The sequence below is a fragment of the Kingella negevensis genome, from assembly GCF_030177895.1.
In the GTDB taxonomy this organism is placed as follows: Bacteria; Pseudomonadota; Gammaproteobacteria; order Burkholderiales; family Neisseriaceae; genus Kingella_C; species Kingella_C negevensis.
This window is the reverse complement of sequence record NZ_CP123448.1, coordinates 1,881,900-1,938,197: the sequence shown is the minus strand read 5'-3', so window position 1 is coordinate 1,938,197 and position 56,298 is coordinate 1,881,900. Positions and strand designations below refer to the sequence as shown.

54 protein-coding genes, 2 tRNA genes, 3 rRNA genes, 1 other RNA gene and 4 pseudogenes (2 of these 64 running past the window's edge) are annotated in these 56,298 nt (G+C 45.2%); 26 read left to right on the top strand and 38 right to left on the bottom strand.

Annotated elements, in window-relative coordinates:
* The 4 genes and pseudogenes from QEO93_RS10580 to QEO93_RS10565 form a co-directional block, all read left to right on the top strand.
* On the top strand, positions 1–1,053 hold the 3' portion of the coding sequence (locus QEO93_RS10580) for an extracellular solute-binding protein (RefSeq protein WP_032138102.1). Its footprint begins 72 nt before the window's first position; the window shows 1,053 of its 1,125 coding nt (coding positions 73–1,125); its start codon lies off the left edge, out of view; its stop codon occupies positions 1,051–1,053.
* A gap of 299 nt (positions 1,054–1,352) precedes the next feature.
* The gene (locus QEO93_RS10575) at positions 1,353–2,177 is read left to right on the top strand and encodes a substrate-binding periplasmic protein (protein WP_085815429.1); all 825 of its coding nucleotides are present in this window, start codon (positions 1,353–1,355) and stop codon (positions 2,175–2,177) included.
* A gap of 307 nt (positions 2,178–2,484) precedes the next feature.
* Positions 2,485–3,291, top strand: a pseudogene (locus QEO93_RS10570) (ABC transporter substrate-binding protein).
* A gap of 165 nt (positions 3,292–3,456) precedes the next feature.
* Positions 3,457–4,329, top strand: a complete 873-nt coding sequence (locus QEO93_RS10565) for a substrate-binding periplasmic protein (protein ID WP_032138104.1) — start codon at positions 3,457–3,459, stop codon at positions 4,327–4,329.
* 60 nt (positions 4,330–4,389) lie between these two features.
* On the opposite strand, the gene QEO93_RS10560 is transcribed toward QEO93_RS10565, so the two are convergent.
* Positions 4,390–5,166, bottom strand: a complete 777-nt coding sequence (locus QEO93_RS10560; RefSeq protein ID WP_032138105.1) for a M48 family metallopeptidase — start codon at positions 5,164–5,166, stop codon at positions 4,390–4,392.
* Between the two features lie 280 nt (positions 5,167–5,446).
* Here QEO93_RS10560 and QEO93_RS10555 point away from each other — a divergent pair, with 280 nt between their 5' ends.
* Both QEO93_RS10555 and QEO93_RS10550 read left to right on the top strand, forming a co-directional pair.
* Positions 5,447–5,848, top strand: a complete 402-nt coding sequence (locus tag QEO93_RS10555) for a hypothetical protein (RefSeq protein WP_032138107.1) — start codon at positions 5,447–5,449, stop codon at positions 5,846–5,848.
* A gap of 81 nt (positions 5,849–5,929) precedes the next feature.
* Positions 5,930–6,172 (top strand): hypothetical protein, encoded by a 243-nt coding sequence (locus tag QEO93_RS10550; protein ID WP_032138108.1) that lies wholly within the window; start codon positions 5,930–5,932, stop codon positions 6,170–6,172.
* A gap of 76 nt (positions 6,173–6,248) precedes the next feature.
* On the opposite strand, the gene QEO93_RS10545 is transcribed toward QEO93_RS10550, so the two are convergent.
* The 4 genes from QEO93_RS10545 to glyA all read right to left on the bottom strand — a co-directional run bounded on the left by QEO93_RS10545 (position 6,249) and on the right by glyA (position 9,562).
* Positions 6,249–7,586 (bottom strand): sodium-dependent transporter, encoded by a 1,338-nt coding sequence (locus tag QEO93_RS10545; RefSeq protein ID WP_032138109.1) that lies wholly within the window; start codon positions 7,584–7,586, stop codon positions 6,249–6,251.
* A 72-nt stretch (positions 7,587–7,658) separates the two neighbouring features.
* The gene (locus QEO93_RS10540) at positions 7,659–8,036 is read right to left on the bottom strand and encodes a hypothetical protein (protein ID WP_032138110.1); all 378 of its coding nucleotides are present in this window, start codon (positions 8,034–8,036) and stop codon (positions 7,659–7,661) included.
* A 15-nt stretch (positions 8,037–8,051) separates the two neighbouring features.
* Positions 8,052–8,270: a hypothetical protein gene (locus tag QEO93_RS10535; protein WP_032138111.1), complete on the bottom strand. Its 219-nt coding sequence runs from the start codon at positions 8,268–8,270 to the stop codon at positions 8,052–8,054.
* 41 nt (positions 8,271–8,311) lie between these two features.
* Entirely contained in the window at positions 8,312–9,562 is a 1,251-nt protein-coding gene (gene glyA / locus QEO93_RS10530; protein WP_032138112.1) for a serine hydroxymethyltransferase, read from the bottom strand.
* Between the two features lie 203 nt (positions 9,563–9,765).
* On the opposite strand from glyA, the gene QEO93_RS10525 reads away from it, so the two are divergent.
* Both QEO93_RS10525 and QEO93_RS10520 read left to right on the top strand, forming a co-directional pair.
* Positions 9,766–10,179 (top strand): YidB family protein, encoded by a 414-nt coding sequence (locus tag QEO93_RS10525; RefSeq protein WP_032138124.1) that lies wholly within the window; start codon positions 9,766–9,768, stop codon positions 10,177–10,179.
* Positions 10,180–10,280: 101 nt separating this feature from the next.
* Entirely contained in the window at positions 10,281–10,871 is a 591-nt protein-coding gene (locus tag QEO93_RS10520) for an LURP-one-related family protein (protein WP_032138113.1), read from the top strand.
* Between the two features lie 339 nt (positions 10,872–11,210).
* Here the strand turns inward: QEO93_RS10520 and QEO93_RS10515 are convergent, their stop codons facing one another.
* Together QEO93_RS10515 and QEO93_RS10510 are read right to left on the bottom strand one after the other, a co-directional pair.
* Positions 11,211–13,184, bottom strand: coding sequence for a DNA topoisomerase IV subunit B (locus tag QEO93_RS10515; RefSeq protein ID WP_032138114.1), 1,974 nt, complete (start codon positions 13,182–13,184; stop codon positions 11,211–11,213).
* A gap of 94 nt (positions 13,185–13,278) precedes the next feature.
* Positions 13,279–13,940: pseudogene (locus QEO93_RS10510) on the bottom strand (IS1595 family transposase).
* A 283-nt stretch (positions 13,941–14,223) separates the two neighbouring features.
* On the opposite strand from QEO93_RS10510, the gene QEO93_RS10505 reads away from it, so the two are divergent.
* Both QEO93_RS10505 and QEO93_RS10500 read left to right on the top strand, forming a co-directional pair.
* A complete protein-coding gene (locus QEO93_RS10505) occupies positions 14,224–14,928 on the top strand; it encodes an IS1 family transposase (protein ID WP_085815640.1) in 705 nt (234 codons plus the stop codon).
* A 110-nt stretch (positions 14,929–15,038) separates the two neighbouring features.
* Positions 15,039–15,743 carry an IS1 family transposase gene (locus tag QEO93_RS10500; RefSeq protein ID WP_284627591.1) on the top strand — a complete coding sequence of 235 codons (705 nt, stop codon included), beginning with the start codon at positions 15,039–15,041 and terminating at the stop codon, positions 15,741–15,743.
* A gap of 98 nt (positions 15,744–15,841) precedes the next feature.
* Here the strand turns inward: QEO93_RS10500 and rrf are convergent.
* From rrf to QEO93_RS10475, 5 genes are all read right to left on the bottom strand, one after another.
* Positions 15,842–15,953 (bottom strand): 5S ribosomal RNA (gene rrf, locus QEO93_RS10495).
* Between the two features lie 118 nt (positions 15,954–16,071).
* A 23S ribosomal RNA gene (locus tag QEO93_RS10490) occupies positions 16,072–18,955 on the bottom strand.
* 393 nt (positions 18,956–19,348) lie between these two features.
* A tRNA-Ala gene (locus QEO93_RS10485) sits at positions 19,349–19,424 on the bottom strand.
* A 57-nt stretch (positions 19,425–19,481) separates the two neighbouring features.
* A tRNA-Ile gene (locus QEO93_RS10480) sits at positions 19,482–19,558 on the bottom strand.
* 68 nt (positions 19,559–19,626) lie between these two features.
* Positions 19,627–21,167 (bottom strand): 16S ribosomal RNA (locus tag QEO93_RS10475).
* The 16S, 23S and 5S rRNA genes sit together here with 2 tRNA genes alongside, the layout of an rRNA operon.
* Before the next feature lie 905 nt (positions 21,168–22,072).
* On the opposite strand from QEO93_RS10475, the gene QEO93_RS10470 reads away from it, so the two are divergent.
* Positions 22,073–22,714 (top strand): IS256 family transposase, variant Zn-binding type, encoded by a 642-nt coding sequence (locus QEO93_RS10470; RefSeq protein WP_081906854.1) that lies wholly within the window; start codon positions 22,073–22,075, stop codon positions 22,712–22,714.
* 79 nt (positions 22,715–22,793) lie between these two features.
* Here the strand turns inward: QEO93_RS10470 and QEO93_RS10465 are convergent, their stop codons facing one another.
* Positions 22,794–23,489, bottom strand: a complete 696-nt coding sequence (locus tag QEO93_RS10465) for an IS1 family transposase (RefSeq protein WP_284627590.1) — start codon at positions 23,487–23,489, stop codon at positions 22,794–22,796.
* 74 nt (positions 23,490–23,563) lie between these two features.
* Here QEO93_RS10465 and QEO93_RS10460 point away from each other — a divergent pair.
* Positions 23,564–23,869, top strand: a pseudogene (locus QEO93_RS10460) (transposase); the annotation flags it as partial.
* 23 nt (positions 23,870–23,892) lie between these two features.
* On the opposite strand, the gene bioB reads toward QEO93_RS10460, so the two are convergent.
* Complete coding sequence (gene bioB / locus QEO93_RS10455) at positions 23,893–24,885, bottom strand: biotin synthase BioB (RefSeq protein WP_085815380.1); 993 nt, start codon at positions 24,883–24,885, stop codon at positions 23,893–23,895.
* Between the two features lie 154 nt (positions 24,886–25,039).
* Between bioB and QEO93_RS10450 the strand changes: the two genes are divergently transcribed.
* Positions 25,040–25,795, top strand: a complete 756-nt coding sequence (locus QEO93_RS10450) for an IS5 family transposase (RefSeq protein WP_085815407.1) — start codon at positions 25,040–25,042, stop codon at positions 25,793–25,795.
* An 18-nt stretch (positions 25,796–25,813) separates the two neighbouring features.
* Here the strand turns inward: QEO93_RS10450 and QEO93_RS10445 are convergent, their stop codons facing one another.
* The 4 genes from QEO93_RS10445 to cyaY form a co-directional block, all read right to left on the bottom strand.
* Complete coding sequence (locus QEO93_RS10445; RefSeq protein WP_032138128.1) at positions 25,814–26,362, bottom strand: hypothetical protein; 549 nt, start codon at positions 26,360–26,362, stop codon at positions 25,814–25,816.
* Positions 26,363–26,365: 3 nt separating this feature from the next.
* Positions 26,366–26,599, bottom strand: coding sequence for a hypothetical protein (locus tag QEO93_RS10440; protein WP_245190691.1), 234 nt, complete (start codon positions 26,597–26,599; stop codon positions 26,366–26,368).
* Positions 26,600–26,668: 69 nt separating this feature from the next.
* The gene (alaS, locus tag QEO93_RS10435) at positions 26,669–29,290 is read right to left on the bottom strand and encodes an alanine--tRNA ligase (RefSeq protein WP_032138144.1); all 2,622 of its coding nucleotides are present in this window, start codon (positions 29,288–29,290) and stop codon (positions 26,669–26,671) included.
* 123 nt (positions 29,291–29,413) lie between these two features.
* Positions 29,414–29,734 carry an iron donor protein CyaY gene (gene cyaY / locus QEO93_RS10430; protein ID WP_032138130.1) on the bottom strand — a complete coding sequence of 107 codons (321 nt, stop codon included), beginning with the start codon at positions 29,732–29,734 and terminating at the stop codon, positions 29,414–29,416.
* A gap of 70 nt (positions 29,735–29,804) precedes the next feature.
* On the opposite strand from cyaY, the gene lptM reads away from it, so the two are divergent.
* Together lptM and lysA are read left to right on the top strand one after the other, a co-directional pair.
* Positions 29,805–29,999, top strand: coding sequence for an LPS translocon maturation chaperone LptM (gene lptM / locus QEO93_RS10425; protein WP_032138131.1), 195 nt, complete (start codon positions 29,805–29,807; stop codon positions 29,997–29,999).
* Complete coding sequence (lysA, locus tag QEO93_RS10420) at positions 29,992–31,212, top strand: diaminopimelate decarboxylase (protein ID WP_032138132.1); 1,221 nt, start codon at positions 29,992–29,994, stop codon at positions 31,210–31,212. Before lptM ends, lysA begins: the two co-directional genes overlap by 8 nt.
* A gap of 234 nt (positions 31,213–31,446) precedes the next feature.
* Here lysA and QEO93_RS10415 read toward each other — a convergent pair whose 3' ends face one another.
* From QEO93_RS10415 to QEO93_RS10405, 3 genes are read right to left on the bottom strand one after another with little or no spacing between them, the layout of a single operon-like run.
* On the bottom strand, positions 31,447–32,607 hold the full coding sequence (locus tag QEO93_RS10415) for a restriction endonuclease subunit S (RefSeq protein ID WP_032138133.1): 1,161 nt from the start codon (positions 32,605–32,607) through the stop codon (positions 31,447–31,449).
* Between the two features lie 23 nt (positions 32,608–32,630).
* Entirely contained in the window at positions 32,631–33,065 is a 435-nt protein-coding gene (locus QEO93_RS10410; protein ID WP_032138134.1) for a protein YgfX, read from the bottom strand.
* The gene (locus QEO93_RS10405) at positions 33,066–33,437 is read right to left on the bottom strand and encodes a hypothetical protein (RefSeq protein ID WP_032138135.1); all 372 of its coding nucleotides are present in this window, start codon (positions 33,435–33,437) and stop codon (positions 33,066–33,068) included. It abuts the gene before it with no gap.
* A gap of 504 nt (positions 33,438–33,941) precedes the next feature.
* Here QEO93_RS10405 and ppsA point away from each other — a divergent pair.
* Positions 33,942–36,338: a phosphoenolpyruvate synthase gene (ppsA, locus tag QEO93_RS10400; RefSeq protein WP_032138136.1), complete on the top strand. Its 2,397-nt coding sequence runs from the start codon at positions 33,942–33,944 to the stop codon at positions 36,336–36,338.
* 150 nt (positions 36,339–36,488) lie between these two features.
* Here the strand turns inward: ppsA and dxs are convergent, their stop codons facing one another.
* Positions 36,489–38,369 (bottom strand): 1-deoxy-D-xylulose-5-phosphate synthase, encoded by a 1,881-nt coding sequence (gene dxs, locus QEO93_RS10395; protein ID WP_032138137.1) that lies wholly within the window; start codon positions 38,367–38,369, stop codon positions 36,489–36,491.
* A 3-nt stretch (positions 38,370–38,372) separates the two neighbouring features.
* Between dxs and QEO93_RS10390 the strand changes: the two genes are divergently transcribed.
* A complete protein-coding gene (locus QEO93_RS10390) occupies positions 38,373–38,594 on the top strand; it encodes a hypothetical protein (protein WP_032138138.1) in 222 nt (73 codons plus the stop codon).
* A 39-nt stretch (positions 38,595–38,633) separates the two neighbouring features.
* On the opposite strand, the gene QEO93_RS10385 is transcribed toward QEO93_RS10390, so the two are convergent.
* The 4 genes and pseudogenes from QEO93_RS10385 to QEO93_RS10370 all read right to left on the bottom strand — a co-directional run.
* Positions 38,634–39,098: a DUF4149 domain-containing protein gene (locus tag QEO93_RS10385; RefSeq protein WP_032138139.1), complete on the bottom strand. Its 465-nt coding sequence runs from the start codon at positions 39,096–39,098 to the stop codon at positions 38,634–38,636.
* Between the two features lie 90 nt (positions 39,099–39,188).
* Positions 39,189–39,665, bottom strand: a complete 477-nt coding sequence (gene greA, locus QEO93_RS10380; RefSeq protein WP_032138140.1) for a transcription elongation factor GreA — start codon at positions 39,663–39,665, stop codon at positions 39,189–39,191.
* A gap of 166 nt (positions 39,666–39,831) precedes the next feature.
* Entirely contained in the window at positions 39,832–40,323 is a 492-nt protein-coding gene (locus QEO93_RS10375) for a hypothetical protein (protein ID WP_081907066.1), read from the bottom strand.
* A 178-nt stretch (positions 40,324–40,501) separates the two neighbouring features.
* Positions 40,502–40,764 (bottom strand): annotated as a pseudogene (locus QEO93_RS10370) (IS630 transposase-related protein); the annotation flags it as partial.
* A 42-nt stretch (positions 40,765–40,806) separates the two neighbouring features.
* On the opposite strand from QEO93_RS10370, the gene QEO93_RS10365 reads away from it, so the two are divergent.
* Entirely contained in the window at positions 40,807–40,947 is a 141-nt protein-coding gene (locus tag QEO93_RS10365) for a hypothetical protein (protein ID WP_218775910.1), read from the top strand.
* On the opposite strand, the gene cysK is transcribed toward QEO93_RS10365, so the two are convergent.
* Positions 40,948–41,880, bottom strand: coding sequence for a cysteine synthase A (gene cysK / locus QEO93_RS10360; protein WP_032137888.1), 933 nt, complete (start codon positions 41,878–41,880; stop codon positions 40,948–40,950).
* Between the two features lie 239 nt (positions 41,881–42,119).
* On the opposite strand from cysK, the gene QEO93_RS10355 reads away from it, so the two are divergent.
* From QEO93_RS10355 to QEO93_RS10345, 3 genes are all read left to right on the top strand, one after another.
* Complete coding sequence (locus tag QEO93_RS10355) at positions 42,120–42,482, top strand: DUF2069 domain-containing protein (protein ID WP_032137887.1); 363 nt, start codon at positions 42,120–42,122, stop codon at positions 42,480–42,482.
* Positions 42,479–44,326, top strand: a complete 1,848-nt coding sequence (locus QEO93_RS10350; RefSeq protein ID WP_032137886.1) for a PglL family O-oligosaccharyltransferase — start codon at positions 42,479–42,481, stop codon at positions 44,324–44,326. The genes QEO93_RS10355 and QEO93_RS10350 overlap by 4 nt, the downstream gene beginning before the upstream one ends.
* A gap of 77 nt (positions 44,327–44,403) precedes the next feature.
* A complete protein-coding gene (locus tag QEO93_RS10345) occupies positions 44,404–44,883 on the top strand; it encodes a hypothetical protein (RefSeq protein ID WP_085815408.1) in 480 nt (159 codons plus the stop codon).
* A gap of 199 nt (positions 44,884–45,082) precedes the next feature.
* Here QEO93_RS10345 and QEO93_RS10340 read toward each other — a convergent pair whose 3' ends face one another.
* The 5 genes from QEO93_RS10340 to QEO93_RS10320 all read right to left on the bottom strand — a co-directional run bounded on the left by QEO93_RS10340 (position 45,083) and on the right by QEO93_RS10320 (position 48,777).
* Positions 45,083–45,904: a DUF1853 family protein gene (locus QEO93_RS10340; protein WP_032137884.1), complete on the bottom strand. Its 822-nt coding sequence runs from the start codon at positions 45,902–45,904 to the stop codon at positions 45,083–45,085.
* Between the two features lie 15 nt (positions 45,905–45,919).
* Entirely contained in the window at positions 45,920–46,696 is a 777-nt protein-coding gene (locus tag QEO93_RS10335; RefSeq protein ID WP_044250439.1) for a segregation and condensation protein A, read from the bottom strand.
* A 68-nt stretch (positions 46,697–46,764) separates the two neighbouring features.
* The gene (gene prmC, locus QEO93_RS10330; protein WP_032137883.1) at positions 46,765–47,595 is read right to left on the bottom strand and encodes a peptide chain release factor N(5)-glutamine methyltransferase; all 831 of its coding nucleotides are present in this window, start codon (positions 47,593–47,595) and stop codon (positions 46,765–46,767) included.
* The gene (locus QEO93_RS10325) at positions 47,585–48,028 is read right to left on the bottom strand and encodes a pyridoxamine 5'-phosphate oxidase family protein (protein ID WP_032137882.1); all 444 of its coding nucleotides are present in this window, start codon (positions 48,026–48,028) and stop codon (positions 47,585–47,587) included. Before QEO93_RS10325 ends, prmC begins: the two co-directional genes overlap by 11 nt.
* A gap of 26 nt (positions 48,029–48,054) precedes the next feature.
* A complete protein-coding gene (locus tag QEO93_RS10320; protein WP_032137881.1) occupies positions 48,055–48,777 on the bottom strand; it encodes a DUF554 domain-containing protein in 723 nt (240 codons plus the stop codon).
* A gap of 292 nt (positions 48,778–49,069) precedes the next feature.
* Between QEO93_RS10320 and QEO93_RS10315 the strand changes: the two genes are divergently transcribed.
* Positions 49,070–50,404 carry a DEAD/DEAH box helicase gene (locus tag QEO93_RS10315; protein WP_032137880.1) on the top strand — a complete coding sequence of 445 codons (1,335 nt, stop codon included), beginning with the start codon at positions 49,070–49,072 and terminating at the stop codon, positions 50,402–50,404.
* Between the two features lie 11 nt (positions 50,405–50,415).
* The gene (locus QEO93_RS10310; protein WP_257875029.1) at positions 50,416–50,538 is read left to right on the top strand and encodes a hypothetical protein; all 123 of its coding nucleotides are present in this window, start codon (positions 50,416–50,418) and stop codon (positions 50,536–50,538) included.
* Positions 50,539–50,643: 105 nt separating this feature from the next.
* Here the strand turns inward: QEO93_RS10310 and ssrS are convergent.
* The 4 genes from ssrS to QEO93_RS10290 form a co-directional block, all read right to left on the bottom strand.
* A non-coding RNA gene (ssrS, locus tag QEO93_RS10305) (6S RNA) lies at positions 50,644–50,825 on the bottom strand.
* 8 nt (positions 50,826–50,833) lie between these two features.
* A complete protein-coding gene (locus tag QEO93_RS10300) occupies positions 50,834–51,184 on the bottom strand; it encodes a cell division protein ZapA (protein ID WP_044250436.1) in 351 nt (116 codons plus the stop codon).
* Positions 51,181–52,209 carry a coiled-coil domain-containing protein gene (locus QEO93_RS10295; protein ID WP_143445715.1) on the bottom strand — a complete coding sequence of 343 codons (1,029 nt, stop codon included), beginning with the start codon at positions 52,207–52,209 and terminating at the stop codon, positions 51,181–51,183. Before QEO93_RS10295 ends, QEO93_RS10300 begins: the two co-directional genes overlap by 4 nt.
* Before the next feature lie 57 nt (positions 52,210–52,266).
* Complete coding sequence (locus QEO93_RS10290; protein ID WP_032137878.1) at positions 52,267–53,256, bottom strand: NAD(P)H-dependent glycerol-3-phosphate dehydrogenase; 990 nt, start codon at positions 53,254–53,256, stop codon at positions 52,267–52,269.
* Between the two features lie 167 nt (positions 53,257–53,423).
* On the opposite strand from QEO93_RS10290, the gene QEO93_RS10285 reads away from it, so the two are divergent.
* Positions 53,424–53,546 (top strand): PACE efflux transporter, encoded by a 123-nt coding sequence (locus tag QEO93_RS10285; protein WP_280642260.1) that lies wholly within the window; start codon positions 53,424–53,426, stop codon positions 53,544–53,546.
* Positions 53,546–53,833: a PACE efflux transporter gene (locus QEO93_RS10280; protein ID WP_209434869.1), complete on the top strand. Its 288-nt coding sequence runs from the start codon at positions 53,546–53,548 to the stop codon at positions 53,831–53,833. The genes QEO93_RS10285 and QEO93_RS10280 overlap by 1 nt, the downstream gene beginning before the upstream one ends.
* A gap of 40 nt (positions 53,834–53,873) precedes the next feature.
* Here the strand turns inward: QEO93_RS10280 and hemB are convergent, their stop codons facing one another.
* Positions 53,874–54,881: a porphobilinogen synthase gene (gene hemB / locus QEO93_RS10275; protein WP_032137877.1), complete on the bottom strand. Its 1,008-nt coding sequence runs from the start codon at positions 54,879–54,881 to the stop codon at positions 53,874–53,876.
* Positions 54,882–55,072: 191 nt separating this feature from the next.
* Between hemB and QEO93_RS10270 the strand changes: the two genes are divergently transcribed.
* Positions 55,073–55,699, top strand: a complete 627-nt coding sequence (locus QEO93_RS10270; RefSeq protein WP_032137876.1) for a Fe-Mn family superoxide dismutase — start codon at positions 55,073–55,075, stop codon at positions 55,697–55,699.
* A gap of 156 nt (positions 55,700–55,855) precedes the next feature.
* On the opposite strand, the gene guaA is transcribed toward QEO93_RS10270, so the two are convergent.
* On the bottom strand, positions 55,856–56,298 hold the end of the coding sequence (gene guaA, locus QEO93_RS10265; RefSeq protein ID WP_032137875.1) for a glutamine-hydrolyzing GMP synthase. Its footprint extends 1,126 nt past the window's final position; the window shows 443 of its 1,569 coding nt (coding positions 1,127–1,569); its start codon lies beyond the right edge, outside the window — the gene reads right to left on this strand; it ends in the stop codon at positions 55,856–55,858.

Sequence of the window (56,298 nt, the reverse complement as noted above, 5' to 3'; positions counted from 1 at the left end):
AAACCAGCCGCTGCAGCCTCTGGCACAGCCACTGCAACCAACGAGCTGAATATCTACAACTGGTCTAACTATGTAGATGAATCAACCGTTGAAGACTTCAAAAAAGCCAATAATTTGAAGCTAACTTATGATTTGTACGAAAACAATGAAACGCTTGAAGCAAAAATGCTGACTGGTAAATCTGGTTACGACTTGGGTGTGCCAGGTATTGCGTTCTTGCCACGTCAAATCAAAGCAGGTGCTTATCAAAAAGTTGATAAGAGTTTGATTCCAAATTATAAAAATATCGACCCGAATTTGTTAAAATTGTTGACAGACGCTGACCCTGGTAACGAATACGCTGTGCCTTATTTCTCTGGCGTGAACACGTTGGCGATTACAGCGAAGGGTAAAGAATTGTTGGGTGGTAAGCTGCCTGAAAATGGTTGGGACTTGATGTTCAAACCTGAATACACCAACAAATTGAAATCTTGCGGCATTGCATTGTGGGATACGCCAAGCGAAATGTTCCCGATTGTGTTGAAATACATCGGTAAAGACCCGAAAGGCACGAACCCTGCTGATGTGGAAGAAGCAGCAAAAGTGTTGCAAGGCATTCGCCCTGATGTGAAACAGTTTAGCGCGTCTTATATTGATAGCTTGGCGCGTGGCGAAATCTGCTTGGTGGCAGGTAACGGCGGCGATTTAAACTTGGCAAAAGCGCGCGCTGAAGAAGCGAAAAACAATGTGGGCATTGAAGTGCTGACACCAAAAGGCATGGGCTTCTGGATTGAATCTTGGGTAATTCCGAAAGATGCGAAAAACGTGGCAAATGCGCACAAATACATCAACTACACGCTTGACCCTGAAATCGCAGCGAAAAACGGCAATGCTGTAACATTTGCACCAGCGAGCTTGCCAGCTCGTGAGAAAATGGACAAAGCATTGGTTGAAACGCGTTCTATTTTCCCAACCGCTCAAGATATGGCAGACGGTTTTGTGATGCCACAAATGTCTGATGCAACGAAAAAACAAACCACTACTTTGTGGCAAAAATTGAAAATAGGTAAATAATTTTGCTCATCAAACGCAGCCTAAAAATATTTTCAGGCTGCGTTTTTCTTTATTTCGCCTCAAAAAAAAACCTTCAAAAAATATTATTCTCTATTTGATAAATCTCAAAAGTGTTGCAAATTTTCACAAAACATCACTTTTCTTTATTCTTTTTGCTCCATTTTTAACGTTTCAAATTGAAGCGCAGCCTGAAAAAGCCTATGATTATTTTCACACTACTGACTGTTTCACAAGGTAGTTCTTGTGTGAAAACACAATTTTTGGGTACATACATATCACTTATAAAAGGGTCATTAATTATGAAACTTAAATCTCTTTCCACATTAATGTTACCGATGATGTTATTAGCTGCTTGTAACGACGCACCTGCGCCAGCCAAAACAGATGCTGCACAATCTGCACAATCTTCTGAAGCAAAAGCAGACGCATCAGCACCACAAGCCAGCAATGGCGGCAAAACATACGTAGTGGTTAGCCAACCAGCTTACCCACCTTTCGCTTCACGCAACGAAAAAGGCGAATTGGTGGGCTTGGATATAGACTTGCTACAAGAAATCGCGAAAAAAGAAGGCTTCAATTTGACATTCGTGCCACACACAATGGAAGGCTTGCTGGAAACCGTGAACACAGGCGCGGCGGACATTGTGGCAACTGGCGTAAACATCACGCCAGAGCGCGAACAAACCTACACCTTCTCCAAACCTTATTTGGAAGCCAACTGGATTGTCGTAGCCGATAAAAACAAAACCAAATTTGCTAGTTTTGCTGATTTGAAAGACAAAAAAATTGCTGCACAAAAAGCCAGCTTATCTGAAACACAATTGAAATCAACAGGCATCACCAGCCAAATCGTTTCTGTGGAGACGGTTTACTTGGGCTTGAATGGCATTGCACGCGGTGAAAATGAAGCTGTTTACGATGTAGATGCAGTATTGAACACTTATTTGAAAGCAGACGCACCTTACTATTCAGTGGTAGATGAAAAATCAGGCAAAGTTCCATTTGGTTGGGTATTGAAAAAAGGCAATACCGAATTGAAAGAGAAATTGGATAAAGGCATCGACGACTTGAAAGCCGATGGCACTTATCAAAAAATCTTAGATAAATGGTATCCAAAACAATAATTCAGGCAGCCTGAAAATGGCATAAAACCCCAAAATAAATCATTATTTTAGGGTTTTATATTGTCAATTTGCACAAGGCATCAGATTTAACATGAAATTGATTCACATAAAGGAGATTTTTAATTACTGATACACATCAAATGAGTTTCACTTATTAACTCACCCAATCACTATTTGGGATATAATGAATGATTAATATAATTTGTTATTTATTTAAAATCATATCAATAGCATACCATAGAATAGAATTTATCGCATTCTTATTCTATCTTTACACAACATTAATTAAATTCATAAAGGGTGTACCATGAAAATCAAAACTCTAGCTGGCATGATGATGCCAATGTTCTTATTGGCAGCATGTAATAATTCTCCAGCACCATCAGAAGCTGAAAAACCTGCTTCAAGCGAAAGCAAACCTGCAGCCGCAGCACCACAAAACAATGATGGCAAAACTTACACTGTAGCCAGCTTAACTGCCTACCCTCCTTTCGTGAACCGCAACCAAAAAGGTCAATTAGAAGGCTTGGACATGGATTTGTTGCAAGAAATCGCGAAAAAAGAAGGCTTCAACGTGCAATTTGTGCCATACGCTATGGGAGGCTTATTTGAAGCATTAAATACCAGCAATGTGGACATCGTAGCATCTGGTATCAACATCACCCCAGAACGCGAACAACAATTCACTTTCACAAAACCTTACATGGAAGGTAACTGGGTGGTTACAGCAGAAAAAACCAAATAACAATTCAATAGCTTAGCTGATTTGAAAGACAAAAAAGTTGCGGCACAAAAAGCTAGTTCGTCTGAAACCAAATTGAAAGAATCTGGCATCACAGACCAAATCGTACCAATCGAAACCGTTTACTTAGGTTTGAATGGTATCGCTCGTGGCGATGTGGACGCTGTATATGATGTGGACGTGGTATTGAATACTTACACCAAATCACAACCAAACTACTACACTATTCCAGACCCTAAAGCAGGTAAAATCACAATGGGCTGGGTATTGAAAAAAGGCAACAACGAATTAAAAGCAAAATTGGATAAAGGCATCGACGATTTGAAAGCCAACGGCACTTATCAAAAAATCGTAAGCAAATGGGTTAACTAATCTGTTTGATAAAAAGCAGGCTGAAATAGATAAAGTTTCAGCCTGCTTTTTTATTTATAGTTAAATTAAAACCAAAATTTTAAATTTTTGTAAATTAAAGAGTATAATTCAACCCATAGAGATGTTGTCTCTATGAAACACCAACATACCATTAAGGATAAAATCATGAAAACGTTTAAAAAATTACTTTTGGTTAGCGCCATGTCTACCGTATTAGCAGCTTGCGGTGGTTCAGAACAAGCCTCTTCATCAAGCACAGCACAACCTGCTCAAGCAGAAGCCCAAAAAGCCAGCGCACCAGCCAATAACGTTCCCGTTGCAGCAGACAACTATGTTAGCCCACTACCAGCCAATGCTCCTACAGTGAATGTAGCAACAGTGGGTAAAACTCTGCCATTTTCTTTCTCTGATAACGCAGGTCAGCTGATTGGCATGGATGTTGATGTGATTCGTAAAATCGGTGAAGAAGCAGGCTTTAAAGTGCAATTCCATAAAAAACCTTGGGTAAACATGTTGGATTCTGTTGAAACAGGCGAATCTGATTTAGCCATTTCAGGCATCTCATACACCGATGAACGTGAAAAAAAATACGCCATTTCAAATTCTTACGCCTTCAACCCAAGCAGCTTAATGTTTATCCGTGAAGACTTAAACGGTAAAGTGAAAGACTTAAGCAGCTTAGAAGGTTTAACGGTTGGCGTGTTGGGAGAATCCAAACAGGATTCACAAATCACCGCAGCCAACAAAGCCAAAAGCATCGTGCGCTATAACTCAACTTATCTATTGTTCACAGGTATGTTGAAAAAAGAAGTGGACGTGATTGCACAGGATAGCTTATTACTCAACCAGTTAGCCAAAACCAACACAGAATACAAAACGTTCTCCGTGAATTACGAAAACGAATCAGAGCCATCTGCGCGTTTGGTTATCTTGGTGAACAAAGACAAGGTTCAATTGCGCGATGACATCAACAAAGCCTTAGCGAAAATCAAAGAAGACGGCACTTTGGCGAAAATTGAAGAAAAATGGTTGAAATAAAATAAACCACAAAAAAGGTCAAACAGATAATGTTTGACCTTTTTCTTTTCAAACTGCTTTTTATTTCTTCGCAATCGCCTGCTGATAAATCGGCATCACTTTCGGCAATTCCTGACGAATCAACTCAATACGCGCGTTATTGGTTGGGTGTGTGGATAAAATCGCATTTGCCGCATTATTGTTATCATTTTCCTGATTCATTTTCGTCCACACCGTAATCGCCGCTTCAGGATTGTAGCCCGCTTGCGCCATCAGCTTCAAACCGCCCAAATCCGCCTCACGTTCCGCGCTGCGGCTAAACGGTTTCGCAATCCCCAAATCTGTAGCCAAGCCCACGCCTGTGCCAATCAAATTACCGTCAATTCCAGTCGCCGCTGTTAAAATATTCGCGCCGATTTGTGCGCCCAAATTCAAACCAATGCTGCGATTCGCCTCTTTTTTGCTGTGTTCTAGCAGTGCATGTGTCATTTCATGCCCCACAATTGCCGCCAATTCCGCATCGCTCAAATTCAGCTTTTCCACAATCCCTGTGTACACCACCATTTTGCCCCCAGGCATCGCCCACGCGTTCAATTCATCAGAACGAATCACGTTCATTTCCCACTGAAACGGCTGCCCCGTCGTGTTTGCCGCTGTTGCATACGGCACTAATTTTTGAAACACGCGTTGCACACGTTTTGCCGTGTTAGACGTGGTGTCAATCATTCTATGCTCTTGTGCTTGGCTAACGGTTTGGCGATAACTTTGCGCCGCTTGGCTGTTAATTGTTGCGCTGTCCATGATGTTACAAGCGGTTAAGCTGAGTGTGAGAAGTAATACAGATAATTTTGTTTTCATTTTTACTCTTTGAAATAGCGTTAAAAAAAGACAAATATAACAATTTTTCAGGCTACGTGAAAAGGTGGCGCAGCCTGAAAATAATTCAGTTAGTTTTTTTTAAATTTAGTCAAGAAATTTATTTCAGGCTGCCTGAAATACGGCATGATAAGCCTTCTTTTAACCGATTTGAGATTTTGAATGATTAAATTAAATTTTGTTTCGCCTATCAATAAAACGATGAAAATAGCTTCGATTGGTTCACTTTCTATCGGAAAAATGATTTGGTTGGCAATTTTTTATGCTGTTTGGTGCTTTGGTTGCTTATTTTGGCTTGAGTGAAATTGGCGGTATTCGAAAAGATTATCGAATTGGACAAAATAGTGAAGTGATTGACGCGCAAATTGATGGACGATGTCGTGCACGAAAATTGTTTTTTGTATCCTGTGATGTGGTGATTACGCATGAAAATGGTGTAACCAAAAAAGAATTTAGTTACATAGGTATGACAGGGGATATTGAAGTTCAAGCGATTGCCAATCGCGACCGCACTGAACAAGTAACGCTTGATATAGCTGCCGATAAAATAATGGCTCGTGGATTTTATGTGATGTTTATCGCAGGGATTGGATTAGGCATGCTAGGTTTGGGGCTGTTTACCGCTTTTGTTGTGATGCCACGCCATAAGCAAATTTTGGAATGATTAAATCGTACTAATTAGCAGCCATGGCGATTAGTTTTAGTAAAACCATCTAAATTTAAAAATGGCACTTTTGAATATCGTGTGAAATTTCAAGGCAAAGAAGTTCCATTACCTGCCAATTTTGGCAAAGATAAATTCTCCTTCTTGGTAATCGATAATGAACAAAACCTGTATTTAGCGGCGTTTATGCCTGCAAAAGGAGGAACGCCTGTTGTAGTAGATTTAGGTTTAACCGTGATTAAAAATTTGGATACGGCAGACCGTGCTAGTTTGCAAGCAAGCATGGTTCAGGCGATTGAAGAAGCAGGGTATTGCACAGTTTAAGCTTTCAGGCTGCATATTCACAAAAAAAGCACATTGATTAAAATGTGCTTTTTCATTTTCAGGCTGCCTGAAAAACTCAAATCCAACCCAAAGTATTCGCAAACACCAGCAAAATCGCCACAGGCGCAATATAACGCAACATATTGCGCCACACCACCGCCACCACAGGCGGCAAATCGCTGCCCTCTCGCATGTGCGCAATCACATCATCACGTTTCAACACCCAAGCCACCAGCGCGCAAACCGCCAGCGAACTCAACGGCATAATCCAAGACGTAATCAAATAATCCCACAAATCAAACACCGTTTTGCCGATGATTTTGAACTCACCCAACACGCCAAACGACAGCGCAGACGGAATGCCAACAATGAAAATCGCCACGCCAGCCACCCAAGAAATACGGCGGCGGCTAGACGGTTGTTTTTGCACAAAATATGCAATCGCCGTTTCCAGCATAGAAAACGCCGAAGTTAAAGTGGCAAACGCCACCAAAATCATAAAGATAGCGAACAGCAGCGTACCAAACGGCATTTTTTGGAACACGGCAGGCAACACAATGAAAATCAACCCAGGCCCAGAATCAGGCTTGAACCCAAACGCAAACACCGCAGGGAAAATCACCAAGCCAGCTAGCAAAGAAACCAACATATTCAACCACATAATGCTGTTTGCCGAGCGGAACAAATCCTGTTTGTTATCCAAATAAGACGCATAAGTCATCATGGTGGACACGCCCAAACTCAAGGCAAAAAATGCTTGCCCCAACGCGGTGAGCCAAGTGACAGGCGTTACCGCGCTGAAATCAGGTTTCAGCAAAAATTTCACACCTTCCATGGCGTTGGGTAACGTGAGCGAGCGCGCTGCCAACAGCAAAAACATAATAAACAGCAATGGCATCAAGTATTTATTCGCGCGTTCGATGCCCGAAGAAACGCCGTTTTGCACCACCCAAACGGTGACAAACATAAATGCAGCCTGAAAAATCAGTACCAAAGTGGGGTTTGAAATTGTGCTGCCGAATAATGCGCCAAAATCTATGCTTGGCGTGATTGCGCCCGAAATCGCGTGCCAAACGTAGGCAAACACCCAGCCGCCCACCACGCTGTAAAACGACAGCAACACGAAACAAGCCGCCATGCCCATGCGCCCAATCCACGCCCAAGCAGGGTGCTGCACGATTTCTTTGAGCGCGTTAATCGGGTTTTTGCCTGTTTTGCGACCGATGAAAAATTCAGCCAGCAGCACGGGCAAGCCCACCAAAACGGTGAACAGCAAGAAAATTAAAAAGAAAACTGCGCCCCCGTTTGTGCCTGCGGTGTAGGGGAATTTCCAAATCGCGCCCAAACCAATCGCAGAGCCTGCTGCGGAAAGAATAAAGCCGATTTTTGATGTCCAATTTGATGGGGCTGACATAGGTTTGCCTCGTTAATAAATATAAAAAGCAGCCTGAAAGATACGTTTTTCAGGCTGCCTGAAAATGAAAACTTATTTTTGTTGCCACAAGCGTTCAATGGTTTGCGTAGTTTGTTCTACACGCGTTTCCCAATCAGATGAATTTTGCAAACGCGTGAACGCGGTTTTCGTGCTACTTTTGCTTATTGCCGCTTTGCGAATTTGTGCGGCTTCATCAGCGTGTTTGCTTTGCCATTGGCGTGTTTTAGCGTTGATGCCGAATTTAGGAATAGTTAAATTCAATTCTTTCATTTCGGCTGGCATATCTTGGCGTTTTTCGTCCATTCCAGCTTGATAAGCGGTGTCTAATTGCGCACGAAAATCACTGCTTTTTTTCGTAACACATTGATTAACATAGCGTTGCAGCGTTTGATGTGAACGATTAACCAGCCCTTGCATGATTTTTTGCATTAAATCATTCGTTTCTTATTCACTCAAACCTTTGGTATTGGCTGCGCTGCTGAGTAAATAAGAGGCTGTTTTATTTTGGGTAGCATCAAAAGCCAAGCTGCTCACAATAAATTCGTCTAATGCTGGTTGCCATGTGGCTGCATTTTCATCAGGAAAATGCAATTTGGCTTGCGCGATAAGTGGGCTTGCTAGCAGAATGGCTGTTGCAATGGCTGAAAACAGTTTTTTTGTCATATTTATTTCCAATCGTTGTTTTCAGGCAGCCTGAAAATCAGTTATGCACCATAAACAGGGTGCTTCTCGCACAACGCTTTCGCTTGCTCAGCAACACGCGCCAAGTTCGCTTCATCGTTTGGATTATCCAACACGTCCGCCACCAAATTCGCCAACGCGCGCGCGTCTGCTTCATCAAAACCGCGTGTGGTAATCGCTGCTGAACCAATGCGAATGCCTGATGTTACAAACGGTTTTTCAGGGTCGTTTGGAATCGCGTTTTTGTTGGTGGTGATGTGCGCTTTGCCCAATGCGGCTTCAGCTTCTTTGCCTGTGATGTGTTTTGCGCGCAAGTCCAACAAGAAAACGTGGCTTTCGGTTTTGCCAGACACGATACGCAAGCCGCGTTTGGTCAATTCTTCTGCCATTGCTGCAGCGTTGATTTTCACTTGTTTCGTGTATTGCTTAAATTCAGGCTGCAACGCTTCTTTGAACGCTACGGCTTTCGCGGCGATGACGTGCATCAATGGGCCGCCTTGCAAGTTCGGAAATACGGCAGAATTTAACGCTTTTTCGTGCGTCAAATCACGCGCCAAAATCACGCCGCCGCGTGGACCGCGCAAGGTTTTATGTGTGGTAGTGGTAACAAAATCGGCAAACGGAACAGGGTTTAGATATTCGCCACCAGCCACCAAACCAGCATAGTGCGCCATGTCCACAAACAAATACGCGCCCACTTTGTCGGCGATTTCGCGGAAACGCGCCCAGTCGATTTCCAATGAATACGCAGACGCACCTGCCACAATCATTTTCGGCTTGTGTTCCAACGCCAAGCGTTCTACTTCGGCGTAATCCAACACTTCGTTTTCGTCCAAACCGTAGGTAATCGCGTTATACAATTTGCCTGATGCGTTCACGCTTGCGCCATGAGTCAAATGTCCGCCGTGCGCCAAGCTCATGCCCAAAATGGTGTCGCCTGGTTTTAAAACTGATGCGTAAACGGCTTGGTTGGCTTGGCTGCCTGAATGAGGTTGCACGTTGGCATATTTGGCGCCAAACAGTTTTTTCACGCGGTCAATCGCTAATTGTTCAGCAACGTCCACGTGTTCGCAGCCGCCATAATAGCGTTTACTTGGGTAGCCTTCGGCGTATTTGTTGGTGAGTTGGCTGCCTTGCGCTTCCATCACGGCGTAGCTGACGTAGTTTTCAGACGCAATCAATTCAATGTGGTCTTGCTGACGTTGGTTTTCAGCGGCAATGGCTGCAAATAATTCAGGGTCGTAAGTTTCAATGGTTTGATTTTTGTTAAACATAATTCTGATTTCCTTGTTAAATAGAGTTAAGAAACAGAGGAGAGTGGGCGGATTGTAACGTAAATTTCCATTTTCAGGCAGCCTGAAAACGATTTTTAGTAATCTTGCGCTATTTTATGCTAATGCGCATTAAAAACGGATTATAGTTGTTTTTATTTGCTACAATTCGCGCCTTTAAACACTACACTTTACAAGAAAAAATCATGGGCTTATTGGATTCTTTGATTAGCACAGCCGCTTCTTCAATGCTGGGCGGCGATAGCAAACAAGGTCAAGCGATTGAATTGGTTACACAACTGATTCAACAAAACGGTGGCAACGTAGGCGGCTTATTGAATCAACTGCAACAAGGCGGTTTGGGCGACGCGCTGCAAAGCTGGATTGGCACAGGCGAAAACGCAAACGTGGACGCTTCTCAAATTCAAAACGCTTTGGGCGGCAACTTGGGCGAAGTGGCTTCAAAATTGGGTTTGGATAGCGGTGCTGCTAGCGATTTATTGTCGCAATACTTGCCGCAAGTGGTGGATATGCTCACCCCAAACGGCAACGCTGCTGATGCAGACGGTTTTGGTTTGGACGACATTGCGCGTATTGTGATGCAGAACTTTTTGAAATAATGAAAACAGGGTTTTGGTGAATTACCAAAACCTTTTTTTCAGGCTGCATTTTATGAAATCTACGCTATAATTTTGCTTTTCTCCAACCCGAAAGCAAACTCATGAAAAATATACAATTTCCTTTGAATTTTCAATTCAAAATTCTCACACCGTCCAACGATTTCAGCGTATTAGACACGCAAGGTAACGAGGTTGCTTACACGCGCCAAAAAATCTTCAAGCTCAAAGAAGGTATTGAAATTTTCCGCAACAGCAGTCGTCAAGAGCGTTTGTATCAAATCAATGCCGACCGCATTTTGGATTTCAACGCATGTTACAAAATTACGAATGAACAAGGTTTGGAATTGGGCAGCATTCGCCGTTCGGGTATGCGTTCATTATGGCAAACGCATTATGAAATTTTTGGCGCAAATAGTTTGAAATTGTATGATATTCAAGAAACGAACCCGTGGATTTCGGTGCTGGACGGTTTGCTTGGCGAAGTGCCTATTTTGGGTATGTTCACAGGCTATTTCTTCAACCCAAGCTACACGATTACGGACACGCAAGGCAAGCAGGACTATTTATTGCAAAAAGAGGCTTCGCTTTTGGAACGCAAATTTTCGTTGCAGAAAACGGGCAATGCGGCAAATGATGAATTGGTTACTTTATCTTGCATGATGTTGATGCTGATGGAACGTGCGGACGGGTAAAAGTTTTCAGGCTGCCTGAAAACTTTGCAAAACTGCTATTTGGCAGGGACAGAATTTATCCCAGTCCTTTTCATCGTTCAGAAAAATTAAAATTTTCAGAAAGTTAAAAATTGGACAAGGATAAACCTTATTCCTACCAAATAAAGATTTCTGGTGGTATCCTGAAAAGTAAAGAAACTTTTAAACATAATATTCAGTCTGAACTATTTAATTTGAAAGCAACACAAGACGCTAATCCTGATTAGGAAATTGAATGAAAAGATGCTTAATTAAAAGCAGCCCGAAACAATTTCAGGCTGCTTTTCCTATTGTTTGAGTATTTCAGGCAGCCTGAAATACTCAAATATCCCCTTCCACCTTATCTCCTTCCACTTCCATCCAAGCGCGGCGGCTGCTAGCTTCGCCTTTGCCCATCAATTTCAAAAACACACTTTCTGTCGCCGCTTCCATTTCATCGGGAATGCGAACTTGCAACAAACGGCGCGTATCAGGGTGCAAAGTCGTGTCTTTCAGTTGGTTGGGATTCATCTCACCCAAACCTTTGAATCGGCTGATAGAATACGCCGTTTCGCGCACTTTTTCCGCGTTCAAGCGTTCCAAAATGCCGTCTAATTCCGCTTGGTCTAGCGCGTACAATTTCCGCGCTGGCTTGTTTTTGCCTTGCGCGTTCACGTCCACGCGGAACAGCGGCGGTTGCGCCACATAAATATGCCCCAATTCCACCAATTTCGGAAAATGGCGATAAAACAGCGTCAATAGCAACACCTGAATATGCGAGCCGTCCACGTCCGCGTCCGACAAAATCGCAATTTTGCCATAACGCAAACCGCTCAAATCCACATCATCATCTTTGCCGTGTGGGTCAATGCCAATCGCCACCGAAATATCGTGAATTTCCGCATTGCCAAACAACTGGTCGCGATGAACTTCAAACGAATTCAACACCTTACCGCGCAACGGCAACACAGCCTGAAAACTCTTATCACGCGCTAATTTCGCCGAACCGCCAGCCGAATCGCCTTCTACCAAAAACAATTCATTTTCGCGCACGTCTTCGCTTTCGCAATCCGTCAATTTCCCAGGTAAAACGGCAACGCCCGAACCCTTTTTCTTCTCAATTTTTTTCACAGAACGCATACGCGCCTGCGCCTGACGAATCGCCAATTCGGCAATTTTTTTGCCAAATTCCACGTTTTCATTGAGCCACAATTCCAATGGGTCGCCCGACACCGCCGCCACCAATTTCAGCGCGTCGCGGTTGGTCAATTTGTCTTTCGTTTGCCCCTGAAATTGTGGGTCAAGCACACGCGCCGACAGCACAAACGCCACGCGGCTAAACACATCATCACTCTGCAATTTCACGCCACGCGGCAGCAAATTATGGTGCGCGATAAAATTGTTTACCGCATTAAATGCAGCCTGCTTCAAACCAGCTTCGTGCGTGCCGCCGAGCGGTGTCGGAATCAAATTCACATAACTTTCATTGGCGCAACTGCCATCTTCCAACCAAGTCAGCGCAAACGCCGCGCCTTCGCCTGCCTGAAAATCGTCGTGGCTGCCTGAAATATAATTTTCAGTCGCGAAAATTGGCACGGCTTCCTGCGCGTTTTCCAGCAAATCCGCTAAATAACTGCGTAAACCTTGCGGATAATGCCACGTTTGTTTTTCAGGCAGCCCCTTAATTTCGCGCGTGAGTGTAACGGTAACGCCTTGTAACAAAACCGCTTTGGCGCGTAACAAGCGTTCCAATTCACCGATACTGTAATTCGGATTTTCAAAATATTTCGCGTCAGGATACACGCGCACTTCTGTGCCTGTGTCTTTCGCCACGCATTTGCCGATTTGCGCCAACGGTTCAACCACATCGCCGCCCGAAAACACGATGCGCGAAATTTTGCCTTCGCGTTTTACGGTAACTTCCAAGCGTGTAGAAAGCGCATTCGTTACCGACACGCCCACGCCGTGCAAACCGCCCGAAAACGCATATGCGCCGTTGCCTGATTTTTTGTTGAATTTGCCGCCTGCGTGTAATTGCGTAAACACCAGTTCCACAACGGGAATTTGCTCAATCGGGTGCAAGCCTGTGGGAATGCCGCGCCCGTTGTCGCGCACGGAAAGCGAGCCGTCCGCGTGAATTTCCACGTCAATTTGCGTGGCGAAACCGCCCAATGCTTCGTCTGCCGCGTTGTCTATCACTTCTTGGCAAATGTGGGTTGGGCTGTCGGTGCGCGTGTACATCCCTGGGCGTTCTTTGACAGGTTCTAGCCCTTTTAAGACTTTGATGCTGTCTTCTGAATAATTGCTTTTTGTCATTTTTTTGAATGTCTTTTTATGAAAATGCTGTGGAGCGTCGGCGGCTCGCCGACAATACATTTTGCGACTTAATATTTGGGGCTGTCCTAGATAACTAGGATAAACTCGATTTTACTAACTGTTTTAAAATGGAAACTTGAACTTTTATCTCACTGTTGTTAAAACGCCATTCGCACTCCTTTAAATACAGCTCAAAATGCTTTTTGGGAATGCCGTTAAATTTGCGTAAATGGCGTTCTGCTTGGTTCCCAAAGTTCTCAATTCCGTTAATATGATTTTGTCGTTCAGCAAAATGTGTACTGTGATTGATACGAAAACGAAGTTTCAGCGAAGCTAAAATGGCTTTATCACTCACATCTAATACATCATAGCTGCGATAACAACAATGCTGTCAGGTTTCACTTGTTCGCGGATAATAGGCAATAAAGTAGCGGTTTGGGTATTCGGTACAGTAACCGTATAAATCTTGCCATTTCGCTTCAAAAGCCCGAATACAGCGACTTTGCCAGCTGAACCACGACCGTGCTTGCCTTTACGTTGTCTGCCAAAATAACTTTCATCAGCTTCTACTTCGCCATCAAACATTTCCAAATGTGGACTGTTTTGATAAATAAGTAATCGTAAACGATGAAAATAATAGGCTGCGGTATTTTTATTAACACCTACTAACTCTGCTGCTGTTCTTGCGGTTACACCTGCGACAAATAGCTCAATGAGTTTGTTTTGTTTGTACTGACTTAGACGACTTTTTCGCATAGGGATAATTCTAACTTAATTTGAATTTCCCTAGTTATCTAGGACAGCCCCTTTATTTAGTATAGTTAATGCACTTATCTTTTAATACAGCGTTACAAACGCCCTTATGTACTATTCGTACACAGCGGGCGTTGTCGTCTTGTATTAAAAAATAATTGCATCAACTATATATTTCTCTGAGTGATTCGGCATTGTGTGCCAATATAATTTGGTGGTGTCCTGAAAAGTGTGCTGTAAAAAATAAGCAATAAAAAAGCAGCGAAAACAGAGTATATTTGAGTGTGTGAAAACAGAAATAACTCTAATTTGTCCTCGCTGCCAAGGACAAAATATAAAGAAAAATGGCTACTCTGGCAATCGTAAACAAAAGTATTTTTGTAAAGATTGCTGCCGTAATTTTATTGGCGACCATAACCTTACCTATAAGGGTTGTCATTCCAAAGCTGATGAACAGGTTTGGAGAATGACCGTTAGAGGTTGTGGCATTCGCGATATTGCAGCAATTACGGGTTACAGCAAAGACAAAGTTCAGGCTGCCTTAAAACGCCATGAGTTTGAGCCATTTCCTAAACAAAAACATTACTCTACACTTGAAATAGACGAGTTTTGGACATTTGTCGGTAACAAGTCTAATAAAGTGTGGCTAGTCTATGCCTATCACAGAGAAAGTGGCGAAATTGTCGCTTACGTTTGGGGTAAGCGCGATTTAGCAACAGCGCGAGCACTCAAACGGCGTTTGAAAGAGTTGCGTGTAACCTATGACAGAATTGCGACCGACGACTGGGCTGCATTTTTAAATGTCTTTTCAAATGAAGAATGGCATCTAGTTGGTAAGCAACACACAGTTGGCATTGAGGGTAATAACTGTCGTTTACGGCACAAAGTAAGGCGAGCGTTTAGAAAAACGTGTTGCTTTTCTAAAAGTATGTTTTATCACAAGAAAGTTTTTGATTTGGCTTTCTTTGATATTCATTTTGGCATTGTTTAGTTTTACAGCACACTTTTCAGGACACCACCTATAATTTGGTGGTGTCCTGAAAAGTGTGCTGTAAAAAATAAGCAATAAAAAAGCAGCGAAAACAGAGTATATTTGAGTGTGTGAAAACAGAAATAACTCTAATTTGTCCTCGCTGCCAAGGACAAAATATAAAGAAAAATGGCTACTCTGGCAATCGTAAACAAAAGTATTTTTGTAAAGATTGCTGCCGTAATTTTATTGGCGACCATAACCTTACCTATAAGGGTTGTCATTCCAAAGCTGATGAACAGGTTTGGAGAATGACCGTTAGAGGTTGTGGCATTCGCGATATTGCAGCAATTACGGGTTACAGCAAAGACAAAGTTCAGGCTGCCTTAAAACGCCATGAGTTTGAGCCATTTCCTAAACAAAAACATTACTCTACACTTGAAATAGACGAGTTTTGGACATTTGTCGGTAACAAGTCTAATAAAGTGTGGCTAGTCTATGCCTATCACAGAGAAAGTGGCGAAATTGTCGCTTACGTTTGGGGTAAGCGCGATTTAGCAACAGCGCGAGCACTCAAACGGCGTTTGAAAGAGTTGCGTGTAACCTATGACAGAATTGCGACCGACGACTGGGCTGCATTTTTAAATGTCTTTTCAAATGAAGAATGGCATCTAGTTGGTAAGCAACACACAGTTGGCATTGAGGGTAATAACTGTCGTTTACGGCACAAAGTAAGGCGAGCGGTTAGAAAAACGTGTTGTTTTTCTAAAAGTATGTTTTATCACAAGAAAGTTTTTGATTTAGCTTTCTTTGATATTCACTTTGGCATTGTTTAGTTTTACAGCACACTTTTCAGGACACCACCAATTTTTCATATAGCTTATAGATAGATAAAACCCTCTACTAATAACTAGCAGAGGGTTTAGAATAAATAGTTTGGCGATGACCTACTTTCGCATAGGGACTATACTATCATCGGCGCTGGTTTGTTTCACTGTCCTGTTCGAAATGGGAAGGAGTGGGACCAAACCGCTATGGTCGCCAAACAAAAACTGTAAATTGGTAAGCCGTTATTTAATCAACTATTAGGTGATGAACTGTATTTATCAGTAAGCTTTATATTTGATACTTTAAAAGGTTTTATTTTAAAGTTCTTCAAATGATAGAGTCAAGCCTCACGAGCAATTAGTATTAGTTAGCTTCAAGTGTTACCACTCTTCCACACCTAACCTATCAACGTCCTGGTCTAGAACGACTCTTTAGTGCGGTTAAACCGCAAGGGAAGTCTCATCTTTGGGCGAGTTTCGCGCTTAGATGCTTTCAGCGCTTATCTCTTCCGAACTTAGCTACCCGGCTATGCTTCTGGCGAAACAACCGGTACACCAGAGGTTCGTCCACTCCGGTCCTCTCGTACTAGGAGCAGCCCCCTTCAAACTTCCAACGCCCACTGCAGATAGGGACCAAACTGTCTCACGACGTTTTAAACCCAGCTCACGTACCACTTTAAATGGCGAACAGCCATACCCTTGGGACCGACTACAGCCCCAGGATGTGATGAGCCGACATCGAGGTGCCAAACTCCGCCGTCGATATGGACTCTTGGGCGGAATCAGCCTGTTATCCCCGGAGTACCTTTTATCCGTTGAGCGATGGCCCTTCCATTCAGAACCACCGGATCACTATGTCCTGCTTTCGCACCTGCTCGACTTGTCGGTCTCGCAGTTAAGCTACCTTTTGCCATTGCACTATCAGTCCGATTTCCGACCGGACCTAGGTAACCTTCGAACTCCTCCGTTACTCTTTGGGAGGAGACCGCCCCAGTCAAACTGCCTACCATGCACGGTCCCCGACCCGGATAACGGGTCTGGGTTAGAACCTCAAAGTCACCAGGGTGGTATTTCAAGGACGGCTCCACAGAGACTAGCGTCTCTGCTTCAAAGCCTCCCACCTATCCTACACAAGTGACTTCAAAGTCCAATGCAAAGCTACAGTAAAGGTTCACGGGGTCTTTCCGTCTAGCAGCGGGGAGATTGCATCTTCACAACCATTTCAACTTCGCTGAGTCTCGGGAGGAGACAGTGTGGCCATCGTTACGCCATTCGTGCGGGTCGGAACTTACCCGACAAGGAATTTCGCTACCTTAGGACCGTTATAGTTACGGCCGCCGTTTACTGGGGCTTCGATCCGATGCTTGCACATCTTCAATTAACCTTCCAGCACCGGGCAGGCGTCACACTCTATACGTCCACTTTCGTGTTAGCAGAGTGCTGTGTTTTTAATAAACAGTCGCAGCCACCGATTCTCTGCGACCCTCAGGGGCTTACGGAGTAAATCCTTCACCTTAGAGGGCATACCTTCTCCCGAAGTTACGGTATCAATTTGCCGAGTTCCTTCTCCCGAGTTCTCTCAAGCGCCTTAGAATTCTCATCCTGCCCACCTGTGTCGGTTTGCGGTACGGTTCAATTCAAACTGAAGCTTAGTGGCTTTTCCTGGAAGCGTGGTATTTACTACTTCATGTCCGTAGACACTCGTCATCACATCTCGGTATTAAAGAAGCGGATTTACCTACTTCCTCTACCTACCTGCTTAAACAATCTAATCCAACAGATTGATAGCATAACCTTCTCCGTCCCCACATCGCATTTGAATCAAGTACAGGAATATTAACCTGTTTCCCATCGACTACGCATCTCTGCCTTGCCTTAGGGACCGACTCACCCTACGCCGATGAACGTTGCGTAGGAAACCTTGGGCTTTCGGCGAGCGGGCTTTTCACCCGCTTTATCGCTACTCATGTCAACATTCGCACTTCTGATACCTCCAGCAACCTTTACAAGTCACCTTCGCAGGCTTACAGAATGCTCCCCTACCATGCATTACCGCATCCGCAGCTTCGGTTATAGATTTGAGCCCCGTTACATCTTCCGCGCAGGAAGACTCGACCAGTGAGCTATTACGCTTTCTTTAAATGATGGCTGCTTCTAAGCCAACATCCTGGCTGTCTGTGCCTTCCCACTTCGTTTACCACTTAATCTATCATTTGGGACCTTAGCTGGCGGTCTGGGTTGTTTCCCTCTTGACACCGGACGTTAGCACCCGATGTCTGTCTCCCGAGGAGCAACTTGATGGTATTCTTAGTTTGCCATGGGTTGGTAAGTTGCAATAACCCCCTAGCCATAACAGTGCTTTACCCCCATCAGTCTCATATCTCGAGGCACTACCTAAATAGTTTTCGGGGAGAACCAGCTATCTCCGAGTTTGTTTAGCCTTTCACCCCTATCCACAGCTCATCCCCGCATTTTGCAACATGCGTGGGTTCGGACCTCCAGTACCTGTTACGGCACCTTCATCCTGGCCATGGATAGATCACTCGGTTTCGGGTCTACACCCAGCAACTAGTCGCCCTATTAAGACTCGGTTTCCCTACGCCTCCCCTACTCGGTTAAGCTCGCTACTGAATGTAAGTCGTTGACCCATTATACAAAAGGTACGCAGTCACACCACAAAGATGCTCCCACTGTATGTATGCATCAGGTTTCAGGTTCTATTTCACTCCCCTCCCGGGGTTCTTTTCGCCTTTCCCTCACGGTACTGGTTCACTATCGGTCGATGATGAGTATTTAGCCTTGGAGGATGGTCCCCCCATATTCAGACAGGATTTCACGTGTCCCGCCCTACTTTTTGTATACTTAGTACCATCATTGAGATTTCAAATACGGGGCTATCACCCACTATGGCGGAAGTTTCCAATTCCTTCTTCTATCTCAACAACTATCATATACAGGCTTTTCCGCGTTCGCTCGCCACTACTTGCGGAATCTCGGTTGATTTCTTTTCCTCTGGGTACTTAGATGGTTCAGTTCTCCAGGTTCGCTTCTCTAGCCCTATGTATTCAGACTAGGATACTGATTACTCAGTGGGTTTCCCCATTCGGATATCACGGTATCATTGCTTTTTTGCCAGCTTCTCCGTGCTTTTCGCAGGCTTACACGTCCTTCTTCGCCTATCATCGCCAAGGCATCCACCTGATGCACTTATTCACTTGACTCTATCATTTGAAGAACCTTCTGACTTTGTTAATCAGTGCGTTGACTACATGACTAACTTAGATTCTCTACTTTGATAAAGCTTACTGCTTGTTGTGTACTAACCTTGCCTTTTGAATTCAAGGTTAGTTGATACAATCATCACCCAAATTTTGTCATTCGATTTGTTGCCTTTACAGGCTGCCTGAAATACTGTTGCATCAGCATCCCAAACCAAATCGACAACATTGTCTTTGTTTGTTGATTTCGGCTTTCCAATTTGTTAAAGATCGATGCGTTTAATTATACTTCTTCTCAGCTTTCGCTTATAAAAATATATCGCAAATTAAAGTAAGCTCGCCAGTTTATCTAAACTTGCTTTAATTTGCAATCTAATTTTTCATTTTATTTAATCTTGGTGGAGGCAAACGGGATCGAACCGATGACCCCCTGCTTGCAAAGCAGGTGCTCTACCAACTGAGCTATGCCCCCAGTATTTACCTATTAAATTGATTTCTTTTTCTTCTAATTTAACTCAGTTTATTCTCTTGGTGGGTCTGGTAGGACTTGAACCTACGACCCCACGCTTATCAAGCGTGTGCTCTAACCACCTGAGCTACAAACCCTATGTGTCGCATCTTTATTTCAGCTTACCGATAAGTGTGAGTACCTAATCGCCTCTTCTTTTCTCTAGAAAGGAGGTGATCCAGCCGCAGGTTCCCCTACGGCTACCTTGTTACGACTTCACCCCAGTCACGAAGCATACCGTGGTAAGCGGACCCCTTACGGTTATCCTACCTACTTCTGGTATCCCCCGCTCCCATGGTGTGACGGGCGGTGTGTACAAGACCCGGGAACGTATTCACCGCAGTATGCTGACCTGCGATTACTAGCGATTCCGACTTCATGCACTCGAGTTGCAGAGTGCAATCCGGACTACGATCGGTTTTCTGGGATTGGCTCCACCTCGCGGCTTGGCTACCCTCTGTACCGACCATTGTATGACGTGTGAAGCCCTGGTCATAAGGGCCATGAGGACTTGACGTCATCCCCACCTTCCTCCGGTTTGTCACCGGCAGTCTCATTAGAGTGCCCAACTTAATGATGGCAACTAATGACAAGGGTTGCGCTCGTTGCGGGACTTAACCCAACATCTCACGACACGAGCTGACGACAGCCATGCAGCACCTGTGTTACGGTTCCCGAAGGCACTCTCCCGTCTCTGGGAGATTCCGTACATGTCAAGACCAGGTAAGGTTCTTCGCGTTGCATCGAATTAATCCACATCATCCACCGCTTGTGCGGGTCCCCGTCAATTCCTTTGAGTTTTAATCTTGCGACCGTACTCCCCAGGCGGTCAATTTCACGCGTTAGCTACGCTACTAAGCAATCAAGTTGCCCAACAGCTAATTGACATCGTTTAGGGCGTGGACTACCAGGGTATCTAATCCTGTTTGCTACCCACGCTTTCGAGCATGAACGTCAGTGTTATCCCAGGGGGCTGCCTTCGCCATCGGTATTCCTCCACATCTCTACGCATTTCACTGCTACACGTGGAATTCTACCCCCCTCTGACACACTCTAGCTAGCCAGTTCAAAACGCAGTTCCCAAGTTGAGCTCGGGGATTTCACATCTTGCTTAACTAACCGTCTGCGCTCGCTTTACGCCCAGTAATTCCGATTAACGCTCGCACCCTACGTATTACCGCGGCTGCTGGCACGTAGTTAGCCGGTGCTTATTCTTTAGGTACCGTCATCAGTTAATGATATTAGCATCAACCTTTTCTTCCCTAACAAAAGTCCTTTACAACCCGAAGGCCTTCTTCAGACACGCGGCATGGCTGGATCAGGCTTTCGCCCATTGTCCAAAATTCCCCACTGCTGCCTCCCGTAGGAGTCTGGGCCGTGTCTCAGTCCCAGTGTGGCGGATCATCCTCTAAGACCCGCTACTGATCGTCGCCTTGGTGGGCCTTTACCCCACCAACTAGCTAATCAGATATTGGCCGCTCGAATAACGCGAGGTCCGAAGATCCCCCACTTTCACCCTCAGGTCGTATGCGGTATTAGCTATCCTTTCGGATAGTTATCCCCCATTACTCGGTACGTTCCAATATATTACTCACCCGTTCGCCACTCGCCGACAGTAGTGCAAGCACTACCTCGCTGCCGTTCGACTTGCATGTGTAAAGCATGCCGCCAGCGTTCAATCTGAGCCAGGATCAAACTCTTATGTTCAATCTCTAACTTACTTAACTTCTGGTCTGCTTCAAAGAAACCAACAAAGAGTAACTAACCAAAGTTAATCACAATCTTGTCTGTTTTTGTCGCAGTGTGAGACCATCAGGCACTCACACTTATCGGTAATCTGCTTGTTAAAGAACTATCTAATTAAAAAAATTAGCCTCCGTAGCAGCGAAGAACCAAACTATACCCAACCCAAAAAATCTTGTCAAACTCTTAAACAAAAATATTTTTGCATAACTTTAAATTGCATTGTTTCATAAGGAAATTTATTTACAAAAATTTTACCTAAAAAATGAAATTTTGCTTTCAGGCTGCCTGAAAAATATTTTTTCGTAAGAACAAAATCAATTTCAAGCTGCTTAAATGGCATTTAAACAAATAATTGCGGTAAATTTAATTGCGCTTGTTTTTCTGCACCTTGTAAAAAGACAAGTAATGCGTATTTTTTCGCGCCTTGATTGCTGAAATTACCTTGTTTAAATTGCTGAGCAACGGTTTAGCTGAAATGCTGGCTGTTTGCGTCTTGCTCAAACCATATTTGTAAATGTGGGGTTAAAGGACAAAATGGTTGGTAAAAATCGCTGAAAGCCTTATGCTTAAAGGCTTTCAGATAGGTCAAATGCTTTGAACACAAAAAATGCCCTTTTTGCCACTCAAATTCCGTTCAAAAATACGGAACGCGTAACCACAAACAACGCTATTTTTGCACCCAATGTAAGAAGCGTTTTAACGGTGGAATACGCTTAAATAACGATGAACTTTGGCAACAATATCACGATGAACATCGCACCATTGAGCAACTGGCTCAACAGTACCCATGCAGCACCAAAACCATTCAACGCCACTTAAAATGAGCAACGAAACAAAATCACTTTTCGCACCCGAAAAAGGTTAATGTGATTTTGGATACGACTTATTTTGGGCATACTTTTGGTGCGTTGGTTTTAATGGATAGTGTGAGTAAACAAGTTTTATCCGTTGATATTGTCGCTTATGAAACCAATCAACTTTATTATCAAGCAGTAAAAAAGTTAAAAGATAATAACATGATTATTCAAAGCATTATTTGCGATGGGCGTAAGGGATTGCCGCAATTATTTGCAGATATTCCTGTGCAACTGTGCCAGTTTCATCAAGTTCAAACGGTTATTCGATACCTGATCCATAAACCTAAATCGCTCTCTGCTGAGCAACTCAGGGCATTAACCTTAACGCTTATCAAAAGCAGTTTTAGCAGCTTTCAGGCTGCATTGAATAGCTGGTATAGGCAACATAAACAATATGTCAATGAACGTACCATTAACGCTGAAACAGGTAAAACACACTACACCCACAAACGATTAAGAAGTGTTTATTTAAGCCTAAAACGCAACTTGCCCTTGCTGTTCACATTTGAGCAATATACTGAGTTATCCATTCCCAATACAACGAATTTATTGGAAAGTCGTTTTGCTGGTTTAAAAAGTGCTTTGAACCACCATCTTGGCTTAAATTTAGAGAATAAAACTATGTTTATTAAAGATTATTTTTCTAATTAGGCAGGTTAGGTGTGGTAAAAACCAACCATTTTGTCTTTTAAGTGGTTGGTCTCTCTAAAAAAAATAACCATTTTGTCCTTTAACCCTGAATATCAAAGAAAGCTAAATCAAAAACTTTCTTGTGATAAAACATACTTTTAGAAAAGCAACACGTTTTTCTAAACGCTCGCCTTACTTTGTGCCGTAAACGACAGTTATTACCCTCAATGCCAACTGTGTGTTGCTTACCAACTAGATGCCATTCTTCATTTGAAAAGACATTTAAAAATGCAGCCCAGTCGTCGGTCGCAATTCTGTCATAGGTTACACGCAACTCTTTCAAACGCCGTTTGAGTGCTCGCGCTGTTGCTAAATCGCGCTTACCCCAAACGTAAGCGACAATTTCGCCACTTTCTCTGTGATAGGCATAGACTAGCCACACTTTATTAGACTTGTTACCGACAAATGTCCAAAACTCGTCTATTTCAAGTGTAGAGTAATGTTTTTGTTTAGGAAATGGCTCAAACTCATGGCGTTTTAAGGCAGCCTGAACTTTGTCTTTGCTGTAACCCGTAATTGCTGCAATATCGCGAATGCCACAACCTCTAACGGTCATTCTCCAAACCTGTTCATCAGCTTTGGAATGACAACCCTTATAGGTAAGGTTATGGTCGCCAATAAAATTACGGCAGCAATCTTTGCAAAAATATTTTTGTTTACGATTGCCAAAGTAGCCATTTTTCTTTATATTTTGTCCTTGGCAGCGAGGACATTTCAGAGTTATTTGTATTTTCACACATTCAATAATACTCTGTTTTCGCTGCTTTTTTATTGCTTATTTTTTACAGCACACTTTTCAGGACACCACCCTATTTCTTTCGTCCGTATGCTCGTAGTCTGAAAGGGAAAATTGTTAAAACCAAGATAAGCGGTAGAAAATACCAACGCTTATCATTAGTTGCAGCGCAAATTGGGCAAAATTTAATTGCGCCAATGATTTATCAAAATACAATGACCAGCGATTTTTTTGAAGCATGGTTTGAAACTATGCTATTGCCCAATTTACCTGAAAAATCATTGATTATTTTAGATAATGCTAGATTCCACAAAATGGGTATTCTGCAAGAAATGGTGCATCATTTGGGGCATAAAATGCTACTGCTTGCGCCTTATTCGGCTGCCTGAATTTTTTCACGTCATCACAACGCCGACAAGTCCAATTTCGTCATCAATAAACGGTCTAAATCTTCATCAGGATTACCCGAAGTCAGCAATTTATCGCCATAAAAAATAGAATTTGCCCCCGCCAAAAAACACATTGCTTGCACCGCTTCACTCATGCCCGACCGCCCTGCACTCAAACGAATAAAACTATGCGGCATCGTGATTCGCGCCACCGCAATCGTGCGGACAAATTCCGTCCAATCCAAATCTTCCGCGTATTCCAACGGCGTGCCTTCGGTACGAACCAGTTGATTAATCGGCACACTTTCAGGCTGTGGGTCTAAATTTGCCAAACTCGCAATCAAACCAGCGCGTTCAGCGCGCGTTTCATTCATGCCGACAATGCCACCGCAACACACCTTCAAACCTGCCTGACGCACCTTGCCGAGGGTATCCATGCGGTCTTCGTGGCGGCGCGTGTGAATGATGTCGTTGTAGCGGTCGGGGTCGGTGTCTAAATTGTGGTTGTAGTAGTCCAAACCTGCTTGTTTCAAGTCTTCCGCCATGCCGTCTTCCAACAAGCCGAATGTACCACATGTTTCCAAACCCAAATCTTTCACGGCTTTGATGATGTCGCTCACGATCGCCACATCATCAGGTTTCGGGCCGCGCCATGCTGTGCCCATACAAAAACGACTTGCGCCGCGTTCTTTGGCAATTTTGGCTTTGGCAACAATGGTTTCCACATCTAACATGGCTGATTTTTCCACGCCCGTTTGGTAATGCGCGGATTGGGGGCAGTATTCACAATCTTCAGGGCAACCGCCTGTTTTAATGGATAATAATGTGGATAATTGAATTTTTTGCGCGTCAAAATGTTCGCGATGAACGCTGGCTGCCTGAAAAATCAAATCCAAAAACGGCAAATTAAACAATTCTTCCACTTGGCATTTTCGCCAATACGCTGCCATAGCGTGGGTTTGTAATGGTTTTGCTCGACGCAATGCAATCGGGGCAAGATGTGCCATAATCATTCCTTTAATTAATTTTTCAAATAAAAAATTGACAATTTAAGCATTTTTTTAATTAAATAAGGGGCTGTCCTAGGGGCTATTGACAATTCAAAAAAAGAGGCAAAGGATTTAAGATATTGTTTCCACACAACCATCCTAAACCTTTGCCATGTCCCGAAACACGCTTACAAATGAAACATGGTCAAGACTGTTACCTATTTTGAAACAGCTTGGCATTTATCGCAAGAAAAATTTACGCAAAACAGTAGAAGGTATCCTGTTTCGCTTACGTACAGGCTGCCAATGGGCTGATATACCTAGTTATTTTGGTAAAGCAAACAGCCTTTACCAAAGTTTCAATCGCTGGTCTAAACGCGGTATTTTTACCAAATTATTTAAACATTTGGCAGATACACCCGATATGGAATGGGTCTTTATGGACGGTAGTCATATCCGTGTTCATCAACACGGCATGGGTAAAAAATCCATTGTGCATCAAGCTGTCGGTAAGAGTATCGGAGGTCATACGTCTAAAATTCATTTAGCGGTTGATGCTTGTGGTAATCCAATTGAATTTATGATTACAGCTGGTAATGTAAATGAGATTGTTGTTGCGCCTGATTTATTGGCACAATTGGACTTAAGTGATAATGAAACCGTGTGTGCTGATAGGGGTTTTGACAGTGATACTTTTCGTCGGTTAATTCATTCTAAACAAAGTAAAGCCAATATTCCATATAAGAAAAGTAGAGAGCATCTTAATGTGGACACAGATTGGTATTTATATAAAATCAGGCACTTGGTAGAAAACGCTTTTGTACGATTAAAGCATTTTCGTGCGCTGGCAACACGGTACGATAAATTAAAACGTAATTATGAAAGTACCGTGTCATTAGCTTGTGCTTTGATTTGGTTGAAATTATAGCTAAAATGTCATTAGCCCCTAGTTATCTAGGACAGCCCCTTTTTTAATTTCCCGAAATAACACACGGTAATCTTCATATTGTTCATAAATATGCTGTGTATTCACCGTATCAACAAATTGCCAAAATCTCGGTAACAAAACATCGGGAATTTTTTCCGCTAACGCCAGTTGATAAATTCCCCAACAACAATCCATAAACACATCAAGCAATTCTTCAAAATCGTATTCCGTGTCATTCGTCAAAACCACGCCCAAATGTTCCGCGACCAAAATTTTAACCAACGGCGAATAAAGCTGATGTCGGCTATATTTTCGCAAAGTTTTTTTGGCTTTGGCAGAATCCGCGTAATACTCGTCCATCATGTGCGAATAGGTGTAGAAATTTTGCTTCTTTTGCTTTTTGAATGTGGATTCAAATTCTTCAGGCGATTGATATTGCCCGTAGTATTCAAAAATGGCTTCGCGTGTGTCTTTGCTGGATTTTGCCAAATCAATCAATAATTTTCGCAATTCATCTGCACTTTTATTAGCTAATAATTTCGGTAAAGTCGGTCGTGTGGTCGTCATGATTTAATCCAATTTAAATTTCAAAACTGTACCGTTTTCATCACATTCAAATTCAAAAATTTTAACTTGAAAATTGGCACAATAGTAGTCAAATACTTGGTCTTTTAAATAAGGAATACTCTGTTTACTACGAAATATAGTAACATCTTCTCCATTAATCACTTCATTAGAAACGATAATAGAAGAACTAAAACGTGAACTAATACGACTGGCACGTTCTGTTTCAAATACAGGCATTTTCATTCTCCCAAAAAATTCAGGCTGCCTGAAAGTCCATTTTCAAACTTTCAGACAGCCTTTTTCACATTAAATCAAATTTTTAACAAACGCTTCCACGCTAGCCAACGTTTCAGGCAGCTTGGCAACATCCGTACCGCCAGCTTGCGCCAAATCAGGACGACCACCACCTTTACCGCCAACTTGTTCCGCCGCGAATTTCACCAAATCGCCCGCTTTCACTTTTGCCGTCAAAGGTTTAGAGACACCAGCACACAATGCCACTTTGCCGTCATTCACCGCCGCCAACAACACAACCGCTTTGTCAGATTTACCCGTCAAATCGGTAACAATGTCGCGCAGAGCCGCCGCGTCCGCATCAATTTGCGCCACAACCAAACTTGCCGCGCCCAAATCTTTCGCGTTATCCAACAATTTCGCGCCAGCGTGTACCGCCAATTCCGCTTTTGCCGCCGCCAACGCTTTTTCAGTCGCTTTGGCTTGCGCTGCGTTGGCTTGGATTTTGGTCAATACGTCTTTTTCGGTTTGCGCTTTCACTTCGGCGATGATGTTTTTAATCAAGGTTTCTTGATTTTGTACCAATTTCAGCGCGTTCAAACCTGTAACCGCTTCCACACGGCGCACGCCAGCCGCAATGCCGCCCTCGCTGATGATTTTGAACAAACCAATATCGCCCGTCCGCGCAACGTGTGTACCGCCACACAATTCGGTTGAATACTCGCCCATCGTTACCACGCGCACGAAATCGCCGTATTTTTCACCAAACAACATCATCGCACCCGATTTTTGCGCGTCTTCAATAGACATCGTTTCCACTTTCACAGGCACGTTGGCGATGATTGCCGCGTTTACTTTGCGTTCAATTTGCGCGATTTCATCAGCCGTAATGGCTTGATTATGCGAAATATCAAAGCGCGTCACGTCCGAATTTTGCAGGCTGCCTTTTTGTTCAACGTGCGTACCCAACACATCGCGCAAGGCTTTGTGCATCAAGTGCGTTACGCTGTGGTTGCGTGTAATGCTGTCGCGGATGGCGTTATCCACTTCCGCGTTCACGGCGTCGCCCACTTTCAGGCTGCCTGAAACAACCGCGCCGAATTGACCTGTAACCGCCGCTTTGATTTTTTGCGTGTCGCGCACTTCAAAGCGATTTGCACCAGCAATAATATTGCCCACATCGCCCACTTGACCGCCACTTTCTGCGTAGAATGGGGTTTGGTCTAACACAACTGCGCCAGTTTCGCCTTCGCGCAATTCGTTCACGGCTTCGCTGCCTTTGTATAAGGCGATGATTTTCGCGCTGCCTGAACGGTTAGCGTAACCTGTAAATTCGGTGTCTGCGCCGTTGTAATCCAGTTGCGTATTGGCTTTGAAATTTTGTGCTGAACGAGCGCGAGTGCGTTGGGCTTCCATTTCGCGGTTGAAGCCGTCTTCGTCCATTTCCACATCGCGTTCACGGCAGATGTCGGCTGTCAAATCGTATGGGAAACCGTAAGTATCATACAATTTGAAAATCACTTCGCCTGATAATGTTTGAGTGCTTGTGTTTAAAGCGTTTTCCAATAAACCCATGCCTTTTTCCAACGTTTCGGCAAAACGGGTTTCTTCGTTTTTCAGCGCGTCCATGATTTGCGTTTGTTTTTCTTTCAATTCAGGGTAAGCGTCGCCCATTTCCTGAACCAAATCAGGCACTAATTTATGGAAAAATGCGCCTTTTTGACCCAATTTATAACCATGTCGCACCGCACGGCGAATAATGCGGCGCAACACATAACCGCGCCCTTCATTTGACGGCAACACACCGTCCGCAATCAAAAACGAACACGCACGAATGTGGTCGGCAATCACTTTCAAGCTCGGCACGTCCATGCTAAACGCCACGCCAGTCTCACGCGCCGCCGCTTTCACCAAATTTTGAAACAAATCAATTTCATAGTTGCTGTGAACGTGTTGTAATACCGCCGCCATACGCTCCAAGCCCATGCCCGTATCTACGGACGGTTTTGGCAACGGATTCATATTGCCTTGCTCGTCGCGGTTGAATTGCATAAACACGTTATTCCAAATTTCAATCCAACGGTCGCCGTCTTCTTCCGCGCTGCCTGGAATGCCACCCCAAATTTCTTCGCCGTGGTCGTAGAAAATTTCGGTGCAAGGACCGCAAGGACCTGTGTCGCCCATTTGCCAGAAGTTGTCGGACGCGTATTTCGCGCCTTTGTTGTCGCCAATGCGGACAATGCGCTCGGCTGGAATGCCGATTTCGTTGTGCCAAATGTTGTAAGCTTCGTCATCTTCCGCGTACACGGTTACAAGCAATTTTTCTTTTGGAATGTTCAACCATTCTGGCGATGTCAAAAATTCCCAAGCGTAATGAATGGCTTGTTGTTTGAAATAATCGCCAAACGAGAAATTACCCAACATTTCAAAAAAGGTGTGATGGCGAGCGGTGTAGCCCACGTTTTCCAAATCGTTGTGTTTGCCGCCTGCGCGTACGCATTTTTGGGCTGTTGTTGCGCGGGTGTAATCGCGTTTTTCAAAGCCTAAAAACACGTCTTTAAATTGGTTCATGCCTGCGTTTGTGAACAACAGGGTTGGGTCGTTGTGCGGTACTAATGATGATGAGCGGACAGGTTTGTGTCCTTTGCTTTCAAAGAATTGTAAGTATTTGCTGCGTAATTCAGATGTTTTCATTTGGTTGTTCGCTTGTGTCAAAAAAAGGGGAAAAGGGTTTTTCAGGCTGCCTGAAAAAAGGGGAAATCTTACTGTATTTTCAGGCTGCCTGAAAGGTTAAATCATTATATTGCAGCCTGAAAACTAGGCTTGAAACGCGGCAATCGCCACATCTTCGCCAGCCGCTGCGCTCAACACTTCGTTTAACACGTCAAAAAACTCACGTTCATCGCGTGTCGCAAGCCATTTATCGCCTTTGAGTGCAAAATGATAGCCACCACTTTTTGCCGCAATCCACAATTCTTGGTTCGGCGTGTGGCGGTTGATGATAATTTGCGTGCCGTCATCTGCTTCAATCGTTAAAACATTGCCTGCTGGAACACAATCAAAGTCATAGTTATCCAGCTCGTTTTCAATATATTCAAACATTGCGTCAGAATGTTGTAAAAATTCGGTTTCGGTCATGGTCTGTTTTCCTGTGTTAAAATTTGTGATATTTTGACAGCTTTCAGGCAGCCTGAAAAGAAAGTTTCCCATGAAAAAAATCATAGCGTTATTTATTTGTACCACCCTAGCCGCTTGCGGTTTTAAAGGCAATTTATATTTGCCAAAAGAAAACGATAAAAATCAATTTGATGTCATTCAAACAGGCATTGATTTCCGCAAACCAAACACCGCTCCACAAACCGCCAGCCAACCTGCCACATCAGAGAGCCAAAACCATGAGTAAAACCTGCGAACAAGTCCCTTTCACGCAACTCGCCGAACAATACGGCACGCCTTTATATGTTTACAGCCAAAGCGCCTTAACGGACGCATACCGCGCCTATGAAACCGCGTTTTCAGGCTGTAAACCCCTGATTTGCTACGCCGTGAAAGCCAACGGCAATTTAAGCGTATTGAAACACTTTGCCGCATTGGGTAGCGGTTTTGACACCGTGTCAGGCGGTGAAATTGCGCGCGCATTAGCAGCAGGTGCAGACGCAAGCAAAATCATCTATTCAGGCGTGGGCAAACGCATTCAAGAAATCGCGTATGCGTTGGACGTGGGCATTAAATGCTTCAACGTGGAAAGTCTGCCCGAGCTAGACCGAATCAACGAAGTGGCTGGCATGATGGGCTTAACCGCGCCGATTTCATTGCGTATCAACCCCGATGTGGACGCGAAAACGCACCCCTACATATCCACAGGTTTGAAAGCCAACAAATTCGGCATCGCCATGGCAGACGCAGAACGCGCTTACCAATACGCAAGCAGCCTGAAAAATTTGAAAATTATCGGCATTGATTGCCACATCGGTTCACAATTAACCGAGTTGTCTCCCTTGGTGGAAGCGTGTGAACGCATGTTGGCACTGGTGGACAAACTGGCGGCTCAAGGCATAAAACTGGAACATATCGACTTAGGCGGCGGCGTGGGCATTGTTTACAAAGACGAGCAAACGCCTGATTTGGCGCAATACGCGGCAGAAGTGGAAAAAATGCTGGCAAGTCGCAGCTTGGGTTTGGTGTTAGAACCAGGGCGCAGCTTGGTGGGCAATGCTGGCACGTTGCTGACGCGCGTGGAATTTGTGAAACGCGGCGAAGAGAAAAATTTTGTGGTGGTGGACGCGGCGATGAACGATTTAATGCGCCCTGCGTTGTATCAAGCGTATCATCATATTGAAAATGCAGAAGAAACCACGCAGCCTGAAATTTTGGCAGATGTGGTCGGCCCGATTTGCGAAACGGGCGATTTTATCGGCAAAGAGCGCATGATTGCAGCGAAAACGGGCGATGTGCTGCTGGTTCGCAGCGTGGGCGCGTATGCGTCTAGCATGGCGAGCAACTACAATGCACGTGGTCGTGCGGCGGAAGTGATGGTGAATGGCGCGGAGCATAAATTGGTTCGCCGCCGTGAGAATATTGATGATTTAATAGCGTTGGAACGTGATTATTTGTGATTGCAGCCTGAAAGCTTTTTCAGTGCGTAGAATGGGCTTCAACCCATCAATCAATACAAACCGCAATTTTACAATGGACTAAAGCCCATCCTACGCAGAAATACAAAAAGCAGCCTGAAAATATAGCTGATGCCCTTATTTTTTAATACAAGGCAACAACGCCCACCGTGTACATCTAGTACATAAGAGTGTTGGCAATGCTGTATTAAAAGATAAGGGCATTAACTATAGTTTTCAGGCTGCTTTTTGTTTACTCACGTGGAAATCTAGCAATTTTTCCCTGTAATACTCGTATTGCTTTTGGCGCAACTGGATTTCTCGCGGCAATGCCTCATTGATTTGAGTAGCCAAATCATCAAATTTATCCAAAATAGCGACAATTTGGGTTTGAATTTCTAACGGAGGAACGGGAATGGGAATGCTGTTTAAATTCTGCTTATTTAATTTTGGCTGTGCTGCCCCCGAAATATAATCCTTTAAATCTATGGAATTAAAATAATATTCCACAAATTTTCTTTCTGCGTATGTGTCAAATTTCAAAACGTGCGCGTGATTGTTTACCCAACTTTTTCCACTCACGCTAAAAGCAATTGGTGTACTTCTTGCCAACAAATTTGCGCCGTCTTCAGAAATCAACAAATAGTCTCCGTCAAACAGATAATCTTTCACATAATCCACAATTCCCGACGCGCCGTAATAAGGAATATCGCCACTTTCGCGTAAAGTGCTTTTAATCGGCTTTCTTTTTGCATCTAAATTTTCTGCGATTTTATCTAAGGTTTTCCATTGCACATCGCAGCCTGAAAATGGGTTTTGTGGATGTTCACAATTCAGGAGTAAGTCTCTGTAATACGTGTATTGTTTGGCTCGCAATGCTTGCTCTTTGGCTAATTCTGCAATGAGTTTTGTGTTGAGTGATGAAAATTGGTCTAGCAAATCGGCAATTTTTTGTTGAACGTGAAGCGGTGGAATGGGGATTTGCAGGTTCACCAATTCTGACTTAGCTAACGTGGGAATACCTGCACCGTATTGTTTTTCCATAAAATCACGTTGCTTCATTTTCAAAAAATGGAAAACGTAGCGATTAAGTGTAATTGTTTCATCAGGTAACACAACAAACGCATGCGCACCAGCAAAAAAAGGCGTTTGCAACCAATTAACAAAACCAGCACTTGCTCCGCCTTGGCTAATCACAATTTTGTCCGCAGTATAGTTGTATTCATGCCAATAACCTGACAGACTCATACCGCCATTGATAACAGGGTAATCACCTGTTTCTGACAGTACTTTTTTATTGAGTTGCTTGCCTTTTTCTATTTTTGCCACTTCCCCCAACGGCTTCCACTCCACTTTTTCACCTTGTAAAAACCTATCCAATATTCTATTTACTTGCATTGTTTTGTCCTTATTTTGTGCTTTCAGGCTGTGTTTTCACGTTCCTTTTGCGCTTTTTTACTCGGTTGCCCATACTTCGCCCAAGCCACCACGCGCCGCCAATCTTCCGCACTCAACATATCCGCAAACACCCATTGCCAAATCACGCCGTGGCTCGTTTCCCATTTCAAGCAACACGCTGCGCTGGTGATGAAACTGCCTGCGCCCAATTTCGCTTCCCAAGCCAAATCGTCTGCAAAAATCGCCGCAAAACCCTGCTCGTCCACCACCAAACGGTGCACAAAAAGCGGCGGTTCGCGCCATGCCAAAGCCGTTGTTGCCAAAATTGCCAGCAGCAACACTATTTTCAGGCTGCCTGAAAACATCATCGCCACCAAAACAAACAACCACGCGCCAAAGCACATTGCGCCCCACCGCCGCCAGCGAGATGGCGCAAATGCCACCGAAAATCCGCCCATTTATTCCGCCGAAACTTCCGCCATCGGCGCAACTGAAGACACTTGCAATTCTGCGTCTTCCAAGTCCAAAACCATGTCGTGCACTTCCAATTCAAAGAAACGCCAGAAGTTTTCCAAGCTCAAATCTTTGGGATACAACTCGGTTTCTGCCACCCAGCTTGCCAATTCTGCTACAAAAATTTGTTTGTAACGCTCGTCAAAATACGAAATGGCTTCTTCTGGCGTGTCAAACACGGGCACTAAAAATACGCTGCAATTTGAACGCAATTGCGCCAAAGTTAAATCAGGCAAGTTGTCGTCTGTGCCGTTGAGCCAATCCAAAAAAACTTGAGTGGGTTTCAACACCACCGCGCTTCTGTCCACGAAAAACATTCGCAAATCCTTTCAATTAAAAAATGGGATTTTACCTGAAATTGCGCGTAGGTCGGATTCCTGAATCCGACGTTTTTGCTTGTGAGCATATTGTTGGATACAAGTATCCAACCTACGGTTAAAAATTTGTGGGATTTTGAATGTGAATGCAGGTGTGCCCCGCGCACCAAAATATTCAGGCAGCCTGAAAATAATCAACAAAACAAATCTCTATCTTTCAAACACAGCCCGAAAACTCAAACTACATTAAACTACAAATAATTTCAATCAAGAAAACTTTGCCATAAAATAGCGTAAAATTATCTTAAAAATAAAATTTATAACAAAACAAAAGCTAAAATTTCCCCACAAAAAGCATTTTCAGACAGCCTGAAACACTTTTCACACCCCAAACCCCCAAAATCCCCAAAATTTAAACTTGCAAATTTCACATGATTACATTATAAAACACTCCCGTCTGAAGTCGCGGACACTCTCTAACTTTATCGAAATAGGACACCCAAAATGGCTGAAAACTATGTAATCTGGTTTGAAAACTTACGCATGACTGACGTAGAACGTGTTGGCGGCAAAAACGCATCGCTGGGCGAAATGATTTCGCAACTTGCCAGCAAAGGCGTGCGCGTGCCTGGTGGTTTCGCCACCACTGCTGAAGCCTACCGCGCTTTCTTGGCACACAACGGCTTGAACGAGCGCATTTCCGCCGCTCTCGCTGCGCTGAATGTGGACGACGTAACCGAGTTGGCGCGTGTGGGCAAAGAAATCCGCCAATGGATTTTGGAAACGCCATTCCCCGAACAGCTCAACCAAGAAATTGAAACCGCGTGGAACAAATTGGTGGCAGACGCAGGCACAGACAAAATTTCAGTTGCTGTGCGTTCATCAGCCACGGCAGAAGATTTGCCCGACGCTTCGTTTGCAGGGCAACAAGAAACCTTCTTGAACATCAATGGCTTGGAAAACGTAAAAGAAGCCATGCACCACGTTTTCGCATCTTTGTATAACGACCGCGCCATTTCCTACCGCGTTCACAAAGGTTTTGCGCATGATGTGGTGGCATTGTCGGCAGGCGTTCAGCGCATGGTGCGTTCGGATAGCGGCGCATCTGGCGTGATGTTCTCGATTGACACGGAAAGCGGTTTTGAAGACGTGGTGTTCATCACATCGTCTTACGGTTTGGGCGAAACGGTGGTACAAGGCGCGGTGAACCCTGATGAATTTTATGTTCACAAACCAACCTTGAAAAAAGACAAACCTGCGATTTTGCGTAAAACCATGGGTTCAAAACTCATCAAAATGGTGTTTACCGACAGCGTTCAGGCTGGCAAATCGGTGCAAACGGTGGACGTTCCCGAAGCCGAGCGCAAACAGTTTTCTATCAGCCCTGAAGAAATCACAGAATTGGCGAAATATGCCGTGATGATTGAAGAACATTACGGTCGCCCAATGGATATTGAATGGGGTCGCGATGGCTTGGACGGCAAACTTTACATCTTGCAAGCGCGTCCTGAAACCGTGAAATCACAAGAAAAAGCGGCTGGCAATGTGTTGCGCCGTTACTTAATTTCGGGCGACAAAAAAGTGTTGGCGCAAGGTCGTGCGATTGGGCAAAAAGTCGGCAAAGGCGTGGTGCGCGTGGTGCAAGATGCGTCGCAAATGAACATCGTTCAGGCTGGAGATATTTTGGTAACCGACATGACTGACCCTGATTGGGAACCCGTGATGAAACGTGCGGCAGCAATCGTTACCAATCGCGGTGGACGCACTTGCCACGCAGCAATTATTGCGCGTGAATTGGGGATTGCGGCGGTAGTCGGCTGCGGCGATGCGACTGAGAAACTAACTTCAGGCACAGAAGTAACCGTGTCTTGCGCGGAAGGCGACACAGGTTTCATTTATGAAGGCTTGTTGCAAGTGAATGTGGACGAAGTGTCGCTGGACAAAATGCCCAAATCGCCTGCCAAAATTATGATGAACGTGGGCAACCCAGAAATGGCGTTTTCGTTTGCCAACTTGCCAAGCGAAGGCATTGGTTTGGCGCGTATGGAATTTATCATCAACCGCCAAATCGGCATTCACCCACACGCGCTTTTGAAATTTGACGAACAAGAACCTGAATTGCAGGCTGAAATCACGGAGCGTATTGCAGGTTATGCGTCGCCAGTCGATTTTTATGTGGATAAAATCGCGGAAGGCGTGGCAACTTTGGCAGCATCGGCTTATCCGAAAAAAGTCATCGTACGTATGTCTGATTTCAAATCCAATGAATACGCGGGTTTGCTCGGCGGCGCAAAATACGAACCGCACGAAGAAAACCCAATGTTGGGCTTCCGTGGCGCAGCGCGTTATGTTTCGGAAGACTTTAAACCTGCGTTTGCCTTGGAATGTCGTGCGTTGAAATATGTGCGCGATGAAATGGGTTTGACGAATGTGGAAATGATGATTCCGTTTGTGCGCACACTAAAAGAAGCCGAAGAAGTGATTAAAGTATTGAAAGAAAATGGTTTGGAACGCGGCAAAAACGGCTTGCGCTTGATTATGATGTGCGAAGTGCCAAGCAACGCCTTGTTAGCCGAACAATTCTTGAAATATTTTGATGGTTTCTCCATCGGTTCAAACGATATGACGCAACTGACTTTGGGCGTGGACCGTGACAGCGGTGGCCCAATCGCCAGCACGTTTGACGAACGCAACGCGGCTGTGAAAGTGATGTTGCACTTGGCGATTTCCACTTGCCGTCGTTTGAATAAATATATTGGTATTTGTGGACAAGGCCCGTCTGACCATCCTGATTTTGCCAAATGGTTAGTGGAAGAAGGGATTGAAACCCTGTCGCTGAATCCTGATACCGTGGTGGAAACTTGGTTGTATTTGGCTCGTGAATTGGGCGAGAAAGAGTGAGTCCGTGAAGTAATGGTAGGATGGGCTTCAGCCCACAATTTAGCCATTCTGCAAAAATTTCATCACTCAATTGATGGGCTGAAGCCCATCCTACAACTTGAAAAATCAAAAGCAGCCTGAAAACGCATTTTCAGGCTGCTTTCACTATTTTCAGGCTGCCAACCATTCTTCAATTCGTGTTTTCAACGCGTTCGCGCTCAAACCCAAATCGTTCAACAGAATAGCCGTATCACCATGCCCTGTGACCACATCAGGAATGCCGCACAACAAAGTCGGTTTCAGGCTGCCACGGTTTGCCAATACTTCCAGCACCGCGCTGCCTGCGCCGCCTTGCACCGCGTTTTCTTCCACGCAAACCAAATAATCATGCGTTTGCGCCAGTTGCACCAACAAATCTTCATCAATCGGTTTCACAAAACGCATATCCGCCACGGTTGCGTCTAGCTGCTCCGCCACTTCCAGCGCGGCATGAACCATGCTGCCAAACGCAATCAGTGCCACTTTTTTCCCTTCACGGCGCACAATCCCTTTGCCAACTGGAACGGTTTTCAGGCTGCCTGAACATGCCCTTCCGCGCCCCATGCCGCGTGGATAACGCACCACAGTTGGCTGATTGAGTGCGTAACACGTGGTCAGCAAATCGCGGCATTCTTGTTCATCACTCGGCGCGGCAATCACCAAATTCGGCACGCAGCGCAAGAAACTGTAATCGTAAACGCCCGCATGAGTCGGACCGTCTGCGCCCACAATGCCCGCTCTGTCCACAGCAAATAACACGGGCAGATTTTGCAGCGCGACATCGTGCAGCAGTTGGTCGTAAGCGCGTTGCAAGAATGTGGAGTAAATCGCGACAACGGGTTTCGCGCCTTGCGTTGCCAAACCTGCGGCGAAGGTTACAGCATGTTGCTCGGCGATACCCACATCAAAACAGCGCGTTGGGAATTGTTTTTCATAGGCGACTAAGCCGCTGCCTTCGGTCATCGCTGGGGTAATCGCCACTAGTTTTTCATCGGCGGTGGCTTGCTCAATCAGCCATTGCCCGAACACTTCGGTATAAGTTGGCGGCGTGGTTTTCAGGCTGCCTGAATCTTGTGTAGCGGCTGCCGTTTTGCCAATCGCGTGGTATTTCACAGGGTCGTTTTCGGCGAGTTTGTAGCCTTGCCCTTTTTTGGTGATGACGTGCAGCAGTTGTGGGCCTTTTTTGCTGCGTAATTCGCGCAATACGGCAACGAGTTGTTCCACGTTATGCCCGTCCACCGCGCCTGTGTATTCAAAACCAAAGTCTTCAAACAGCGATAAACTTTGTTGCACGCGCTCGCTTTCACTTGCCATGGCTTTGATGGTGTGTTCGGCTTTTTCTGCGATTTCTTTCACGGCTGGGAGTTTATCCAACACTTTGGCGGACTGGTTTTTGATGTTGTGCAACACGCCGCGCATATCGCGCATAACGTGGCGCGCCAAGTGTTTGGGCAACGCGCCGACGTTTGGGGAAATGGACATTTCGTTGTCGTTTAAAATCACGAGTAAATTCACGTCCATATCGCCTGCGTTGTTTAGGGCTTCAAAGGCTTGTCCTGCGGTCATCGCGCCATCGCCGATAATGGCAACGCTGCGGTTTTCGCTGCCTGAAAGTTTGTCGGCAACTGCCATGCCCAACGCTGCGCCGATGGAGGTGGACGAGTGTCCTACGCCAAAGTCGTCGTATTCGCTTTCGCTGCGTTTGGGAAAACCTGCCAATCCTTTGTATTGGCGCATGGTGTTCATGCGGTCTTTGCGTCCTGTGAGGATTTTGTGCGGATAGGTTTGATGCCCCACGTCCCAAACTAGGTGGTCGTTTGGCGTGTTGTAAACATAATGCAGGGCGACGGTGAGTTCTACTGCGCCTAAATTGCTGGCGAAATGTCCGCCTGTTTGCGGAATGGTTTGCAATAAAAATTCGCGCAATTCTGCGGCAACTTGATTCAACTGTGCTTCTGGCAGCGTGCGTAAATCGGCAGGGGAGTGAATGCGGTCGAGCAATGGCGTGTTCATAGAGTGTTATCGCGTGTAATTGAAAAATGGGGGAAATTATACTGCTATTTGCAGTTTTCAGGCTGCAAATGTATTGCGTTAGATTTTGCGGTTGAACGTGGCGTTGCGCCGCCACACCCACGCTTTGGGTTGCTGAAAGGTAACGGTTTGCAGCCTGAAAATAAATTGTCGGATTCGAGAATCCGACCCACAGCGAGAGTTTCAGGCTGTATTTATTGTGCATAAAAAATTTCAGGCTGCAAATTAAATTGCAGCCTGAAAATCTTAATAGCGTTGTTCGTCCAAACGCAATAGGCGAATGCACAAACCGAGTCCAACCAAGCCTGCAATCATGTAAATCACATAAGAGAGTCCGTGCCACATGCCAAAACCGCCGCCGATGAGGGAATGCAGCCAGTTGCTTTGTTGCGTTTTTAATGCGGCAATCACGGGGCTGAACAGGAATTGGTTTACGGCAATCAACACCAGCAACACAATCGTCCACGCTGGAATGCGGCTTTTGTCGTAGCTGCGGCGTTGGTTATCTTGACGAGCGATAATGAACACCAGCAGCCATGCGAGCAAGCCAAACCAGTTCACAATGCTGAATAACACGCCTGCGATATTGCCTGCGAGTATTTTGCCGTCACTTAAATGGCTCAGTTTGCTGAAGATGTTGTAGGCGGCGATACCAAAACCGATGTGTACGCCTAGCCAAATGCTGATGAGTAATGCGGATAAACGGCGCATAGTTGATTTCTCCTGAGTCAAAATAAGGGCTTATCATAAGGGAAACAAGGGGCGACTGACAATTCATTCGCCCCTTGTGAGTATCCAAGTTTAGATGTATTCAACCGTCAAAATTTCGTATTCGCGCACGCCGCTTGGGGCTTGCACTTCGGCAACGTCGCCTTCTTCTTTGCCAATCATGGCGCGTGCAATCGGTGAGTTCACGGCAATGCGGCGCATTTTGATATCGGCTTCGTCGTCGCCTACGATTTGATATGTGGTTTCTTCATCGGTTTCTAAATCCAATACGGTTACGGTTGCGCCAAATACGATGCGTCCGTCTGCGTGGATTTCTTTGGGGTCGATGATTTGGGCGATGGCTAATTTGCCTTCTAATTCTGCAATGCGTCCTTCAATAAAGCCTTGTTTTTCTTTGGCGGCTTCGTATTCGGCGTTTTCAGACAAGTCGCCGTGTGAACGAGCTTCGGCAATCGCGGCGATGATTTCTGGACGAGCAACGCTTTTGAGTTGTTGCAATTCGGCTTTTAGTAATTCTGCGCCTTTGATGGTTAAAGGGATTTTGTTCATGGGGAGCTCCGTTGGCAACTTTTCAGGCTGCCTGAAAAATAAAAATGGTTTTAAAAGCTGCTCAAAAAGCAGCCTGAAAAGATGTAATAAAAAGGCAAGCCGCAGGGAACTGTGCGGCTTGCTCGTTATCTGTTGTGTTGGGCGTATTTTACCAAATCAGGCGAAATTAACGCAAGGGTTGCATACCCAAATGTTCTAACAAAAAGTTGGTGAATGCTGGATTGCGTGGTTTGTCTTCCATGTTTTTCCAGCGTTGTTGCCAACCGCGAACAGCGTTTTCAATATAAGCGCGCGATTGCTCTTGGTTAATTTCGCCGCGTTGGCTGTCCACGGCAGCTTTTAGATACACTTGGTAAACGCTGTCGTCCACAGTGTTATGACCTACCAAGCTCACACGATAGCGGTCCAATAATTTTGCAGCTTGCACTTTGGTGATTTTGCCTGAACCAACTTGCGTACCCAATTCGTTGGCTTTGGCGCGCAGTTTTGCCACATCGCTCCAATGGCTGGCGGCAAGTGAGTATTTTTTAGGGGCTTGAACAGTGCCTGAAGTTGAAGAAGTGAATATTTGCGTAACCTCTGTTCCTGTGTCGCCTAAGCTACATGCTGAAAGAACGAAAGCTGCCAAAATGCTGGCTGAAAGATGTCGTTTTTTCATAATTTGTGTCTCCATTTAAGGTTTGTTAATAATTAAAATATAGTTAATTAAAATAAAAATAGGACCAGTAACACATCTGTGAAATTATCATAACTAGGCAAAATTGAACGCATATATTTCTTAATATTTGCCCATGTTTTTTCTATTGGATTTCATTCAGGCGAATAAGGTGCAAGCGGGAGCAACTAAACATCTCAGCCATTTCATAGAGATAAGCATCAGGATTTTGTTCAATATATTGTTTGAGTGCTTGCGTATCCAATTTAGTGGCATTTTGCCCTTTGAGACTTGATGTTTCAGGCTACCTGTTTGTTCTTCTAATCTAATCCAAAGGTAAAGCGTATTTCTTGAGATACCATAGGTTTTGGCAACTTTACTTGCATTGCTATATTGCTTGTAACAATTTAATGCTTTTTCTTGTAAATCAATTAAATATGCCATTTTATGACCTTAAAGATAAAATTAGAATTGTACTATTTTATTTTGAATTTACTATATCAACAAATCGTAGATGAGAAATATGTTTTCAAAACACAAATCTTACCTGATTTTTTCCATACTGACAAAATGACGCAGCCTGAAAAAAAGCAGCCTGAAAGCATTTTCAGGCTGCTTTGTGTTTGATTAAGCCAAATCTGCATACAACGCGGTTGATAAATAACGCTCACCATAAGAAGGCAACACGGTAACAATCAACTTGCCTGCGTTTTCAGGTTTTTTCGCCAACTCGATTGCGCTCCAAACGGCTGCGCCAGATGAAATCCCTGCCAACAAGCCTTCTTGTGCTGCCAACGCGCGCGCGGTTTCCAATGCGGCTTCGTTTGGCACTTTCACGATTTCGTCATAAATTTGCGTGTTCAATGTATCAGGCACAAAACCTGCGCCCAAACCTTGAATCACGTGAGAACCTTTCGCACCGCCGCTCAGCACAGCAGATGCTTCAGGCTCAACGGCAACGATTTTCACATTTGGATTTTTCGCTTTTAAGGTTTCGCCCACGCCAGTCAATGTGCCGCCTGTGCCGACACCTGCCACAAAAATATCCACTTTGCCATCTGTATCGCGCCAAATTTCTTCGGCTGTTGTTTTGCGGTGGATTTCTGGGTTGGCTGAGTTTTCAAATTGGCGTGGCATGAAGTACACATCAGGATTGTTGTCCACAAATTCTTGCGCTTTGGCAATCGCACCGTTCATGCCTTCTGCGGCTGGGGTCAGCACTAATTCTGCGCCATAAGCACGCAACAACATGCGGCGTTCTTTGCTCATGCTCTCGGGCATGGTAATCACTAATTTGTAACCTTTTGCCGCGCAAACCATTGCCAAGCCAATGCCTGTGTTGCCTGAAGTAGCTTCCACAATAATGCTACCCTCTTTGATTTTGCCTTCTTTTTCGGCAGCTTCAATCATGGCAAACGCAATGCGGTCTTTCACACTGCTGCCTGGATTAAAGTATTCTAATTTCACGGCGATACGGGCGTTCAAGCCTTCGGTTAATTTGTTTAATTGAACCAATGGGGTGTTGCCGATTAAGTCAATCACGCTGTTTGCGATGTTCATGTTGGTATCCTTAAGTGATTTATAAAAATATGGTGCGATGTTACGCCTTGCTCTTTTACATATAAAGGAATTTATATTGCTTTATTTTATAACTAACGGCTATAAGTTGAAGCACTTATTCTTTTCTACTGCGTTGGCTAGCCTTGTTGTACTGCTGTACTATCTGCGGCTCGCCGCCTTGTATAAAAAAATAATTGCTTCAACTATAATACGCATTTTTTTCTTTCAGGCTGCCTGAAATGTCGCAAAATCATCATCTTCTGTTTTTCAACGTAGCGCGTGTGGCGTGGCTGCTGCTGATTGGCTTAACGCTGCTTTGGGACGCGTTTTTCAATCCATTGCACACTGGTCGCGTGTTGCTGCTGCTCAAATTACTGCCCTTGCTGCTGCCCTTGCGCGGAATCCTATCGGGCAAAATTTACACTTATCAATATTGTTCCATGCTCGTGATGATGTATTTCATTGAAGGCGTGATGCGCTTGTGGGACGTTCAGGCGGTTTCGCGTGTGTGCGCGGCGGCAGAAGTGCTGCTGTCCGTCATTTTTTTTATTGGCTGCCTGAAATATTTGCAACATTTTAAAATCAAGAAAGCGAAATCATGAATCACTCTTTGTTTTCTCGCCAAACTTGGCCGCTGTGGCTGGGCGTGTTGTTGGTTGCGGTTGTGCCGCAGCTTTCCATTTGGCGAACTGGCCCGCTCTCTAGTTTCTTTTTGGAAGCAGGCGCGTTGTTGTTTGCTTTGGTGTTTGTGGTGCTAACCGCTGTTTCAGGCAGCCTGAAAAGCAAGTTGCCTGATTCATCGTGGTATTTTTTGATTTTGGCGGCATTTTGGGCGGTTCAAGCCCGTGCCATGAATTTGCCTTATTTGGGCATGAGCGACATGGTTTCTTGGACGTTTGTCATCATTGCGCTGATGTGTTGGGCGTGTCGCAGTTGGGTGCTGAAGCTGGGCGCAGAACGGGTGATTTCTGTGTTGGCTGGCGCATTGCTGGTCGGCAGTTTGGCGCAAGCGACTGTGGGCTGGCTGCAATACACAGGTTGGGCGAGCAAATTTAGCGGCTATTTGATGTATCGCGCGGGGATTGTGGAAGGACAGTTGGCGCAGCGCAATCACTTCGCGCATTATTTGATGTGGGGCGTGTTGTCGGCTGGCTGGCTGTGGTCGCAACGCCGATTGGCGGCTTGGTTGGCACTGCCTGCGATGTTTTACATTGCGGCAACGATGGGGCTGACAGGTTCGCGCACAGTGTTTGGTTATATGTTGGCGATGTTGCTGCTTTTGCCTGTTTATCGCGTGATTTCAGGCTGCAAAAGCAATCGCACAGTGTTGATGCTGGGCATTGCGGCGGCGGTTGTGTTGCTGTGCCAATTTGCGATTGAGCCAGCGTTGGCATTGTTCCGTGATGCCAACTTAACCAGTGCGGCAGAACGCATTTCGCACGGTTCGCAAATTGAAGGCTCGGGGCGCGGCTACGAATGGCGCAAAGCGTGGATGACGTTTTTGTCTGCGCCTTTGTTGGGACACGGTTGGGGCAGTTATTCGCTGTATGGTTTTTTGACCAATGCTTATCCCACCACGTTCCGCCCGTATGAAAACAACGTATTATTTACCCACAGCCACAATTCGTTTTTGAACTTGCTGGCAGAAATGGGAATTGTGGGAACGGCGTTGGTGTTGGTTGGTTTGCTGTATTCCGTTCGCGGCAGCCTGAAACGTACCAATAGCCCTAATGGATTGTTTTTATTGGCATTATTGAGCGTTTCGCTGGTGCATAGCGTGCTGGAATATCCGCTTTGGTACATTTATTTTCTCGTGCCATTTGCCCTATTTATCGGGTTTACACCGCCTGCGGACAACGAGGAAACGCAACCACTTTCAGGCAGCCTGAAAATCTATAACGCAGCTGCATTGATTGCCGTAGCATTTTTGGTAACGGGTATTGTGCGACTGGGTTTTGCTTACGAAACGCTACGCAAGTTTTCAGGCAGCAGCAATGTGAGCGTGGTGGAACGCACCGATAATATTGTTGGCTTGCTAACAATTGCGAAAACCGAGCCGATGTTGCGCTATTACGCGCAGTTGCAGTTGGCGAATTATGTAAACCCAATGGATTCGCGTATGCCAGAATGGGCGCTGGAACACATAGGCGAAACCATGCAATATCGCCCGTATGCCAATGCGCATAAATACGCTATGGCGGCTTATCGCGCAGGCAAAATCAAAGAAGCGAAAGACTGGATGATTTTGATGTATCACTATTATCCGAGCAAAATGCCCGCGTATGCGTCACCGATTATGAACACGGATTATTATCCTGAATTGCGCGAAGACTATACGCGTGAATGCAAGGCGTATTATGCGAGCATGAATAAATTGCCGATTTGTGCCGAAGCATTGCCAACGGAAAAATCTATTTTGAAGATGCCAGCATCTGCGAAGAAATAAGGAAAAAGCAGCCTGAAAAATATTTTTTCAGGCTGCTTTTTTTGGTAAAATTTGGCTGTTCAAGCAAGGGAAAAACCATGAAATATCAACGCGCTATTCAATCCATCAATCTGATTGACATCGTTTCATTTTCGCTGAGTTTTATCGTGCTGATTTTAGGGCTGCCGTTTGTGTTGAGTATTGAAGAAAACTTGTTTCAAGATTCGCTGCTGGTGTTTGTTCCCATATTTATCACATTGGGTATTCAAAAAACTCAGAAACGGCATTATCTGCGTAAACAAGGTTACACCCTGCCGCAAATCACCCGATTCAGAACCATTATTCAACGTGCAAACAAGAAAAAGGCTTGGACAAGCCTTTCTATTTTCTTAATCATCATAGTGATTGTTACTGCCATTGCTAGCACGCTGAGAATCATGCAGCCTGAAAATCCCATTTCCCAATTATTGAGACACAGTTCCATTTATCGCTATTACTGCACCGCAATCATGCCTATGTTTATAGGGAATGCTGTAGGCAATTATCTGTTTTTCAAAAAACGGTTTTCCAAAAAATAAGAATACCCACGCATTCACAATATGCGTGGGTATTTTTCAGGCTAAAACTTTTGCGAAACCTCGTAAGGTGGGATTTATCCCACCATTTTTAAACGATTTTGCAGCCTGAAAATAAGGTTAGCTGATATTTTTCAGTTTCTTTAGTGGGATAAATCCCACCTTACGCAAATTTTGCAAAGGTTTCAGGCTGCCTTTACCCTCAAAACTCCCTCACCATCACACGCCCAATTTCATGCCAAAACCCATCAGGTCGCCGCACCACTTGAGCGAATAAACCCGTTTTCAGGCTGCCTGAAAGTGCCGCCAAATCCACCGTTTGAGCAAAATCCACACGCGCAGGCGCAAGCCATTCCAAGCGCGGCAATTCATAAAAGCGGCTCTCTTCCACAAACTGCTGCCATTGCGCCACATCGTCAATCAAAACCCCATTCCACGCATTTACCGCAAAAATATCATCAGCTTTCAGGCTGCCTGAATGCGAAAAGCCCATTCCGCGCACCACACTTACCCGTTTTTCAATTTTCGTTTTATGTGAAGACAAAGCCAACTGCAACGGCAATTTCCGATATTTCGCCAGCAGCGTATCTTCCGCATTCAGTCCCACCATATTTTCAGGCTGCCCGTCCGCACCGCCAAAATACTTGCAACACAGTTCCACATGATAAACGCAGCCTGCAAGCTCAACCACAAAATCCAACGCACCCAAAGTTTCGCCCGTTTCAGGCTGCACAATCGGCAAATTTTGCGCCAATAATTCCGCGTGCGGCGCGTGTTGAAACCAATACGCCAACAAGTTTTCCGCAAATATTCCCAATCGCGGTGCAAACACGTTTTCAGGCAGCCTGAAATCAGGATTATCGTCCCATTCCAGCAGCAAACGAAAACCCTGTTCGCCCAGCAATGCTTTTACGGGCAACTCGCAACCCGTTTGCCAAAGCGGCGGCGCAGTCAGCACGCTCGCCAATGCGCGAACATGAGGATTTTTTAGTCGCCACCACAGCGCGTCTTGTGAATAAATCATAACGTTTCCTTCCTTTCAGGCTACCAACAACACTTCAATCTCTTTCGCACCCGTGTCTTGCACCACGCGAACCATGCCTTCTTTCACCAATTCCAGCAGCGCGATGAAATTCACCACCACATCAGCTGCACCTTTTTCAGGGTCAAACAAGGCGGTGAACATCGTTGTTCCCTTGTCGTTTAAATGACGCAAAATCGCCGTCATGCGTTCACGCACGGACACGGCTTCTTGCACCACAGAATGGCTGCGTGTGTGTTTGCTGCGCGACAAAATCGCCAGCCACGCTTGTGTTAAATCGGCAATTTGCACTTCTGGCAAACGCTCTTCGGTGGCGATTTCTAGCGGCAAATACACCCAACCAAAATCGCGTCCTGCGCGTGGCAATGCGTCCAAGCCTTGCGCGGCAAGTTTCATTTGTTCGTAAGCCAACAAACGGCGGACTAATTCGGCGCGTGGGTCAGTTTCTTCTTCCAGCTCGGCTTTTTCAGGCTGCGGTAATAATAGGCGTGATTTAATTTCGATTAACACGGCTGCCATGAGCAAATATTCGGCTGCCAAATCAAATTGTTGCGCTTGCATTTGGTTGATGTAGCCGAGATATTGCTCGGTAATTTTGAGCATGGGAATGTCCAGCACGTCTATGTTTTGCTTGCGGATAAGGTATAGCAGCAAATCTAGCGGACCTTCAAAGCTGTGCAGCACGACTTTGAGCGCATCTGGTGGTATGAATAAATCTTGGGGAATGTCGGTAACAGGTTGCCCGAAAATATAGGCGAATGCGGATTGTGTCATGGTTTTCAGGCTGCGTTTTTATGTGGTGAAAATGGAACGTCGGCGACTCACCGACGCTCCAGTGGTTTTCAGGCTGCGTTTTGTCCCAAAGTAACACGGTCTAATCCTGCTAAATCGGGCAGCGTTTGCACATAGGTAAATCCGTTTTCTTGCAAAATTTGACGGACGGCTGCGCCTTGGTCGTAACCGTGTTCGAGCAACAAATAGCCGCCGTGGCGCAAGTAACGCGGTGTTTGGGCGGCAATCGTGCGAATATGGGACAAGCCGTCTGCGAAATCGGTGAGTGCGTGGCTGGGTTCAAAACGCAAATCGCCTTGTTGCAAATGTTCATCGTGTTGCTCAATATAAGGCGGATTGGACGCTATCACGTCCACGCTGTTTTCAGGCAGCCTGAAAACGGTTGCGGCTTCGCACCATGAACCTTGTGCAAATTGAACTTTGGCTTGCAGCGCGGCAGCGTTTTGCTGGGCGATTTGTAGCGCGTCTTCACTGATATCGCTGGCGTACACGGTTGCGCTGGGGCGTTCTAATGCGCTGCTGACGGCAATAATGCCGCTGCCTGTGCCCATGTCCCACAAAATGCCGTTTTCAGGCAGCCTGAAAAGTGCGGCTTCTAGCAGGTATTCGGTTTCAGGGCGTGGAATTAACACGGCTGGGGAAACTTGGAACGTGCGTCCGTAAAATTCGCGTGTGCCGAGCAGATAGGCGATAGGTTCGCCTTGTTCGCGGCGTTGGGCGAGTTGGTCTAGGGCGATTTTTTGGGCTTCAGGCAGCGTGTCGTTGTCGCGTGTGATGAGCTGGGCGTGGGTGTAGCCTGTGATGTGTTGCAGCAATAATCTGGCTTCTAAACGGGTAATTTTGCAACCTGAAAGCCATTGTGCAATGGTTTCAGGCTGCATTATTGCGTTCCCATTTGGTTTTTCGTGCAACTACCATTTTGTTGTCGGTGTATTTCAGGCTGTCTAAATGCAGTAGCCACACGTCGCTATCCATGAGTTTGGCGGCTGGGACTGTGCCTGTGTACACATTGCGAAATTGGGCGCGGCGTGGGTCGTCTTGTTCTAATAATTCGGCGCGCGCGGCGAATTGTAAACCGCTCAAGCCTAAAATGCCTTCGGGTTGTACGGAAACTGTGCCTGCGACGTTTGGGTTGGCGAGCATGATTTCTGCGTGGTGTGTGGTGCGTTTGGTGAAGACGATGAGCGCGGCAGTGTCTTCGTTCAGAACGTAAAAACAGTTCACTGCCCACGCTTGGTTATTTTGGGCGCAGGCGATAGTTACGACGCGGTTTTCGGTTAGAAATTTGGTTACGTTTTTGGGTAAAGCATTCATTTTTTTGTTCCTTTCAGTTTTGTTTTTCAGGCTGCAACAAAAGTGTGCCACAAATAAGAAACGGGCATCACTAAGAATAAAGACGGAATCATATTGGCAACGGGGAACGATTTAATCCCCATGATGCGTAAGCCAGTCGCCAGCATAATCAAGCCGCCAGCCGCATAGAAATCAGCGCGCATATAAGGCGTAGTGAGTGGCACAATCAGCGTCGCCAAGAAAAAGAGCGCGAGCTGAATGACAAGCTGCGGAATCACAATCGCCACCACAACATAGCCCAAGCTAATTGCAAAAATCGCTGCTGTGAAAAAATCCAAAATCGTTTTGATGTATAAAATGGACGCGTCGCCCGTCATGCCCTCGTGCATTGAGCCAAACACGCCTGTGCCACTAATGCAAAACAGCACAATCAACGCCACATATTTGTCCAAAAATTCTTCGTGCGACAAGCCGTCTGTTGGGAAAATTTTGTCGATAACGATACGCGTTTTGCCTGCTAAATGGCTCAATTTTCGTTCCAAATAAAAGCCTTCGCCGATTACTAAGCCAATCACGCTCGCCAGTACAACTGCGGCAAAATATTTCACGTTTGGCAAACTCACAATGCCCAAGCCCAGCGCAGACAAGCCGAAAAATGGCGTTAAGCTGCTGCGGATTCGTTCAGGCACTTTGTCGCCCAAACTTGCGCCCAGCAAACTACCAATCACAATCGCCGCGCCATTGATAAATGGGCCTACAGGAAAAGCCATTTTTCACTCCTTTCAAATATTTGCAGCCTGAAACTTTTTAAAACCTCGTAGGGCGGGTTCTAGCTACCATAAAAACGGTCATTTTTCGCGAATTGCTATCCAAATTTATGCAAATTTAACTATTTTTGGTGGGTAGAACCCACCCTATATTGAGTTTTGCAAAAGTTGCAGCCTAAAACTTAGTCGCAATAATCTGTTAAAATAAACATTCGCATAAAGCGCACTATTTTACACGTTTCAGGCTGCCTAAAAAAACAAATGCAGCCTGAAAACCAATATCAGGATAATAAAAATGAGTACAGAATTTTCCAAGCTAGGATTAGGCAACGAAATCGCCCAAGCCCTAGCCGAACAGGGCTATGAAACGCCCACGCCCATTCAAGCTGCCGCCATTCCCAAAGCCCTAGCAGGACACGATTTACTCGCCGCCGCGCAAACAGGCACAGGCAAAACCGCCGCATTCATGCTGCCCAGCCTAGAACGCCTTAAACGCTACGCCAACGCCAGCGCATCGCCCGCCATGCACCCCGTGCGCATGCTCGTGCTGACCCCCACGCGCGAACTCGCCGACCAAATCGACCAAAACACGCGCAGCTACATGAAATATTTACCGTTGCACCACACCGTGTTATTCGGCGGCGTGAATATGGACAAACAAACCACCGATTTGCGTTCAGGCTGCGAAATTGTCGTTGCCACTGTAGGGCGTTTGCTCGACCATATCAAACAGCGCAACATCAATTTGAACAAAGTAGAAATCGTTGTGCTGGACGAAGCCGACCGCATGCTGGACATGGGTTTTGTGGACGAAATCCGCGCCATTATGAAAATGTTGCCGAAACAACGCCAAACGTTGCTGTTTTCCGCCACATTCGCGCCCGCCATTCGCAAGCTCGCGCAAGAATTTATGAATTCGCCTGAAACCGTGGAAGTTGCCGCGCAAAACACCACAAACGCCAATGTGGAAGAACACGTGATTTCTGTGGACACGTTCCGCAAACGCGAATTGTTGGAACGCTTAATCGTTGATTTGAAAATGAATCAAGTGATTGTGTTCTGCAAAACCAAACAATCCGCCGACCAAGTTTCACGCGATTTGATTCGTCGCGGCTTGTCTGCCAACGCCATTCACGGCGACAAATCGCAGCAAACACGCTTGGAAGTGTTGAACCAATTTAAATCGGGCGAATTGCGCGTATTGGTGGCGACTGACGTGGCGGCGCGTGGTTTGGACATCGCTGAATTGCCGTTTGTGATTAACTATGAATTGCCAACTCAGGCTGAAGATTATGTTCATCGCATTGGGCGGACGGGTCGCGCAGGGGCAGACGGTGTAGCGATTTCGTTGATGGACGAAACCGAACAAAAAATGTATGACGCGATTAAGGAATTGACGGGCAATGAGTTGCCGATTTCACGCATTGAAGGCTTTGAGCCACGTTGGGAAAAAGGGGCGTTCACGCAGCCTGAAAAAGTGCAGCCACGTTCAAACACCAGCAAGAAAACGGTTAATGATGAGAAACAGATTGAAACGCCGAAAATTCCGAATCGTGGCAGTTCACGCCGCCGTGGAAAAGAGCGCAGAACATGTGCGTTGTTGCAGGCAAATTTTGGAGTTTCTATTTAAAGGATTGAATAATGAAAAAAGTGATTTTGTTTAGTGTATTGGCTGGATTGTTGGCTGCTTGCAGTGGCACTGGCGGCAGTTCGCAAATGTATGGCGAAATTAAAGGTGGCGTGGAAAGCAGTAAATTTTTCTAATGTAGCCTGAAAACGGAAAGAGCAAGGTTTATCCTTGCTTTTTTTGTGGCTTATCGCAGCCTGAAAAACAAAATACCGTTCTAAAACAGAACGGTATTTTTTAATAGGAACCCCGCAAATGCCGCTTCGGCTCAGTCCGCTTGAACCTTGAAAACAAGGTGGTCATCTCGGGTAACTTCGGGTGCAGTCTGACTAAGAGACCGCTCGCACCTGTTACTGCTCCTGACAACCGAAGCAAACTTATTGGTTCAAGGAAATGTATGCCCTCACGCACATCGCAGGGAAATTTAACTGGTTATTCAACTTCGATTTCTGTCTCAATATCCGCTTCTGGCGCGGTTTTCAAGGCAGTTTCACAAAGCTCAATCAATGCCGAGATTTTACGTTCATCTTCTTCGTTTGGCAATGCTTTTTTGCTGTTAATTTCTGCTGCTTTATCCGCCGCTTTCAGCAAATCATGGGTCAAGTTCAAAGCTGCCATAATCACAACTTTTTCAGTTTCCATGTTTTTACCAGCGTTTTGGATTGCTGTGATTTTTTGGTTCAGCATTTCCACTGCTTTGTGCAACGTGCCACGTTCGCTTTCTGGTGTGCCGATAGTGAATGTACGGTTGAGAATTTCAACGCTAATTTGTTCGATACTCATTCGTTCTCTCCGTTTTGTTCAGTTGTGCGAGCAGAAGTTACCGTTGCTGCTAAATCGATTTCGCCGCCAGTTTGCTCAACGGCTGGCAAACGTGCCAACAAGCCGCGAATATTGTTTGCGCTTTGCAGCAACATGCCACGATATTCTTGATTTTGGCTGTTTAATTGACGAACTTGCTCTTGCAATTCTTTTTTCTCGTTTTGCAAGCGTTCGCGTTGTTGCGTCATCGCTTGGTTCAAACGATTTAGGCTTTGCTCGTGTTTTTGCGCTTGCAATGCCAATTCAATGCGGAAACGCTCGGTTTCTTGCATCAATTTGGTGTTGGCACGCTCTTGCTCTGCCACGGCTTTTTCGTTCAATGATTTTTCTTGTTCCAACAAGGCTTCACGTGCTGCGCGTAATTCTTCCTGCAATTCTTCAGCATTGCTGTTGCTAGTGGTTAAGCGCAATTGGGTTTCAGACAATTGTTTTTGCAACGTGTCCAATTGGTCGCGCAGGCTTTGGTTGCGGCTATCCAAGTTGGCTTGTGTTTCGGTTGCCAAGAATTTTTGGTTTTCCAACTCTTTGCTGATAGATGCTGTGCTGTCTTCTGCGGCGCGTAATTGCTCTTGTAATGTGTTAATGCGTACGCGGTCGGCAGTTTGTTGTTGTTCTTGCTCCGTGAAGCGGTCTTGCCAATCTTTTTCTTTATTTTGAACGGTTTGTTGCAAGAAGCTGATTTGGTCGCGCAAGGCAACGCGTTCTTTTTCCAGCAACTGAATTTGTTGTTCTTGGAATTGGATTTTGTCGCTCAAGGCATCGGCATTTTTGGCAGACATGGCAGCCAGTGCGCTCACGTTTTCGTTGTTGCGGACTTGAGCGCGTGTATCGCTCAATTCTGCTTTCAGTTTTTGCGCCTCTTCTTCGTGGTTCAAACGGGCTTGTTGCAATTGTTTGCCTAGCAAGTCGTTGTCGCTACGCAGTTGGCTGATTTTGCCGATAAGGTCTTGTATGCGGCTTTCAAGTTTTGCTAACGATTGGTTCATACGATTTCTCAAGAAAAGTTAGTTTAGAGTTAATTTTTTCAGACAGCCTAAAAAAGGTTATTCGCTTTTGGGTTCTCGCTGCATAAGTCTGTCCATGACATCATGCGCGTTGAGTTCGTTACGAACAAGCTGGTAAAGCATATCGGTTACGGGCATATCAATTTGATATTTAGCGGCGGCGTTATGCACTTCTTCAATGGTTGGTACGCCTTCGGCAACGTGTCCGATTTCTTTTAAGACTTGGTGCAGAGATTTGCCTTCTGCCAAGCCTAAGCCCACTTTGCGGTTGCGCGATAATGCGCCTGTGCACGTTAAAATCAAATCGCCCATACCAGCTAAGCCCATCATGGTTTTGTAATCCGCACCCATGGCAACAGCAAGACGTGAAATTTCGGCTAATCCGCGCGTTACCAAAGCAGCGCGGGCGTTCAAGCCGTAGCCCAAACCGTCTGATAAACCTGTGGCAATCGCCATCACGTTTTTCACTGCCCCACCAACTGATACGCCAATCGCATCGGTGTTGGCATACAAACGCATGACATTGGTGTTCAATTCACGTGTTAATTGCGTAATCCACGCTTCGTTTTCTGAAGCAAGGCAAACGGCGCACGGTAATTGTTTGGCTAATTCTTGTGCGAAACTTGGTCCTGACAACACGCCAATTTTGTCGTTTTCAGGCAGCAATTCTTTCACAACTTGGAACGTTAGTAGACCCGAATCGAGTTCAAAGCCTTTGCAAGCGGTTAAAATCGGCAAATGCCCAAAACCTGCTTGTTTCACTTGTTCCACGCTGGAACGCAAGCCAACAACGGGCGTTACCACTAAAATCAATTCGCTATCTTGCAGCGCGGTTGCCATGTCTGCATGAACGGTTAAGTTTTCAGGCAGCCTGAAATCGGGCAAATAGCGTTCATTTTGGCGACTTTCTTGCATGGTTTGTGCGTGTGCTTCGTTGTGCGTCCACATCGCAACTTGATGATTATGCAAGGCAAAGTGAATGCCAAGCGCAGTCCCCCATGAACCTGTGCCTAAAACGGTAATCTTCATTTTTTTGCTACTCCTCCACGATTTTTGTTGTTTGTCGTACTAAACAGCAATAATGTTCGCGATTTTATCACAAGCCTTATTGTTATGTAGTCGCAGCCTGAAAATATCCTTTGAATTTTGCAATTATTGTGAATGCGACACTTTTTGTCATATTGCTGTAAATTTAAATGGGTAAGAAAGAACGTATTTTTCAGGCTGTGTTATTTGAAACGATTTCGGTGGCGTTATCCACAATCGCGGTAATGTTTTTGGCACACCGTGAAGTGGGGAAACTGGCGCGCTGTTTGTGATGATTTCGCTGCTGGCTTTGCTGTGGAATGTGGTGTTTAACTGGCTGTTTGACCAGAAATTTTCTGCGCCACGCGAAACGCGGACATTTGCCATTCGTGCGCTGCATGCGGTTTTGTTTGAAGGCGGCTTATTGTTGGCAACTGTGCCGTTAATTATGTGGTGGTTGGATTTGGGATTTGTGCAGGCGTTAGCGATGGATATTGGCATGACGTTGTTTGTGATGGTTTACACGGTAGTGTTTCATTGGTGTTATGATAATTTGCGTGTGAAATTTAAAACGCTATAAAACGCAGCCTGAAAAACATTTTCAGGCTGCGTTTTTCATCTTATTTCAAACGGTACAACTGCTCTGCTGCTTCAATCGCAAAATACGTCAAAATCCCGTCCGCGCCAGCACGTTTGAACGCCAATAAACTTTCCAAAATCACTTTATCTTTGTCCAACCAACCATTTTGAATCGCAGCCTGAAGCATCGCGTATTCGCCCGAAACTTGGTAAGCAAAAGTTGGCACACCAAACTCATCTTTCACACGGCGAACCACGTCCAAATATGGCAAACCTGGTTTTACCATTACCATATCCGCGCCCTCCATCAAATCCAACGCCACTTCTTGCAACGCCTCGTTTGAATTTGCAGGGTCTTGCTGATATTGGTCTTTTGTGGATTTGCCCAAATTGCCCGAACTGCCTACCGCGTCGCGGAACGGACCATAAAACGCCGAAGCGTATTTTGCGGAATATGCCATAATGCGCGTGTGAATATGCCCAGCGTTTTCCAACGCCAAACGGATTGCGCCAATGCGTCCGTCCATCATGTCTGACGGCGCAACCACTTGCGCGCCTGCTTCTGCGTGGCTCAACGCTTGCTTCATCAACACTTCAATCGTTTCATCGTTCAACACATAGCCCGTTTCATCGGTCAAACCGTCTTGACCGCTCAAAGTGTATGGGTCAAGCGCGACATCAGTCATAATACCCAATTCTGGGAACTCTTTTCGCAATGTACGGACAGCCGTTTGCACCAAACCTTCAGGATTGTAGGCTTCTTGCGCGTCTGCCGTTTTATTTTGTGTTACGACTGGGAACAACGCCAACATCGGAATACCCAGTTCACAAGCGTGTTCTGCCGTTTTCAGCAGCAAATCCAAACTTTGGCGTTTAATGCCTGGCATAGACGCGATTTCTTGCTCTTGATTTTTGCCTTCCAACACGAAAACTGGGTAAATCAAATCGTTTGGCGTTAAGGCGTTTTCACGCATTAAACGGCGTGAGAAATCATCGCGGCGCATACGACGCATACGGGTTACAGGGGCTTGGCGTGGTGGGAAGTTCATCAATTTTTCCTAATAAATTATTGAAAACGGCATTTTAGCACTTTCAGGCTGCCTGAAAACATCACGCAGCCTGAAAACAATTCATAACCCCATAATTTAAAAAATCTATCTTTCCCAGTCCGCGCTTGTTTAAACAAGCTGTGGCAAGTATCATGCGCCCTTCGACAAACCACTATAAATAGGATAAAAAAATGGCATTCACTCTTCCAGAATTGGGTTTTGCATACGACGCATTAGAACCACACTACGACGCGCAAACCGTAGAAATTCACCACAGCAAACACCATCAAACTTATGTAAACAACGCCAACGCAGCCGTTGAAGCGTTGCCAGCAGAATTTCAAAACTTATCTGCTGAAGAATTGATTTCACGCGTTTCAGAATTGCCTGCTGCCAACCAAATGCCAGTACGCAATAACGTGGGTGGTCACGCAAACCACTCTTTCTTCTGGGCAAACTTGAAATTGGGTACAACGCTTTCAGGCAGCCTAAAAGTGGCGATTGAACGCGATTTTGGTAGCGTTGAAGCATTCAAAGAACAATTTGAAAAAGCAGCGGCAACGCGTTTCGGTTCAGGCTGGGCATGGTTGGTTGTGAACAACGGCAAATTGGAAATCGTATCGACTCCAAACCAAGACAGCCCATTGATGGGTAAAGCCATCGCAGGCTGCGAAGGCGCGCCAATCATGGTGTTGGACGTTTGGGAACACGCTTACTACTTGAAATTCCAAAACCGTCGCCCAGACTACATCAAAGAATTTTGGAATGTTGTGAACTGGGATAAAGTTCAAGAACGTTTTGATGCAGTTTCTGCTTAATTCAGCATATTAAAAAAGCAGCCTGAAAAGTTTTCAGGCTGCTTTTTTATAGTGAATTAAAATAATAATGAGACAAGGCGACAACGTCCACCGTGTGCATCTAGCACATAAGGAAGTTAGCAACACAGTATCATTGCGATTTTAATTCACTATATTTTATTCCCACTCAATCGTTGCAGGAGGTTTACCGCTCACATCATAAACTACGCGGTTAATCCCTTTGATTTCATTGATAATACGGTTCGACACTTTGCCGAGCAACGAATAAGGCAATTCCGCCCAATGCGCCGTCATAAAATCGCTGGTAATCACCGCACGCAATGCCACCACATAATCATAAGTGCGTCCATCGCCCATCACGCCCACCGATTTCACAGGCAAAAACACCGCAAACGCTTGACTTGTCAAATCATACCAAGATTTGCCCGACTGCTCGTCAATCGTGTTGCGCAATTCTTCAATGAAAATATCATCGGCACGGCGCAACAAATCCGCGTATTCACGTTTCACTTCGCCCAAAATCCGCACGCCCAAACCAGGGCCAGGGAATGGGTGGCGATACACCATTTCACGCGGTAAACCCAACGCCACGCCCAATT

What these genes read in the sequence shown, in the direction of transcription:
- QEO93_RS10575 (WP_085815429.1), top strand. Translation starts at nt 1,353, where the DNA reads ATGAAACTTAAATCTCTTTCCACATTAATGTTACCGATGATGTTATTA.
- QEO93_RS10565 (WP_032138104.1), top strand. Translation starts at nt 3,457, where the DNA reads ATGAAAACGTTTAAAAAATTACTTTTGGTTAGCGCCATGTCTACCGTA.
- QEO93_RS10560 (WP_032138105.1), bottom strand. Translation starts at nt 5,166, where the DNA reads ATGAAAACAAAATTATCTGTATTACTTCTCACACTCAGCTTAACCGCT.
- QEO93_RS10555 (WP_032138107.1), top strand. Translation starts at nt 5,447, where the DNA reads ATGCTGTTTGGTGCTTTGGTTGCTTATTTTGGCTTGAGTGAAATTGGC.
- QEO93_RS10545 (WP_032138109.1), bottom strand. Translation starts at nt 7,586, where the DNA reads ATGTCAGCCCCATCAAATTGGACATCAAAAATCGGCTTTATTCTTTCC.
- QEO93_RS10540 (WP_032138110.1), bottom strand. Translation starts at nt 8,036, where the DNA reads ATGCAAAAAATCATGCAAGGGCTGGTTAATCGTTCACATCAAACGCTG.
- QEO93_RS10535 (WP_032138111.1), bottom strand. Translation starts at nt 8,270, where the DNA reads ATGACAAAAAAACTGTTTTCAGCCATTGCAACAGCCATTCTGCTAGCA.
- glyA (WP_032138112.1), bottom strand. Translation starts at nt 9,562, where the DNA reads ATGTTTAACAAAAATCAAACCATTGAAACTTACGACCCTGAATTATTT.
- QEO93_RS10525 (WP_032138124.1), top strand. Translation starts at nt 9,766, where the DNA reads ATGGGCTTATTGGATTCTTTGATTAGCACAGCCGCTTCTTCAATGCTG.
- QEO93_RS10520 (WP_032138113.1), top strand. Translation starts at nt 10,281, where the DNA reads ATGAAAAATATACAATTTCCTTTGAATTTTCAATTCAAAATTCTCACA.
- QEO93_RS10515 (WP_032138114.1), bottom strand. Translation starts at nt 13,184, where the DNA reads ATGACAAAAAGCAATTATTCAGAAGACAGCATCAAAGTCTTAAAAGGG.
- bioB (WP_085815380.1), bottom strand. Translation starts at nt 24,885, where the DNA reads ATGGCACATCTTGCCCCGATTGCATTGCGTCGAGCAAAACCATTACAA.
- QEO93_RS10450 (WP_085815407.1), top strand. Translation starts at nt 25,040, where the DNA reads ATGTCCCGAAACACGCTTACAAATGAAACATGGTCAAGACTGTTACCT.
- QEO93_RS10445 (WP_032138128.1), bottom strand. Translation starts at nt 26,362, where the DNA reads ATGACGACCACACGACCGACTTTACCGAAATTATTAGCTAATAAAAGT.
- QEO93_RS10440 (WP_245190691.1), bottom strand. Translation starts at nt 26,599, where the DNA reads ATGCCTGTATTTGAAACAGAACGTGCCAGTCGTATTAGTTCACGTTTT.
- alaS (WP_032138144.1), bottom strand. Translation starts at nt 29,290, where the DNA reads ATGAAAACATCTGAATTACGCAGCAAATACTTACAATTCTTTGAAAGC.
- cyaY (WP_032138130.1), bottom strand. Translation starts at nt 29,734, where the DNA reads ATGACCGAAACCGAATTTTTACAACATTCTGACGCAATGTTTGAATAT.
- lptM (WP_032138131.1), top strand. Translation starts at nt 29,805, where the DNA reads ATGAAAAAAATCATAGCGTTATTTATTTGTACCACCCTAGCCGCTTGC.
- lysA (WP_032138132.1), top strand. Translation starts at nt 29,992, where the DNA reads ATGAGTAAAACCTGCGAACAAGTCCCTTTCACGCAACTCGCCGAACAA.
- QEO93_RS10415 (WP_032138133.1), bottom strand. Translation starts at nt 32,607, where the DNA reads ATGCAAGTAAATAGAATATTGGATAGGTTTTTACAAGGTGAAAAAGTG.
- QEO93_RS10410 (WP_032138134.1), bottom strand. Translation starts at nt 33,065, where the DNA reads ATGGGCGGATTTTCGGTGGCATTTGCGCCATCTCGCTGGCGGCGGTGG.
- QEO93_RS10405 (WP_032138135.1), bottom strand. Translation starts at nt 33,437, where the DNA reads ATGTTTTTCGTGGACAGAAGCGCGGTGGTGTTGAAACCCACTCAAGTT.
- ppsA (WP_032138136.1), top strand. Translation starts at nt 33,942, where the DNA reads ATGGCTGAAAACTATGTAATCTGGTTTGAAAACTTACGCATGACTGAC.
- dxs (WP_032138137.1), bottom strand. Translation starts at nt 38,369, where the DNA reads ATGAACACGCCATTGCTCGACCGCATTCACTCCCCTGCCGATTTACGC.
- QEO93_RS10385 (WP_032138139.1), bottom strand. Translation starts at nt 39,098, where the DNA reads ATGCGCCGTTTATCCGCATTACTCATCAGCATTTGGCTAGGCGTACAC.
- greA (WP_032138140.1), bottom strand. Translation starts at nt 39,665, where the DNA reads ATGAACAAAATCCCTTTAACCATCAAAGGCGCAGAATTACTAAAAGCC.
- QEO93_RS10375 (WP_081907066.1), bottom strand. Translation starts at nt 40,323, where the DNA reads ATGAAAAAACGACATCTTTCAGCCAGCATTTTGGCAGCTTTCGTTCTT.
- cysK (WP_032137888.1), bottom strand. Translation starts at nt 41,880, where the DNA reads ATGAACATCGCAAACAGCGTGATTGACTTAATCGGCAACACCCCATTG.
- QEO93_RS10355 (WP_032137887.1), top strand. Translation starts at nt 42,120, where the DNA reads ATGTCGCAAAATCATCATCTTCTGTTTTTCAACGTAGCGCGTGTGGCG.
- QEO93_RS10350 (WP_032137886.1), top strand. Translation starts at nt 42,479, where the DNA reads ATGAATCACTCTTTGTTTTCTCGCCAAACTTGGCCGCTGTGGCTGGGC.
- QEO93_RS10345 (WP_085815408.1), top strand. Translation starts at nt 44,404, where the DNA reads ATGAAATATCAACGCGCTATTCAATCCATCAATCTGATTGACATCGTT.
- QEO93_RS10340 (WP_032137884.1), bottom strand. Translation starts at nt 45,904, where the DNA reads ATGATTTATTCACAAGACGCGCTGTGGTGGCGACTAAAAAATCCTCAT.
- QEO93_RS10335 (WP_044250439.1), bottom strand. Translation starts at nt 46,696, where the DNA reads ATGACACAATCCGCATTCGCCTATATTTTCGGGCAACCTGTTACCGAC.
- prmC (WP_032137883.1), bottom strand. Translation starts at nt 47,595, where the DNA reads ATGCAGCCTGAAACCATTGCACAATGGCTTTCAGGTTGCAAAATTACC.
- QEO93_RS10325 (WP_032137882.1), bottom strand. Translation starts at nt 48,028, where the DNA reads ATGAATGCTTTACCCAAAAACGTAACCAAATTTCTAACCGAAAACCGC.
- QEO93_RS10320 (WP_032137881.1), bottom strand. Translation starts at nt 48,777, where the DNA reads ATGGCTTTTCCTGTAGGCCCATTTATCAATGGCGCGGCGATTGTGATT.
- QEO93_RS10315 (WP_032137880.1), top strand. Translation starts at nt 49,070, where the DNA reads ATGAGTACAGAATTTTCCAAGCTAGGATTAGGCAACGAAATCGCCCAA.
- QEO93_RS10310 (WP_257875029.1), top strand. Translation starts at nt 50,416, where the DNA reads ATGAAAAAAGTGATTTTGTTTAGTGTATTGGCTGGATTGTTGGCTGCT.
- QEO93_RS10300 (WP_044250436.1), bottom strand. Translation starts at nt 51,184, where the DNA reads ATGAGTATCGAACAAATTAGCGTTGAAATTCTCAACCGTACATTCACT.
- QEO93_RS10295 (WP_143445715.1), bottom strand. Translation starts at nt 52,209, where the DNA reads ATGAACCAATCGTTAGCAAAACTTGAAAGCCGCATACAAGACCTTATC.
- QEO93_RS10290 (WP_032137878.1), bottom strand. Translation starts at nt 53,256, where the DNA reads ATGAAGATTACCGTTTTAGGCACAGGTTCATGGGGGACTGCGCTTGGC.
- QEO93_RS10285 (WP_280642260.1), top strand. Translation starts at nt 53,424, where the DNA reads ATGGGTAAGAAAGAACGTATTTTTCAGGCTGTGTTATTTGAAACGATT.
- QEO93_RS10280 (WP_209434869.1), top strand. Translation starts at nt 53,546, where the DNA reads ATGATTTCGCTGCTGGCTTTGCTGTGGAATGTGGTGTTTAACTGGCTG.
- hemB (WP_032137877.1), bottom strand. Translation starts at nt 54,881, where the DNA reads ATGAACTTCCCACCACGCCAAGCCCCTGTAACCCGTATGCGTCGTATG.
- QEO93_RS10270 (WP_032137876.1), top strand. Translation starts at nt 55,073, where the DNA reads ATGGCATTCACTCTTCCAGAATTGGGTTTTGCATACGACGCATTAGAA.